Below are 54930 nucleotides of genomic sequence, written 5' to 3'. Positions count from 1 at the left end.
GGCTCTTGCGCATGCGTCCGGTACCGGTGATGCCCAGGTCCGCGGCGAGCTTCTGCAGCTCGGCCAGGACCATGCCGTCCAGGCCCGCGGCGGCGGTACGACGGCGCCGCGCCGGGGCCGCGGGTGCGGCGGCTGCGTCGGACGCGTCGGCGTCCGGGCGCGCGCCCATCAGATCGGTGGTGTCGCTCACTAAGGGTCCTTCCCTGGAGCGGACGTCGGCCTGTCTGGCTCGGCGACCGGTTGTGCTGTCCTGACCAACGCTCGACTGCGTCGGTCCGAGGCGGTGATCCCCCGAATGGCGCTGGGTGCCAGTCGGGAGAGAGCTGCGAGGTGCGGTGCTTGAAGCACGGTGGTGCTGAGTGGCGTGGCGGGACGGTCGTGCACCGACCCTCCCCCCGGCCGCCGGCCGGGAGGCGCCCCCACGCTGCCTGCGAATCCCGGGCCCCCGTCGCGTGACGGTGGCCCGTGCTCCGCCCGTCCTGGCCTCGAGGTGGGAGGCCGCGGGTGGGAGTCAGGTGCCGTCACGGCTTCGGGATGCGGCCGCAAGTCGCGCAGGCAGGCTGCGTACGCGCTGCGGTGGGCTCCCGGAGAATCGTCGCCCCGTACATCGCCGGGACTCCGCTGGTGCGGAGTGCTGGGATCGGGACGCGGCGCACCGAGCCCCGGAGGGCACCTGGTGCAGCAATGAGGTTAACACTACCGACCCCCTCAGACATTCCCCAGCCTTGCGCTTGCCAATCGTGTCCGGACGGTCCGGCCCGAACGGCGTGCTCAGACGCCCAGCGGGAGCACGGTGGCGCCGGTGCGGTCCAGTTCGAGCCGGTGCGCGGCGAACACCGGGCCGCCGCCGTGGTCGCCGGCGAAGCCCAGGACCTTCTGCACGCCGGCCTCGTCGGTGAGGGCGAGCACGGTCGGGCCGGCGCCGGAGATCACCGCGGGCACGCCCTCGGTGCGCAGCGCGGCCACCAGCGCGGCGCTGTCCGGCATCGCGGAGGCCCGGTAGTCCTGGTGGATCCGGTCCTCGGTGGCGGTCAGCAGCAGGTCCGGCCGCCGGGTCAGCGCCTCGACCAGCAGCGCGGACCGGCCGGCGTTGGCGGCGGCGTCGGCCAGCGGGACGGTCCTGGGCAGCAGGCCGCGGGCGGTCTCGGTGAGCACCTCGGTGGCCGGGACGAACACCACCGGGACGACCTCGGCGGACGGCTCCAGGGCGATCGCCCGGGCGGTGTCCTCCTCGGTCCACGCCACGGTGAAGTTGCCGCGCAGACAGGCCGCCACGTTGTCCGGGTGGCCCTCCAGCTCGGAGGCGAGGGCCAGCAGGGCGTCGTCGTCCAGGGCGGACGGGCCGCCGATGGTGACGGCGCGGGCGGCGACGATGCCGGCGCAGATCGCGGCGGACGAGGAGCCCAGGCCACGGCCGTGCGGTATCCGGTTGGCGCAGACCACTTCGAGCCCGCGCGGCTGGCCGCCGAGGCGGTCGAAGGCGGCCCGCATCGAGCGGACCAGCAGATGGCGCTCGTCGCGCGGGAGCGTGTCGGCGCCCTCGCCGGCGATGTCGACGGAGAGCCCGGAGTCGGCGACCCGGACGACCACGTCGTCGTACAGACCCAGCGCGAGTCCGAAGGCGTCGAAACCCGGGCCGAGGTTGGCGCTGGTCGCGGGAACCCGGACCCGGACGGCGGCGGCACGGAACGCAGGACCGGCCATGCGGTGGACTCTCCTGGGGAAATCGGGCGGCGCGAAGCGCGTCGGTGCGAGGGTGGGGAGCGGGCCGCGGGCCCCGGCCGGGGCGGACGGTCACAGTCGGTGGTGCGGCCCGCGATGGGGCCGGACCCGGGGCATGTGCCACACGGCCGGACCCAGAGTATCGAAGAGAGGTTCCACAGCGGTACACCCCGTGGGCCTTCGGTCTGGTGTGTTGCCGGTTCTGGCCGGAATGCGTGCGGGAATCGGATCGGAATGCGCCGGTGAATTGACACAAAAGTGTCAGTCGAGAACGCGAACCGGGCCGACCCCCGAAAGGGTCGGCCCGGTGGGGGCTGATCCCCCCCGCGGCGGTGGGGGTCTAGTCGAGCAGGCCCAGGCGCCGGGCGGCGGTCTCGGGGTCGACCGGGACGATCTGCGGCTGCGGCGCGCCGGCCACCGCCCAGTCCGGGTCCTTGAGGCCGTTGCCGGTCACGGTGCAGACGATCCGCTGGCCCGGGTCGACCAGGCCGGCCTCCGCCTTGGCCAGCAGACCGGCCACCGAGGCGGCCGAGGCGGGCTCCACGAAGACGCCCTCCTGGGAGGCCAACAGGCGGTAGGCGGACAGGATCTGACGGTCGGTCACCTTGTCGATCAGGCCGCCCGACTCGTCCCGCGCGGCGAGCGCGTAGTCCCAGGAGGCCGGGTTGCCGATCCGGATCGCGGTGGCGATGGTCTGCGGCTTGAGCACCGGGGCGCCGTCGACGATCGGCGCCGAGCCGGAGGCCTGGAAGCCCCACATCCGCGGCGTGCGGGTGGCCAGGCCGTCCGCCGCGTACTCGCGGTAGCCCTTCCAGTACGCGGTGATGTTGCCCGCGTTGCCCACCGGCAGCACGTGGATGTCCGGCGCGTCGCCGAGCATGTCGACGATCTCGAAGGCGGCGGTCTTCTGGCCCTCGATCCGGACCGGGTTCACCGAGTTGACCAGCGCCACCGGGTACTTCTCGGACAGTTCACGCGCAAGGGTGAGGCAGTCGTCGAAGTTCCCGTCCACCTGGAGGATCTTCGCGCCGTGCACCAGCGCCTGGCCCATCTTGCCCAGGGCGATCTTGCCCTGCGGGACGAGCACCGCCGACACCATCCGGGCCCGCACCGCGTACGCGGCGGCGGAGGCCGAGGTGTTGCCGGTGGAGGCGCAGATGACGGCCTGGGCGCCGTCCTCCTTCGCCTTGGAGATGGCCATCGTCATGCCGCGGTCCTTGAAGGACCCGGTCGGGTTGGCGCCCTCGACCTTGAGGTAGACCTCGCAGCCGGTGCGCTCGGAGAGCACCTGGGCGGGGACCAGCGGGGTGCCGCCCTCCAGCAGGGTGACCACCGGGGTCGCCGCGCTGACCGGCAGGCGGTCCCGGTACTCCTCGATCAGGCCCCGCCACTGGCGGGTGTGGGTGCCACGGGCGGCGTTCTCGGCAACGCTGCTCATCATCTGTTCCTATTCCCCTTCGACCCGCATGATGCTGGCCACGTCGCGCACGCTGTCGAGTGCGCGGAGCTTGTCGACCGTCGCCGACAGCGCGGCGTCGGAGGCCCGGTGGGTGACCACGACGAGCGAGGCGTCGCCGTCGCGGCCCTGCTGGCGCACGGTGTCGATCGAGACGCCGTGCTCGGCGAAGACGGAGGCGACCTGGGCGAGCACGCCCGCGCGGTCGTCGACGTCCAGGCTGACGTGGTAGCGGGTGACGACCTCGTCCATCGGCTTGGCCGGCAGCCGCGTGTACACCGAGTCGCCGGGGCCGGTGGCACCGGCGAGCTTGTTGCGGCAGACCGCGACGAGGTCGCCGAGGACCGCGGAGGCGGTCGGCGCGCCGCCGGCGCCCGGGCCGTAGAACATCAGCCGGCCGGCCGCCTCGGCCTCCACGAACACCGCGTTGTACGCCTCGCGGACCGAGGCCAGCGGGTGCGACAGCGGGATCATCGCCGGGTGGACGCGCGCGGTGACCGACTCGCCGTCGGCGGCCCGCTCGCAGATCGCCAGCAGCTTGACCACGCAGCCCATCGCCTTGGCGGAGGCGATGTCGGCGGCGGTGACCTCGGTGAGGCCCTCGCGGTAGACGTCCGCCGCGGTCACCTTGGTGTGGAAGGCGATGCCGGCCAGGATCGCGGCCTTGGCGGCGGCGTCGAAGCCCTCCACGTCGGCGGTCGGGTCGGCCTCGGCGTAACCGAGCGCGGTGGCCTCCTCCAGCGCCTCCGAGTACCCGGCGCCGGTGGTGTCCATCTTGTCGAGGATGAAGTTGGTGGTGCCGTTGACGATGCCCAGCACCCGGTTGACCCGGTCGCCGGCCAGCGACTCGCGCAGCGGGCGCAGCAGCGGGATCGCCCCGGCCACCGCGGCCTCGTAGTAGAGGTCCACGCCGGCCGCGGCGGCGGCCGCGTGCAGCTCGGTGCCGTCCTTGGCCAGCAGCGCCTTGTTGGCGCTGACCACCGAGGCGCCCTTCTCGAACGCCGACAGGATGAGGTGTTTGGACGGCTCGATGCCGCCCACGACCTCGATCACCACGTCGATGTCGCCCCGGTTGACCAGGGCCTCGGCATCGGTGGTGAGCAGGTGCTCGGGCACCCCCGGGCGGGGGCGCCCCGCCCGGCGCACCGCGATGCCGGCGAGCTCGACCGGCGCGCCGATGCGCGCGGCGAGGTCGGCGGCGTCTGTCGTCATGATGCGCGCCACCTCGGAGCCCACCACACCACAGCCCAGCAACGCCACCTTCAGCGGCCGCGTACGCATCATCCGACTCCGCTCTGCATTCATCGTGCTTCGGTCGATCCGGCGGGTTTTTCGGGGCCCGCCGGACTTTCGGTTCCCACCAGTCTCCGGGACTTTCCGTACGGATCTACGGTCGTTCCATGATCTGAGACAAGGATTTCGTCATCCGATATCGAGACGCAGGAGATCCTCCTCCGTCTCGCGCCGGACGATCACCCGGGCCGCGCCGTCCTGGACGGCGAGCACGGGGGGCTTGAGGGCGTGGTTGTAGTTGCTCGCCATGGAGCGGCAGTAGGCGCCGGTGGCGGGCACCGCGACGAGGTCGCCGGGGGCGAGGTCGGCCGGCAGGAAGGCGTCCCGGACGACGATGTCGCCGGACTCGCAGTGCTTGCCGACCACCCGGACCAGCATCGGCTCGGCCTCGCTGGTGCGCGACACCAGGGCCACCGAGTACTCGGCGTCGTACAGCGCGGTGCGGATGTTGTCGGACATCCCGCCGTCCACGCTGACGTAGGTGCGCAGGCCCTCCAGCGGCTTGACCGTGCCGACCTCGTACAGGGTGAACGCGGTCGGTCCGACGATCGCCCGGCCCGGCTCCACGCTCAGCCGGGGGGCGGTGAGGTTCGCGGCGGCGCACTCGCGGCGCACGATCTCGGCCAGCGCGGCCGCGATCTCGGCCGGCTCGCGCGGGTCGTCCTCGCTGGTGTAGGCGATGCCCAGGCCGCCGCCGAGGTCGATCTCGGGCAGCTCGACGCCGTGCTCGTCGCGGATCTGCGCCAGCAGGCCGACCACCCGGCGGGCGGCCACCTCGAAGCCGGCGGTGTCGAAGATCTGCGAGCCGATGTGCGAGTGGATGCCGCGCAGCTCCAGGCTCGCGCCGTGCGCCAGCACCCGGCGGACGGCCTCGGCGGCCGCTCCCCCGGTCAGCGAGAGGCCGAACTTCTGGTCCTCGTGCGCGGTGGCGATGAACTCGTGGGTGTGCGCCTCGACGCCGACGGTGATCCGGATCAGCACCGGCTGCCGCACGCCCTGGCGGCCGGCGATCGCCGCCAGGCGCTCGATCTCCTCGTAGGAGTCGACCACGATGTGCCCGACCCCGGACTTCACCGCGTGCTCCAGCTCGTCCACGGACTTGTTGTTGCCGTGCAGCGCGATCCGCTCCGGCGGCATCCCGGCGGCCAGCGCCACGGCCAGCTCGCCCGGGCTGCACACGTCGAGGTTGAGGCCCTCTTCGTGCAGCCAGCGGACGACCGCCTTGGAGAGGAAGGCCTTGCCCGCGTAGAAGACGTCGGCACCGGTGCCGAAGGCCTCGCGCCAGGCGCGCGCCCGGGCCCGGAAGTCGGCCTCGTCCATGACGTACGCCGGGGTGCCGAACTCGGCGGCCAGGCTCTTCACGTCGACGCCGCCGACGGTGACCACGCCCTCGGCGTCACGGGTGACGGTCCGGGACCAGACCTTGGGGTCGAGCGCGTTCAGGTCGCTCGGCGGCGCCTGGTAGTGGCCCTCGGGCAGCACGTCGCCGTGCCGGGGGCCTGCGGGGTGTGCGGAGCGAGACATGTCGTTGGTTCCCTCGACCTATGGCGAGGGGCGGCGACGGTCCCCGTTGACCGTCCGCCGCCCCCGCTGTGCACATGGGGGTGGTGCCTACATCCGCTCGGGCGCCGAGACGCCCAGCAGCGTCAGACCGTTCGCGATCACCGTGCGTGTCGCGTCGGCGAGCCAGAGCCGGGCGTGCGTGAGGTCGGTGACCTCCTCGTCGCCCCGCGGCAGGATGCGGCAGTTGTCGTAGAAGCGGTGGTACTTGGCCGCGAGGTCCTCCAGGTACGTCGCGACGCGGTGCGGCTCGCGCAGCTCGCCGGCCGAGGCCAGCACGCGCGGGAACTCACCGAGGTGGCCGAGCAGGTCGGACTCCCACTCGGTGGCCAGCAGCTCCGGTTTGAAGTCCTCGGCCGCGCCGCGCGAGATGCCCTGCTCGTCGGCGTTGCGCTGGACCGCGCACATCCGCGAGTGGGCGTACTGGACGTAGTACACCCGGTTCTCGTTGGTCTGGCTGGTCAGGATGTTGATGTCGAGCGTGATGGTGGAGTCGGTGGAGGACCGCGCCAGGGTGTAGCGGGCCGCGTCCACGCCGATCCACTCGACGACGTCGTCGATCGTGATGATGTTGCCGGCCCGCTTGGACATGCGGACCTCTTCGCCGTCGCGAAGCATCTTCACGAACTGGCCGATCCTCACCTCGATGTTGTGGTTCATGTCGTCGCCGGCGCAGGCCGCGATGGCCTTGAGGCGGTTGACGTAGCCGTGGTGGTCGGCGCCCAGCATGTAGAGCGCGACGTCGGTGCCGCGGTCCCGCTTGGACAGGTAGTAGGCGGCGTCGGCGGCGAAGTAGGTGGTGTCGCCGTCGGCCTTGACCAGGACGCGGTCCTTGTCGTCGCCGAAGTCGGTGGTGCGCAGCCAGACGGCGCCGTCCTGCTCGAAGACGTGGCCCTGCTCGCGCAGCCGGTCGATCGCGGTGCCGACGGCGCCGGAGTCGTGCAGCGACCGCTCCGAGAACCAGACGTCGAAGTGGGTGCCGAACTCGTCCATCGAGCGCTTGATCTCGGCGACCATGAGGTCGAGGCCCTCGGCGCGGAAGACCTGGAGCTGCTCCTCCTCGGACTTCTCCAGCAGGCCGGGGACGGCCCCGGTGATCGCCTTGGCGATGTCGACGATGTACTCGCCGACGTAGCCGCCCTCCGGCACCTCGCGGCCGTTCGCGGCGGCCTGCAGCGAGGCGGCGAACTTGCCGATCTGCACGCCGGCGTCGTTGAGGTAGTACTCGGTGGTGACGTCGGCGCCGCAGGCCCGCAGGACGCGCGCCAGGGAGTCGCCGACGGCCGCCCAGCGCACGCCGCCGATGTGGATCGGGCCGGTCGGGTTGGCGGAGACGAACTCCAGGTTGATCTTCAGACCGGCGAGGTCCTGGTTGCGGCCGTAGGCCTCGCCCGCCTCGACGATGGTGCGCGCCAGCGCGCCGGCGGTGGCGGTGTCCAGGGTGATGTTCAGGAAGCCCGGACCGGCGATGTCGACCTTGGCGACGCCGGTGATCCCTCGCAGGCGGTCGGCCAGCACCTCGGCAACGGCTCGCGGCGGCCGGCCGGCCGACTTCGCGAGCTGGAGGGCCACGTTGGTCGCGTAGTCGCCGTGGTCCCTGTTCTTGGGCCGCTCGACCGTCACGTGCTCGGGCACGGCGACGGCCAGCTCGCCCGCCTCGACGGCGGCGCTCACTGCGGCCTGGACTGCCTGGGAAAGCTCTGCGGGGGTCACGACGCCAAGCGTAGGCGAGAGGGGGAGGGCACCCGCCACTCGGTTTACCGGTTGAGACGTCCGGCCCCGGCAGTCAGCCCCGATCGCTCCCGTCTGTTCGCTGAGGGCGAAACCCGTCGGGCGCCGCGTCCGGGGCTCCGCGGTGGCCGAGCTCCACCAGCCGCCGCACCAGCGCCACCAGGTCGGCCGGGTCGAAGGGCTTGCCCAGGTAGCCGTCCACCCCGACCGACTCACCCAGGTCCAGGTCGGCCGGCGTGCAGGCGCTCACGATCGCGATCGGCAGCAGCCTGGTCCCCGGCGCCGCCCGCAGCCGGGCCGCCGTCCGCAGGCCGTCCAGCCGCGGCATCATCACGTCCAGCGTCACCACGTCGGGCTTCACCCGGCGGACCACCTCCAGGCACTCGGCACCGTCGGCGGCGGTCACCACCTCGAAGCCCTCGAGCTCCAGGTTGACCCTGATCAGCTGGCGGATCACCTCGCTGTCGTCCACCACGAGGACCCGCCCGGACACTCCCGACACCTCACCGAGGGTATCGGCGGCCCCGCCGCCCCGTCCGGTCTTTGCGGACTTCCGCCGACCCCGCCCGACCCCGCCCGCGCAAACCCGTGCACGGAGCACGCCGCGGGCCTGGTAGTGTTCTCCACGTCGAAGCGAACGCGGCGACAACAGCAGAGCAAGCCCCCGTAGCTCAGGGGATAGAGCACCGCCCTCCGGAGGCGGGTGCGTAGGTTCGAATCCTACCGGGGGCACTTCGCAAGAAGTGCCGAAGAGGCCCAGGCCAGTGGCGAGTTGCCACCGGACTGGGCCTGATTCGTTTTCCGGCCGCGCCCGGGCGTCGCCAACCCGCGCCCGGGGCGGCGGAGTTGCTCCGCCGCCCCGGGGCCTCAGTCGGCGACGGGGCTGGGCGCGGCGAAGGTCTCGGCGGGGCCGAAGTCGCTGAAGGCCAGGGTGATCGCGACCTTCTCCCCGTCGGCGACCACCCTCTCGTCGACGTGGCGGGTGCGGCCCTGGGCGTCGATCCACTGGTCGAGGTCCAGGGAGGTGATCCCCGACCTGGTCAGCGCGCGGTGGACGGACGGGGCGGCGTCGGCGAACTGCGCCGCTTCGAGGTGGCCGGCGAGGTGGTAGGTCGGCACGCCGTCCCTGGTCTCCATGCCCTTGCGGGCGGACGGGCCCTGGGCCAGCAGCAGCCTGGCGTACTCGTTGTAGTCGAAGTCCGAGACCTCGGCGGACCGCGGGGTCTTCAGCCAGGTGCCGGTGGCGTCGTGCCCCCGCAGGTACTCGGCGTCCGCGGTGGTGACGCTCTCCCGCAGGGTCCCGTCCGCCTCCTTGCCCTGCCAGCGGCCGGTGAACAGGGTGTTGAGGTTCTGCCGCGCCGTGAGGACGACGGGCTCGGCGTCGCCGTCGGGGGCGCGGACGACGTCCACGGTGACCGCGTACGGCTCCTGGCCGGCCTTCGCCACGGCCTCCGCCGGGTCGAAGGCGGCGGCGTCCCCGGCGGGCGCGTCGTCCCCCCGGCAGCCGGTGAGCAGGGCGAGGACGGCGGTGGTCGCGGCGGCGGCGAGGACGGTGGTTCGGCGCACGGTGGAAGCCCCCCAAGGCAACACGAGTGGTCAGTGCGCGGAGAGCCTCCCACAGCGCGGTCCGCCGGTCGAACCGGATTCCGGGCGGCGTCCGGCGGTCAGGTGGCGGCGGCGACGGCCTCGGCGCAGAGGGCCTCGACGGTGTGGTCGAAGTAGGCGCTGTACGAGGTGTCGTCGGTGTCGCCGCCCTGCTGGTAGCCGCCGATGGCGCCGACGACGTGGCCGGTGGCGGTGGAGATCCAGGGGCCGCCGCTGGTGCCGCCCGGGTAGCCCGGGCAGTCGACGACGCGCTGGAAGGCGCTCTGCCGGCCGGTGGTGTTGGTGCACAGCAGGGGGCGCTCGGAGGTGGCGGGGTAGCCGTAGAGGCGGACGTCGGTGCCGAAGGGCTCGTCGGCGCCGAGGGTGTTGCCGCCGACCACGTCCTCGATCCGGCGGCCGGAGGCGTCGGCGGCGGTCTCCAGGACCGCGAAGTCCTCGTCCTGGTCGCCGTCGTGGGACCAGCCGGCGGTGGTGTGCACGGCGGTGACCCGCCAGGTGCCGTACGGGGCCCGGCCGTCGCGGTAGCCGGGGGCGAAGGTGACACCGCCCGGGTCCTCGACGCAGTGGGCGGCGGTGAGCAGCAGGTTGCCGGCGGCGCTGTGCAGCACGCTGGCGGTGCAGAAGTGGCCGCCGGGGCCGACGGTGCCGGAGAACAGGGCGCCGACGGTGGCGGCCTCGGGGGTGGCCGGGGCGGTGGCGGTGGTGCCCGGCGGGTCGCTCGGGGTCGCGGTCACGGTCACGGTCGCGGTGGACCCGGAGGCGGGCGACGGGGACTCGTCCGGGGCGTCGGTCTCCGCGGGGTCCGCGGGGTCCGCAGGTTCCATGGGCTCCGCCGGAACCACCGGGACCGCCGGGGCCGTTGCCACCGTGGTCTCCGGGGAGGCCACGGCGGTGGCCTTGGGGGCCACGCTGTGGGTGCCGACGACCACGGCCGCCACGGTGAGCGCGGAGAGCGTCGTGGTGACCAGGGTCGGGGCCAGGAGGCGGTGTCGAGAGGTGCGGCGGCGGTGCTGGCCCATGCCCGGTCGGCTCCTGCCCTGGTCGGCGGCGGTACGGGAACCGACTATGGCTTCCCGAACTGGGAGGGCGGTGATGCGCCGCTGGGAACGCGATGAGAATTCAGCCGGTCGACGGCCCGCTCACAGTACCCCGGCCCCGGTGCGGGCGGAGGCGCGGCCACCGGGCCGGGCCGGACGCACGCGGCCGGCGGCGGCCCCGGAACCGGGCGCCGCCGCCGGCCCGTCGCGGTGCGCGGCGGATCTCATTGGGCGCGCTGGCGCTGGTGGGCGGTGGTCTGCGCCTGGGTCTGCGGCGCCTGCGCGGCGGCCTCGGTGGTGCCGGCGGCCTCCCCCGGCGCCGGCCGGTGGTCGATCATCAGGAACGCGATCGCCGAGGCCAGCAGCAGGATGCCCATCGCCACCCAGGTGGCCACCACGTAGCCGTGCACGGCCCCCTCGGCCTGGACCGCGGGGTTCCCGGCGCCGGCGGCGCGGGCGGCCAGCCAGCTCGCCGTGGCGCTGGCCGCGATGGTGTTCAGCAGGGCCGTGCCGAAGGAGCCGCCGACCTGCTGGGCGGAGTTGATGGTGGCCGAGGCCGCGCCGGCCTCGTTGGGGGCGACGCCGAGGGTGGCCAGGCTCATCGACGGCATGAAGACCAGGCCCATGCCGAAGCCGAGCAGCAGTTCGGCGGGCAGCACCATGCCGGCCCAGGGGCTGTCCACCCGCATCTGGGTCAGCCAGGCCATGCCGGCGGCGGCCAGCAGCAGCCCGGGGCCGATCAGGTTGCGGGACGGCACCCTGGTCATCAGCCGGGCCGCGAAGCCGGTCGAGCTGATGATGATGGCGGCGGTCATCGGCAGGAAGGAGACGCCGGACATCACCGGCGAGAAGTGCTTGATCACCTGGAGGTAGTAGGTCAGGAACAGGAACAGGCCGAACATCCCGATCATCGCCAGGCCGATCGAGAGGGCGCCGCCGCCCCGGTTCCGGTCCGCGACGATGTGCAGCGGCAGCAGCGCGTGCGGCGTCCGCCGCTCGACCAGGACGAACACCGCCAGCAGCAGCACGCCGAACAGCAGCGAGCCCAGCACCAGTCCGTCGCCCCAGCCCCGGGTGACCGCCTCGGACATGCCGAACACGATGGCGAGCAGACCGCCGCAGCCGAGCAGCGCGCCGGGCAGGTCGAGCCTGGTGCGGGTGCCCTTGGCGATGTGGTCGCGGGTCAGCACGGAGAACGCGGCGAAGGCGGTCACCACCGCGATCGGGGTGTTCACGAACAGGCACCAGCGCCAGTTCAGGTACTCGGTGAGCACGCCGCCGAGGAGCAGCCCGATCGCGGCGCCGCCGCCGGCGATCGCGCCGAAGACGCCGAAGGCGGTGCTCCGCTCCCGGGGATCGGAGAAGGTCGTGGAGAGCAGCCCCAGCGCGGAGGGGGCGAGCAGCGCGCCGAAGGCGCCCTGCAGGGCGCGGGCGGCGAACAGCATGGTCGGGCCGTTGGCGGCGCCGCCGATCGCGGAGGCGAGGGCGAAGCCGAGCAGGCCGATGATGAAGACGCGTTTGCGGCCGAAGAGGTCGCCGAGCCGGCCGCCGAGGAGCAGCAGTCCGCCGAAGGCCAGCGTGTAGGCGGTGATCACCCACTGCCGGTCGGCGTCCGAGATGCCGAGGTCCTTCTGGGCCGACGGGAGGGCGATGTTCACGATCGTGATGTCGAGGACGATCATCAGCTGGGCGATGGCGATGACCGCCAACGCCCACCAGCGGCGGGAGTCCGCCGCTCCGTGACCGGTGGCGGCTTGGGCTTGGACAGACACTGGGGGCGCCTTTCCGGAGGGGTGCGGAGAGGTCACGCAGTCGCCTTCCAGCCAAACGCTCACAGCGTCGAATGGCAAGGAAAATATTGGACAAACCGGTCGAACCAGGACCAAAGAACCAGGGGTGTGGGACCGTGGCACGAGGCCCCCGGGACCGTCCCCGGGGGCCTCGCCGCCTGCGGCCGACGACCGCCGGCAGCGCCGACCGCTACAGCGCGGACAGCTCCGCGACCAGGTCGTCCAGGCCCAGCGAGCCCTGCGACAGCGCCGCCATGTGCCAGGCCTTGAGGTCGAACACCTCGCCGCGCGCCTCGTGCGCCGCCCGGGCCGCCGCCCGCCCGCGCAGCCAGGCCCGCTCGCCCAGCTTGTAGCCGATCGCCTGCCCGGGCAGGCCCAGGTAGCGGACCAGCTCGCTGTCCAGGAAGTCGGCGGACAGCCCGCAGTACAGGCCGAAGAACTCGCGCGCGGCCTCCGGCGAGACGGGCTCCCCCGCGCGGTACGGGGAGTCCGCCGGGAAGTCCAGGCCGGCGTGCATGCCGATGTCGACGATCACCCGCAGCGCCCGCATCATCTGCGCGTTGAGGTAGCCGAGCCGGTGGCCCGGGTCGGTGAGGTAGCCGAGCTCGTCCATCAGGCGCTCGGCGTACAGCGCCCAGCCCTCCAGGTTGGCGCTCACCCCGCCGAGGCTGACCTGGTAGGTGGAGAGCCGGTCGGCGACGTAGTTCCACTGCGCGAGCTGCAGGTGGTGGCCGGGGACGCCCTCGTGGTACCAGGTCGAGACGAGGTCCCACTCGGGGAACCGCTCACGGCCCAGGGTGGGCAGCCAGGTCCGGCCGGGGCGGCTGAAGTCCAGCGACGGGGCGGTGTAGTACGGCGCCGCGGCGCCGCCGGCCGGGGCGATCCGGGACTCGACCCGGGTGATCGGCTCGGCCAGGTCGAAGTGGGTGCCCTGGAGGTCGGCGATCGCGCCGTCCATCAGGCCCTGGAGGAACTCCCGGGCGGCCTCGGCGCCGACCCGCGCGGGGCCGTCGCTCTCCAGCCACTTCATCGCCTCCATCGGCTCGGCACCGGGCCGCACCTTCTCGGCCTCGGTGCGCATCTGGGCGAGCAGGTCGTGGAACTCCTGCCAGGCCCAGGCGTAGGCCTCGTCGAGGTCGAGGTCGGCACCGGTCCAGTAGCGCACCCAGCGGCCGTAGCGCTCCCGGCCCGCGGTGTCGGGGGCGTCGGCGCCGGCCGGCCCGTAGACGTCGCGCAGCCAGTCGCGCAGGGCGGCGAGCGCCTCGGCGGCGGCCGCGGCGTGCCCGGCCAGCTCCTCGCGCAGCGTCTCGGGGGCCTCCCGGACCAGCTCGCCGAACCAGCCGCCGGGGGCGTCCCCGACCAGCCACTCGCCCAGCTGGCCGGTCACCGTGGTGACCTGGCGGGGGCCGGAGAACAGGCCGCGCTCGATGCCCTCGGCGAGGGTGGCGCGGTATCCGGCGAGCGCCTCCGGCACCCGGGCGAGGCGGCGGCCGAGGATCCCCCACTGCTCCTCGGTGTCGGTGGGCATGAGGATGAAGACGTCGCGGAGGTTGTGCACCGGGGAGCCCAGGTTGTGGACGGCCCGGTAGCGCTCGCCCGCGTCGTGGACGGCGAGTTCGGCGGTGAGCCGCTCGCGCAGCAGGCGGGCGCAGCGCCGTTCCGCCTCGTCGCGGGGGGAGCCGGCCGCCTCGGCCGCGTCGAGCGCCGCCTCGGCCTCGTCGAGCCGGGTCAGGGCGGTGCGGCCGAGGTCCGCGATCGCCTCGGCGCCGGCCGGGGAGAGGTCGGGGAGGCGGTCGTCCTCCGGGTTCAGGCCCAGGTACACCGCGGTCAGCGGGTCGAGCTCGGCAAGGTCCCGTACATAGGTGTCGGCGACACGTCGGGGTGTGGTGCCGTCGGAGCTGATCAGTTCAACCATCCGGCCATCATGGCGCGGCCGGCGCCGTTTGCAAGCCCCCTCAGGATGGCATGGACCGGCCAATTAAGCCCCGGATCGGCGGGGTCGGCCGCGCGGGCGGCGCGGCCGCCGGCGCCGCAGCGCCCGGCCCGGGTCCCAGACGGGTCGTCCGTGGGCGAAGGGGAAGAAGGCGAGGCCGATCAGCGCGGCGCTGATGTGCCCGAGGTCCGTGAAGGTGTGCGAGACCACCAGCGGCACCAGGTGGAAGACCACCACCCCGGCGCCGTACAGCCACCGCCAGCCGCCGGCGAGGCGGTACGTGAGCACGGCCGCCACCCCGGCCAGCGCGTAGGAGACGCCGACGTCCACCGTCCCGGCCATGCTCCGCTGCAGGGTGCCCCGGACGATCCCCCAGGCCACCACGCCCTCGCTGACCAGGGTCGCCAGCACGTGCGCCGTCGCGGCCACCACGAACCAGCGCGCGGTGCCCAGCCAGCGCTCGGCGTTGGCGTGGAACAGGGTGAACAGCACGGCGTAGAGCGGCCAGCTCGACGTCCCGGTCCACAGCGCGCTGGCCACCAGGGCGTGCACCGGGCGCGAGCGCAGGTGCTCCAGATTGGTCGAGCGGGCGGCCAGGAACCAGTCCAGGGTGCGCTGGTCCATCCGCGCCACGGCGAGGCTGGTGACCGCGAGGAGGAGCAGCCACAGGTAGGTGCCGGGCGCCGAGCCGATCCACGCCAGGAGGGCGCGCGGTGCCCCGCGCAGCCGGCGCGCCCGGGGCGGCCGGTCCAGCGTCTGCGCCATCCGGCGGGCCTCCTCGGTGCGGCGGCGTGCTGCGTCCCATCCTCGGGCGGGGCCCGGCGGGGCGCCTCCCGGAACGGGCCGTCCGACCGGACGGCGGGGGCTCGCGCGGGGCGCCCCGTACGAGCCCCGCGCGCGCCCCGGACAGGCCCCGCGCGGGCCCCGGACGGGCACAAACGCGCGTTCGGAAGATCGGTGCAGACCCGGCTCCGATCCGGCCCGGGGCCGTTACGCTGACCGCCATGGAAGCCAGCCCAGCGCCCGTCCCGCCCGCCCCCGACCCCGCGGCCCGGCCGCGGCGCGCCGGGTACCGGCGGCTGCCGGTGCAGCAGCGGCGCGAGCAGCTGATCGCGGTGGCGCTGGAGCTGTTCGCCCGCAGGCCGCCCGAGGAGGTCGGGCTGGACGACGTCGCGCAGGCCGCCGGGGCGTCCCGGCCGCTGGTCTACCGCTACTTCGCGGGCGGCAAGCAGCAGCTGTACGAGGCCGCGCTGCGCAGCGCGGCCCAGGAGCTCACCGACCGCTTCACGGTGCCGCCCGCCGGGACCCCGACCCAGCAGCTGTCCGCCGTGCTGGAGCACTACTTCTCCTTCGTCGCGGAGCACGACGCCGGCTACTCGGCGCTGCTGCGCGGCGGATCGGTGGTGGAGACGGCCCGCACCTCGGCGATCGTGGACGACGTCCGGCGGGCGGCGCTGCGCCGGACGCTGCGCCACCTCGGGGTGCGGCAGGCCGGGCCGCGGCTGACGCTGCTGGTGCGCTCGTGGATCGCGGTGGTCGAGGGGGCCTCGCTGAGCTGGCTCGACGAGGGCCGGGCGCTGCCGGTGGACGAGCTGCGCGAGTGGCTGGTGGACCAGTTCGTGGCGATGTCGGCGGCGACGGCGCTGCACGACCCGCAGACCGCCGAGGTGCTGGCCGCGCTGCTGGCGCTGGAGGGCCCGGACTCACCGCGGACGGCGCGGCTGCGGGCGGTGCTGGGAGCGACGGACGCGTAGGCCGGGCTCCGGTCGTGCCCCGGCCCCCGACCCCCGTGCCAAGGGTCGGGACCGCGGCCCGCGCTACGCCTTGCCGAGGACCTGGCGCTGCCGGCCGAGGCCGTCGATCTCGATCTCGACGACGTCTCCGGGCGCGAGGTAGGGCGTGCCCGGGCGGCCGAGGGTGACCCCGGCCGGGGTGCCGGTGATGATCACGTCGCCCGGTTCCAGCACCATGAACCGGCTCGTGTAGCGGACCAGCTCCAGCACCGGGAAGACCATCCGCCCGGTGGAGCCGTCCTGGCGCCGCTCCCCGTTCACCCACAGCCGCAGCGACAGCCGCTGCGGGTCCGCCACCTCGTCGGGGGTGACCAGCCATGGCCCGAGCGGGGTGAAGGTCTCCGCCGACTTGCCCTTGTCCCACTGGCCGCCGCGCTCGAACTGGAAGGCGCGCTCGGTGACGTCGTTGGCGATGGTGTAGCCGGCGATCACCGCGGCCGCCGCCGCGTGGTCCTCCAGGTAGCGGGCGGTGCGGCCGATCACCACGGCGAGTTCGGCCTCGTAGTCGGTCTTCTCTCCGCCGCGCGGCACCAGCACCTCGTCGTACGGGCCGACCACCGTCGAACCGGGCTTGAGGAAGATCACCGGCTCGTCCGGGATCGCCGCGCCCGCCTCGGCCGCGTGGTCCCGGTAGTTGAGGCCGATCCCGACCACCTTGCCGGGCCGGATCACCGGCGGGCCGATCCGCTGCCCGGCGAGCTCGGCCACCGGCAGCCGCCCGGAGGCCACCCGGGCGGCCAGCCCGGCCAGGGCGTCGCCCTCCAGCCCGGCGAGGAAGCCGCCGTCGATGTCCGCGGTCACCCCGGAGAGGTCGTACGCGGTGCCGTCCTGGGCCAGCGCGGCCGGGCGTTCGGCGCCCGGCGGGCCGACACGGAGGAGCTTCATCCGATCCCCACCTCCTGATTCGTCGATCGCCGGCGCGGTGAGGGCCCGCACCGGCTGCTGCCTGCGAGGTATATCAACGGGCCGCCGCCGCGGACCAGACCGCCGTGATCGGCGGAGTCCCCCGGCCCCCGGCCGCGGCCGTCACGCCCCGGGCGAACAGCGGCATGGGCGGCCGCCCCGCGGTACAGGATCCGCTCATGGAGATCACCCGCATACGCCCCGAACTGACCGTCGTCACCCTGGACTTCGGCACCGCCTACCTCTGGCGCGACGAGGACGGCGCGCTCACCCTCGTCGACACCGGCATCGCCGGGCAGGCCGACGCGATCGAGGAGGCGATCCGCGCCGTCGGCGCCGACCCGGCCGCACTGCGCCGCATCGTGCTCACCCACCACCACGAGGACCACGCCGGCTCGGCCGCCGAACTCGCCCGGCGGCTGGGCGCCGAGGTGGCCGCCCACCGGCTGGAGGCCCCGGTGGTGCGCGGCGAGCAGGAGCCCCGGCCGTTCGCGCTGAGCCCCTTCGAGCAGGAGCTGTGGGACGCCTTGCCGGCGCTGCCGCCGGCCCCGCCGTGCCGGGTGGACCGCGAGGTGGCGGACGGCGAGGTGCTCGACTTCGGCGGCGGCGCCGTGGTGGTGCACGTGCCCGGCCACACCGACGGGTCGATCGCCCTGCACCTGCCGGAGTCCGGCGTGCTGTTCACCGGCGACCTCGCGGCCAACGTCGGGAACCGGACCATGCCCGGCGTCTTCAACACCGATCCGGCGCTCGCCCTGGAGTCCTTCCACCGGCTGGCCGCGCTGGAGGCCGAGAGCGTGCTGTTCGGGCACGGCGAGCCGATCGCCGAGGGCGGCTCAGCCGCTCTGCGTCGAGCCGTCGAGCAGCTCGGCGAGCACTAGCGGCCGGTGCGGCTCGGCGTCGGACTCGGTGCTCTCCCGCTCCCAGCGCTCCAGGTCGCGCACGACGTCCTCGCGGGCCCGGGGGTGGCCGTCCAGCGCGGGCAGCAGCTCGCGCAGCAGTGCGACCGCCGCCCTCGGCCGGCCCGAGCGGGCCAGCCAGAGCGCCAGGTCGTGGCAGGTCCGCAGGGTCCGCGGGTCCGCCGACCCGAAGGCCCGGGAGAACTGCGGTATCAGCGCGACCAGTTGCTCGACCGCCCGCTCGGGCGAGCCGGCCGCGCCGCGCCGCCAGGCGTCGTCGGCCTTGCGGCGCAGCTCGTCCGGGTCGGTGCCGAACCGGATGTCGCGCAGCCGGCGGCGGACCTCGGCGGCGTCGGCGGGCCGGTCCTCCGGCCTCTTGGCGAGCAGCTGGAGCACCAGCCGGTCCAGCGCCGGGTCGGGCGTGCCGGGGGGCGCCGGCTGCTCGTTGACGTGCTTGAACATCATGGTGACCGGGGTGGTGGCGCTGAACGGGCGGCGGCCGGTGCAGAGCTGGTAGAGCACCACGCCGAGCGCGTACAGGTCGGCCCGGCCGTCGATCGGGTCGCCGGACCAACACTCGGGCGCCAGGTAGGCCGGGGTGCCGATGACCACGCCGGTGGAGGTGAGCCCGCCGCCCTGCTGGGTGAGCAGCCGGGCGATGCCGAAGTCCAGCACCTTGGCCTCGCCGGTGTCGGCGATCATGATGTTCTCGGGCTTGATGTCCCGGTGCACCACCCCGCTGCGGTGCGCGGAGTCCAGCGCCTTGCAGACCTGCCGCGCCCAGCGCAGGGCGACCGGCAGCTCCGGCCGGACCCCGTCGGCCAGCAGCGCGGAGAGCGGCCGGCCCCGGACCAGCTCCATCACCAGGTAGTGGGTCGAGCGCGCGCCGTCCTGCACCCGCCCGTAGTCGTACAGGGTGACGATGTGCGGATGGGACAGGCCGCCGACGGTCTTGGCCTCGCGGATGAACCGGCCGACCGACTCCTCGTCCCCGGCCTTCTCCTCGGAGAGCACCTTGAGCGCGACCGCCCGCCCGATGGTCTCGTCGTGGGCGGCCCAGACCACGCCGAACCCGCCCTGGCCCAGCTCCCGGTCCAGCCGGTAGCGGCCGCCCACGACATCGCCCGCCTTCATGCCTTCCCCCACACGTCCGCCGAACCCGACCACCGTTCATCCTGACCGGGTCAGGTTAGCGGCGGGCAACGGTGTTCGGGTGAACTACCCCGCGCCCGGGGCCGGGCTCAGGTCTTCGGCAGGCCGACCGGGTTGACCTCCGAGCTCTGCACGGCCTCGGCGTCCAGGCCCCAGCGCTTCAGCACCTGGCCGTACGTACCGTTCCTGATCACCTCGTCGATCGCCCCGTGCAGCGCCTTGACCAGGCCGTTGTCCTTCCTGGTGGTGGCCCCGATCTTGCCGAGCACCTCGGCCCCGGCGCCCGAGTAGGTGCCGATCACCTCGGTCTCGCCGGTCTGCACGGCGTGGAAGGCGGTCACCGGGTTGGGGCCGACGTAGATGTCGATCCGGCCCGAGGAGAGCGCCAGGTAGTAGTCCGAGGAGCTCTGGAAGTACTTGATGTCGGCCGGCTTGAGGCCGTTGCGCACGTTCTCCTCGTTCCAGGCGACGAGCAGCTTCTCCTGGTTGGTGCCGGAGCTGACGGCGACGGTCCGGCCGGAGATGTCCTTGGGGCCGGTGATCTTCCAGCCGGTGCCCTTCTTCGCCTCGAAGCCGAGGATGTCGAGGCGGTAGGTGGCGAAGTCGTACTTCTCCTTGCGGGCCTCGGTGACCGTGATGTTGGAGATGCCGACGTCGTACTTGCCGCTGTCCAGGCCGACGAAGATGTTCTCCCAGGAGACCGGGTTGAACTCGACCTCCAGGCCCAGCACATTGCCGATCAGCGAGGCGAGGTCCGGCTCCACTCCGATGATCGTCTTGTCGTCGGTGGCGTAGAAGTCCAGCGGCGGCGTGGTGCCGAGCGAGTCGACCACGGTCAGTTTTCCGCGCTTTCTGATCTCCTCCGGCACCAGCGCGGCGAGGGCGTCCACCTTGGCCGTGGTCACCCGGTTCTGCTGGGGCGTCAGGTTCACCGTGGCGCCGTTCGGCGCGGTGCTGCCCTTGGCGGGGGCGAGGTCCGCCGCGGCGTCCGTGGTGCTGCCGCAGGCGGCCAGGGTCAGGGCGGCGGCGAGCGCGGCGGCGGCGGTCACGAGGGCGCGACGGGGTAGGGACATGGCGGTACTCCTGCCGGTGAGAGGGGGGTTTTCGGTGGGTCAGAGGACCTTGGCCAGGAAGGCCTTGGTCCGCTCGTACCGCGGCTCGTCGAGCACCGCCCGCGGCGGGCCCTGCTCGACCACGGCGCCGCCGTCCATGAAGACCACGGTGTCGGCGACCTCGCGGGCGAAGCCGATCTCATGGGTGACCACGATCATCGTGGTGCCGGTCCGGGCGAGGTCCTTGATCACGTCCAGCACCTCGCCGACCAGCTCCGGGTCGAGCGCCGAGGTCGGCTCGTCGAAGAGCAGCACCTTCGGGTCCAGCGCCAGCGCCCGGGCGATCGCCACCCGCTGCTGCTGGCCGCCGGAGAGCTGCCGGGGGTAGGCGTCCGCCTTCTCGGCCAGGCCCACCCGTTCGAGCAGCTCCAGCGCGCGGGCCCGGGCCTCGGCCTTCGGCCGGCGCAGGGCGCTGACCGGCGCCTCGGTCAGGTTCTCCAGCACGGTCAGGTGCGGGAAGAGGTTGAAGCTCTGGAAGACGAAGCCGATGCCGGTCCGCTGCCGCAGGACCTCGCGCTCCTTGAGCTCGTGCAGCCGGTCCCCGGAGCGGCGGTAGCCGATCAGCTCGCCGTCGATCGCGACGAAGCCGCGGTCCACCTTCTCCAGGTGGTTGATCGAGCGCAGCAGGGTGGACTTGCCGGAGCCGGACGGCCCGAGCACCACGGTCACCGAGCCGGCCGGCACGTCGAGGTCGACGCCGCGCAGCACCGCGTTCGCGCCGAAGCTCTTCCACAGGCCGCGCACCTGCACCATGGGCGGCGCCTGGGCGAACCCGGTCCCCCCGGCGGCGGGGTCCTCGACGAGGGTGGTCATGAGCGTCCTCCGATGGCGGTGGCGGTGCGGGCGCGCAGGCCCCGGACGAGGGCCCGGGCCCGCTGGAGCGGGGTGGGCGGCGGGGTGCGGTCGGCGCCGCGGGCGAAGTAGCGCTCGACGTAGTACTGGCCGATCGACAGCACGGTGGTGAGCAGCACGTACCAGACGGTGGCGACCATCAGCATCGGCACCACCCGGCCGGTGCGGCCGTACACCACCTGCACCTGGTAGAAGAGCTCGCCGATGGCCATCACGTAGACCACCGAGGTGCCCTTGAACAGCGAGATCACCTCGTTGGCGGCGGCCGGCAGGATGCCCCGCATGGCCTGCGGCAGGACGATCCGCCAGGCCTGCCGCCAGCGCGGCACGCCGAGTGCGGCGGCGGCCTCGCGCTGGCCGGGGTCGACGGCGATCACGCCGCCGCGGATGATCTCGGCGGCGAACGCGGCCTGGTGCAGCCCGAGGCCGAGCACCGCCGCGCCGAGCGCGCCCAGCACGCCGACCGTCTCGAAGTCCCCGAAGGTCGGGCCGAACGGGATGCCGAAGCCGAACCGCTTGTAGAGGTAGGAGAGGTTGAACCAGAAGACCAGCTGGACGATCAGCGGGATCGAGCGGAACACCCAGACGTAGGCCCAGGCGACGGACTGCAGGATCGCGCTGCGGGAGAGCCGCAGCGCGGCGATCACGGTGCCCAGCAGGAAGCCCAGCACGGTGCCGTAGAGGGTGAGTTCGACGGTCCGGCCGACCGCCCGCAGGATGGTGTCGGCGGTGAAGAAGAGCCGGAAGGTCGCCCAGTCCCAGCCGGGGTTGGTGGCCAGGCCGTGGGCGAACTGGGCCAGCACGACGAGGGTGGCGAGGCCGGCCGCCAGGCGCCAGGGGTGCCGGGCCCGGACGGTGCGCAGCCCGGCCAGCTCGGCGAGGTCGAGCGGGGCGCCCGGGCCGGTGCCGGCGGCCCCGGCGGATCCGGCTCCGCCGCCGGGTTTCGCGAAGGGTTCGGTGGTGGTGGCGGTACTCATGGGGGACTCCTCCCAAGGGGCCCTGGACAGGGGGTCACGTGTGCTCGGGCGGGCTGATCAGGGATTCCTTGACGGCCGAGTCCGTCACCCCCCACTTCTTGAGGATCCGCTCGTACGTCCCGTTCTTGATCAGCTCGTTGACGGCCGCCTGGAACGCGGGGGCGAGCGGGGAGCCCTTCTTGAACGCGAAGCCGACGTCGAGGCGGTGGAACTCGCCGAGGAACCGCGTGCCGGAGGCCTCCTGGGAGGCCTGGTAGCGCAGGCCGTTGATGGTGGACATGGTGATGTCCACCCGGCCCTGCTGGAGGCTGGTCAGCGTGGCGCCGTTGTCGCTGAACGCCTTGACCTCGTAGGGCTTCTTCCCGGCGTCGGTGCAGACGTTCTTCTTCGCGTTGAGCGTGGTCTCGAAGGTGGTGCCGGCGCCGGTGCCGATGGTCAGGCCGCAGAGCTGGAGCAGGTCCGTGATCGGCTGGATCGCGGTGTTGTCCTTCTTGACCGCGAAGCCCTGGCCGTCGTCGATGTAGGTGACGAAGTCGATCGTCTTCAGCCGGGCCTCGGTGACCCCGAAGTTGCCGGTGCCGACGTCGTACTTGCCGCTGCCGAGCGCGGGCAGGATGGTCTCGAAGGCCGCCTCCTCGCGCTGCACGCCCAGGCCGAGCACCTTGGCCACCGCGTCGGCGAAGTCGATGTCCAGGCCGGCCGCCTTCTTGGCGGCCTGGTCGGTGTAGAAGGCGGAGGGCGGGGTGCCGATCGAGGAGCCGAACCTGACCGTGCCGGCGGAGCGGACCTCGGCGGGCAGCAGCGCGGCGGCGGCGTCCGACTTCCTCAGGCCGGAGACGAGGTCCTCGGCAGCGGCGGAGGCGGCCTGCTGTCCGGGGCCCGTCGCGGCCGCCGGCTCCGGGTCGGAGCCGCACGCGGCCAGCGCCAGGACCGGCAGCAGGGCGGTGGCCGCGAGCAGGCGGCGGCGGACGGTGGTGGTTCTCACGGGGGTGCCTTTCGGGACTTCGGTCGTGGAGCGGAGGTGCGGTCGTGGAGCGGAGGTGCGGCCGTGGGCCGGAGGTGCTCAGGGCAGGTGCTTCTCGAACGGCAGCGGGCCGATGGTCAGCGGATCGGCGGTGACGTCGAACAGCGCGGTGTAGCCGTTGGCCAGGTAGAGCCCCCGGGCCTCGGGCTGGCGCGGGCCGGTGGTGAGGAAGATCCGGCGGTAGCCGGCCGCGGCGGCGGCCCGCTCCAGTTCGGCCAGCACCCGGGTGGCCAGGCCCCGGCGGCGGTGCGCCGAGTGCGTCCACATCCGCTTCACCTCGGCCGTCCGCGCGTCGTACCGCTTGTACGCGCCGCCGGCCACCGGCTCGCCGTCCTCCAGCAGGAGCAGCAGGACGCCGCCGTACGGCTCGGCCCAGCTGTCCGCCGGGTAGCGGGTCATCTCCTCCAGCGCCTCGGGGCCGTAGCGGCGGACGTACTCCTCGGTGAGTTCGCGCACCAGCGGCTCGGCGAGCGGGTCGTCGATGCGCACCCGGCGGACCTCGGTGCCGAGGCCCGGCGCACCGGGCAGGGCCGTCACGCCTGGGCCGCGATCAGCTGGTGCCGGTCGCGCTCGGCCTGCCCGGTCCGGGCGGCCTCGGCGGCCGCCTTGGCGGCGTCCCGCTTGGCGACCTCCTCGCGGACGATCGGGATCACGTACCGGCCGAAGTCGACGGCGTCGTCCACCAGGTGGTAGCCGCGCGCGGAGAGGATGTCCACGCCCAGGTCGTAGTAGTCGAGCAGCGCCTGGGCGACCGTCTCCGGGGTGCCGACCAGCGCGTTGGAGTTGCCCGACCCGCCGGTGGCGGCGGCGGTCGGCGTCCACAGCGCCCGGTCGTAGCGCTCGCCCGCCTCGGCGATCTCCAGCAGCCGCTGGGAGCCGGTGTTCTCGGGTGCCGTGGCACCGGCCCTGCGGCCCCCGCGGATCAGCTCGCCGCCCTCCCGGCGGGCCCGGATCGCGTCCACCGTCCGGTGCGCCTTCTCCCAGGCCAGCTCCTCGGTGGGGGCGATGATCGGCCGGAACGCCACCTGGATCCGCGGCGCGTCGGCGCGGCCGGCGGCCCGCGCCGCCTCCTTCACCCGCTCGATCTGCTCGGCGGTGCGGGCCAGCGGCTCGCCCCAGAGGCCGTAGACGTCCGCCTCGGCGCCGCCGACCGCGTACGCCGCCGCCGAGGAGCCGCCGAACGAGACGCCCGGGCGCGGCTGCTGCACGGGGAAGACGTCGGCGACGAAGTCGTTGAAGCGGTAGTGCGCGCCCTCGTGGTCGAAGGGCTCCCGGCTGGTCCAGGCCTTCTTGACGATCCCGATGTACTCCCGGGTCCGCTCGTACCGCTCGTCCTTGGTGAGGAAGTCGCCCTCGCGCTGCTGCTCGTGGTCGTTGCCGCCGGTGATGAAGTGGACGGTCAGCCGGCCCCCGCTGATGTGGTCCAGGGTGGCGAAGGTCTTGGCGGCGAAGGTCGGGTACGAGACGTTCGGGCGGTGGGCGAGCAGGATCTGCAGCGTGTCGAGGCGGGAGGCGAGGAACGCGGCGGCGGGCGCCGGGTCGGGCGCGCCGGAGCCGTAGGCGAACAGCACCCGGTCCCAGCCGTTGTCCTCGTGGGCGCGGGCGAGCCGCAGCGTGTAGTCGCGGTCGAACGCGGCGGTGGTGCGCGCGGTGGTCTCGGTGCCGTCGCCGGTGGCGGCGATGCCGAGGAATTCGACGGGCATGGTGGCGGAACCTTTCGGGTCGTACGCAGTCCGGTGGGCTGCGGGTGGGCAGGCCGGAGGAGGCCCTGGCGGTGCGGGCCTGTGGTGCGGTGGAGGCGGCGGCGGGCACGTGACGGCCCGCGGGCGGACGGGGATTGCCGGAGCGCAACGCGGTGAGGAGGAGGGGCGGCGGCAGCGCGCAGTCGACGGGCCGTCAGGAGCTGACGGCCCTCCCGGCCCGGAACGGGGCACCGAGGGAGGTCCCTGCGAGGGAGGACGGGGCCGGGCGGACGGCCCGCTGCCGGGTCAGCCGCGACACGCCGCGGACCACACCCGACCGAAGTCGATGTGGTCGCGGGTGACCAGGGGCTGCTCGGCGTACATGGCCTCAAGTTGAGCAGCGAACCGCGCGCGGCGTCAACCACCCTCCATTGCCGCCGTGTTGCGATCTCCTGTCGCCCCGCGACACGTTCCCCGCCCCGCCCCGGAGCGGGCGTCCCGCCCTTGACACCGGCCGATCGCTCACGCGTACGATCGCGGCCGGAGTGCAGTGCACCGCCGGCCGCGTTGAGGGACGCGGGCCGGCCGCAACGGCCGTACGTGACCACGCCGTACCCGCCCCGTGCGCCCGCGCGCGCAACTCCGCCCCTCCCGCCTGGAGCCGCCCCATGGCCACCCCGCCGGACGTCCTGCCCGCCTCCGCCCGCCCCCTCGCCGAGTCCGCCGCCCCGCGGCCGGCGGCCGCCCCCGACGCCGCGGCCGCCACCGCCCGGATCGTCCCCCGCCGCCGCCCCGGCCAGTGGGCCTCCGCCGCCGTCGCCCTGCTGCTGTTCGCGATGGTGGTCAACTCGCTGGCCCGCAACAAGGCGTTCCAGTGGGACGTGGTCGCCGACTGGTTCACCGCCGCCTCCGTCATGAACGGCCTCACCCTGACCCTGTGGCTGACCGCCGTCACCCTCGGCCTGGGCTTCCTGCTCGGCACCGTCCTCGCCACCATGCGGCTGTCCGCCAACCCGGTGCTGCGCACCCTGAGCTGGGTCTACATCTGGATCTTCCGCTCCACCCCGGCGCTGGTGCAGCTGCTGCTGTTCTTCAACATCGGCGCCCTCTACCCGACGCTCGGCCTCGGCATCCCGTTCGGCCCGGAGTTCCTCACCGTCCGCACCGTCAACCTGTTCGGCCCGACCCTCACCGCCGTGGTCGGCCTGACCCTGCTGGAGGCCGCGTACGCCGCCGAGGTGGTGCGCGGCGGCATCCTCTCCGTCGACCGCGGCCAGCTGGAGGCCGCCTCTGCGCTCGGCCTCGGCCGGTGGCGGGTACTGCGCCGGATCGTCGTCCCGCAGGCGATGCGCTCGATCGTGCCGACCGCCGGGAACATGCTGATCGGCGCTCTCAAGGGGACCAGCATCATCAGCGTGCTGGCCGTCTCCGACCTGCTCTACTCGGTCCAGCTGGTCTACCTGCGCTCCTACCAGGTCATCCCGATGCTGATGGTCGCCACCATCTGGTACATCGTGATCACCACCGTCCTGTCGATCGGGCAGTACTACGTCGAACGGCACTACGCGAAGGGCGCCACCCGCGAGGGCCTGCCGCCCACCCCGCTGCAGAAGGCCCGCGCCGGGTACCGGCGGCTGCGCGCCGCCGCGTCCGCCGACCTGCCCGGGGAGGCCGGCCGATGAGCGCCGTCCTGGTCGTCGTCGGCGCCGGGCCGCGCGGCACCGGCGTCCTGGAGCGGATCGCCGCCAACGCGCCCGAACTGCTGCCCCCCGACCGGCCGCTGCACATCCACCTGGTCGACCCGCACCCGCCCGGCGGGGGCCGGATCTGGCGCCACGAGCAGTCCCCGCTGCTGCGGATGAACTCGATGGCCGAGGACGTCACGATGTTCACCGACGAGCGCTCGACCATCGAGGGGCCGGTCCGCCCCGGCCCCTCGCTCGCCGAGTGGGCCGCGGACCCCCGGGCCTTCGCCCCCTACCGGGAGATCGCCGACCCGGAGGTCCGGGCCGAGCTGCGCACCCTCGCGCCCACCGACTTCCCCACCCGGCGGGCCCAGAGCGCCTACCTGGACTGGGTGTTCCGGCGCGCCGTCGCCGACCTGCCGCCGCACGTCACGGTCACCGTCCACCGGGACACCGCGCACCGCGTCGAGGGCCCGCCCGACGGGCCGCAGCTCGTCCACCTCACCGACCGGGTGCTCACCGCCGACCACGTCGTGCTCACCCTCGGCCACCTCGACTCCGCCCCCGACCCCCGGTACGCCGCCGACACCGCCTTCGCCGGCCGGCACGGCCGCCTCCACCTGCCGCCCGCCTACTCCGCCGACGCGGCCGACGAGCTCGACCGGATAGCCCCCGGCGAGCACACCGTGCTGCGCGGCTTCGGGCTCGCCTTCGTCGACCTGGTCTCGCTGCTCACCGAGGGCCGCGGCGGCCGCTTCGAGCCGGACGGCGCGGGCGGCCTGCGCTACCGCCCCTCGGGCCGCGAACCCGTCCTCCACGTCGGCTCCCGGCGCGGCGTCCCCTACCACTCCAAGACCGACTACCGCCTCCAGGGCCCGCGCGCACCGCTCCCCCGCTACTTCGACGCCGCCGCCGTCGACGCCCTGCTCGACCGGCCCGGCCCGCTCGAACTGCGGCGCGACGCCTGGCCGCTGATGGCCAAGGACATCGGCTTCGGCCACTACCACGAGCTGTTCCACGCCCACCCCGGGCGCACCGCCCTGCCCTGGGCGGAGTTCCTGGCCGGCTACGACGCCCACCCCTGGGGGTCCCCGGAGCTGAGCGCCCTGGTCGACCGGGCCGTCCCCGACCCGGCGGACCGGCTCGACCTGGAACGCCTCGACTTCCCGCTCGCCGGCCTCGAACTCGGCTCCGCCGAGGAGCTCCAGCACCACCTGCGCCGCTACGTCACCGAGGACGCCGACCGCCGCGCCGACCCCGCCCACAGCGCCGACCTCGGAGCCTTCCTCGCCCTGCTCTCGCTCTTCGGCCAGCTGCCCCGGCTGCTCGGCTCCGGCCGGCTCACCGCCCGCTCGGTGGCCGAGGACGTCGACGAGTGGTTCTTCGGCTACTTCAGCTACCTGGCCTCCGGCCCGCCCGGCTTCCGGCTGCGCCAGCTGCTCGCGCTCTCCGAGGCCGGGGTGGTCCGCTTCCTCGGCGCGGGCATCCGGGTCGACCGGGACGAGGCCACCGGCACCTGGCGGGCCTCCGGCGCCACCGTGCCCGGCCACACCGTCACCGCCACCGCGCTGGTCGAGGCGTACCTGCCCAAGCACGCGCTGGCCCGCACCCGCGACGCGCTGCTCGCGGAGCTGCACCGCGCCGGGCGGATCTCCGAGGAGGTCGTCACCGACGCCGGGTACACCCACCGCTCGGGCCTGCTCACCATCCGTCCCGCGGACAGCCGCCTGCTCGACCCGTCCGTCGACCCCGCCCTCGACGGCGGCGCGCACCCGCGCCGCACCGCGCTCGGCCCGCACACCAGCCTGCGCGCGGCCGCCGCCTTCTCCCGCCCGCGCACCGACTCGCCCGGCTTCCGCCAGAACGACGCCGCCGCCCGGACCCTGCTGGACGCCCTCGCCCGCGCGGACTCGGCGGTGCCGGCCTAGGGACCGGTGCCTGGACCGGCGCCTGAACCGGTCCCTGAACCGCTTCGGGGACCGGCGCCGCTCAGGGCCCCGTCACGGCCCGTAGATCTCCTCGACCAGGTCCTCGGCCGTGACGTGGTCCGGCGCGGAGAGGATCCAGGTGCCGACCTCCTTGATCCCGGTGCCGCGCTCCAGCGCGGTCAGGCAGGCGCCGGCCTCCTGCTCCGAGCCGAAGTCCCAGGCCAGCAGGCGGCGGATCAGGGCCAGCGCCTCCGCCGGGTGCATCCGCGGCCGGCGGCCGGAGCGCGCCCGACCGGCCGGGGCCGCGGCCAGCCGGTGCTGGTAGCCGGCGAGGTCCTGCCAGGCCTGGACGGTCGCCGGGTGGTGCTCCCCGAGCGCCCGGACGAGGTCCGGCAGCAGGGTGCGCAGCTGGAGCACCGCGCCCTCCAGATCGCCCCGGTTGGCCGTGTACACCGCCAGGTCGTGCCGCGCCTTGAGCACCCGCGGGTCGTGGCCGCCCCAGGCGGCGTGCAGGTCCGGCAGCAGCTGGACGAGCCGGCGCAGCGCGCTGACCGTCTCTCCGCTCTCCCCGATGCACCACACCAGGTGGTACCGGGCGGCGAGGGTGTCCGGGTCGGTCCGGCCGAGGGCGAGCCGCATGTCCTCGGACACCGTGGAGAGCAGCCGGATCGCGCCGTCGAGGTCGCCGGCCCGGCTCAGGAACCAGGTGAAGTCGCGCCAGGCGTTGAGCGTCTCGCGGTCGGCGGCGCCGAGCGCGGCCACCGCCTCCTGGGCCACCGCCTGGAGCTGGATCGCGGACTCGCCGGGCGTCGCCGCCCGGAAGGCGGCGGCCCGGCGCTCGCGCAGGGCCGCCCGGACGGCCTCCAGCGGCGAGGACCGCGAGGACGGCGGGGGCGGCGGGGCGGTCACCGGCGGAGTGGTGAGCGGCGGCAGCACCGGCACGACCGGCGCGGCCGGTACGGGCGGCGGCGCCGACGGCATCGGTGGCATCGGCGATATCGGCGGCACGACGGGCCCGACCGTCCGCCGCTCCTCCAGCTCCGCCAGCCGCCGCTCCACCGTCCGGGCGTCCGCCGGGCGCTCGTCCGGGTCCTTCGCCAGCAGCTCCGCGACCAGCCCCGCCAGCTCCGCCGGCAGCCCGAACGGCGCCGGGTCCAGCGCCGGGGGCGGCTCGTTCAGGTGCTGGTACATCAGCACCGGCGTCGAGTCCCCGCTGAACGGCCGCGCCCCGGTGCAGAGCTCGACCAGCACGCAGCCGAACGCGTAGAGGTCCGCCCGGCCGTCCACCCGGCCCCCGGTCCAGCGCTCCGGCGCCATGTACGCCGGGCTGCCGATGACCGCCCCGGTGGTGGTCAGCCCGCCCGCCCCGATGTCGAGCTGCGCGATGCCGAAGTCCAGCACCTTCGCCGCACCGGCCTCGGTGACCATGATGTTCTCGGGCTTGATGTCCCGGTGCACCATCCCCGCGTCGTGCGCGGCGGCCAGCGCGGAGCAGATCTGCCGCCCCCACCGCAGGCTCTGCTCCGGGTCCGCCGGGCCGTCCCGGAGCACGGCGGTCAGGGTGCGGCCGACGAGCAGCTCCATCACCAGGTACGTCACCCGCCGGCCGCCCAGTTCGCCCTCACCGAGGTCGTGCACGGTGACGATGTGCGGGTGCGAGAGGTTCCCGGCCGCGCAGGCCTCCCGGACGAACCGCAGCGCCGCCTTCTGCTGGTCCTCGCCATGGTGGTTGATGACCTTGACCGCCACCGGCCGCCGCATCCGGGTGTCGAAGGCCCGCCACACCACGCCGAATCCGCCCTGGCCGAGTCGCTCGACCAGCTGGTACCGCCCGTCGAGCACGTCGCCGACCATCACCCGCCCACCCCCGGACCTGTCGAAGCACCTGCACTCTATCCGCGCCCCCGCCCCGGCCGCCCTCCCCCTTTTCCTCCCCTGCCGCCCCCGGCCCCCCGGGTGCGAGGATGAGACCAGGCACCGCGACGAGGCGGCGGCCCCCGCACAGCCGAGGAGCGCAGTCATGGCCAAGCAGGCCCCGCAGAGCGACCCGGCGCAGGACGCCCCCCGGGTGTCCGCGCCCCAGCACGCGGCCGCCGGGCTGCCCGCCGTCGGCCACAGCCTGCGGATGGCCACCGAGCAGATGGGCGCCCGCCGCACCCTGAGCACCCTGCTCAAGATCAACCAGCCCGACGGCTTCGACTGCCCCGGCTGCGCCTGGCCGGAGCCCGGGAAGACGCACACCGCCGAGTTCTGCGAGAACGGCGCCAAGGCCGTCGCCGAGGAGGCCACCGAGCGCCGGATCCGCGCCGAGTTCTTCGCCGCCCACCCGGTCGCCGAGCTGGCCGAGCGCTCCGGCTACTGGCTCGGCCAGCAGGGCCGGCTCACCCAGCCGATGTTCCTCGACGAGGGCGCCACCCACTACACCCCCGTCTCCTGGGACGACGCCTTCGCGCTGATCGCCGAGGAGCTGCGCGCCCTGGACACCCCGGACGGCGCCGCGTTCTACACCTCGGGCCGGACCAGCAACGAGGCCGCGTTCGCCTACCAGCTGTTCGCCCGCCGGCTCGGCACCAACAACCTGCCGGACTGCTCCAACATGTGCCACGAGTCCTCCGGCTCGGCGCTCACCGAGACGCTCGGCGTCGGCAAGGGCAGCGTCAGCCTCAAGGACCTCTACCAGGCCGATCTGATCATCGTCGCGGGCCAGAACCCGGGCACCAACCACCCCCGGATGCTCTCCGCCCTGGAACGGGCCAAGCGCGCCGGCGCGACCATCGTCAGCGTCAACCCGCTGCCCGAGGCCGGACTGGAGCGCTTCAAGAACCCGCAGCAGGCGCGCGGCCTGGTCGGCCACGGCACCAAGCTGACCGACCTCTTCCTGCAGATCCGGCTCGGCGGCGACCTCGCCCTGTTCCGCGCCCTCAACCAGCTGCTGCTGGAGGAGGACGCCGTCGACCACGCCTTCGTCGCCGAGCACTGCCACGGCTTCGAGGAGTTCGCCGCCGAGGCCGCGTCGACCTCCCGCGAGGAGGTGCTCGCCGCCACCGGCCTGCCCTGGTGGCAGATCGAGGAGCTGGCCGCGCACGTCCTCGCGTCCCGCAAGGTCATCGTCTGCTGGGCGATGGGCCTCACCCAGCACAAGCACGCCGTGCCGACCATCCGCGAGGTCGTGAACTTCCTGCTCCTGCGCGGCAACGTGGGACGTCCGGGCGCGGGCGTCTGCCCGGTGCGCGGGCACAGCAACGTCCAGGGCGACCGGACGATGGGCATCTTCGAGCGCCCCACCACCGCCTTCCTGGACGCCCTCGGCCGGGAGTTCTCCTTCGAGCCGCCGCGCGAGCACGGCCTGGACTCCGTCGACGCCATCCGCGCGATGCGCGACGGCCGGATCGGCGTCTTCTTCGCGATGGGCGGCAACTTCGTCGCCGCCACCCCGGACACCGAGGTCACCGAGGCCGCGATGCGCCGCTGCCGGCTCACCGTGCACGTCTCCACCAAGCTCAACCGCTCGCACGTGGTCACCGGCGCCCGCGCCCTGATCCTCCCCACCCTCGGCCGCACCGACCGGGACGTCACCGCGCGCGGCGCCCAGTTCGTCACCGTCGAGGACTCGATGGGCCAGGTCCACGCCTCGCGCGGCGGCCTGCGTCCGCCCGCCCCGGGCCTGCTCTCCGAGACCGCCATCGTCTGCCGCCTCGCCCGCGCCGTCCTCGGCCCGCAGGACACCGTGCCGTGGGAGGACTTCGCCGCCGACTACGACACCCTGCGCGACCGGATCGCCCGGGTCGTCCCCGGCTTCGAGGACTACAACGACAAGGTCCGCCGCCCCGGCGGCTTCACCCTCCCGCACGGCCCGCGCGACACCCGCACCTTCCCCACCGCCACCGGCAAGGCCAACTTCACGGTCAACCCACTCACCGCTCCGGAGGTCCCGGAGGGCCGACTGCTGCTGCAGACGCTGCGCTCGCACGACCAGTACAACACCACCGTCTACGGCCTGGACGACCGCTACCGGGGCATCAAGGGCGGGCGGCGGGTCGTCCTGGTCGACCCGGCCGACGCCATCGAACTGGGGCTCTCCGACGGCCAGTACGTCGACCTCGTCAGCGAGTGGAAGGACGGCGTGGAGCGCCGCGCTCCCCACTTCCGCGTCGTCTACTACCCGGTCGCCCGGGGCGGAGCCGCCGCGTACTACCCCGAGACCAACGTGCTGGTCCCGCTGGACTCCACCGCCGACATCAGCAACACGCCGACGTCCAAGGCCGTCGTCATCCGCTTCGAGCCCGACAGCGGCGCCGATGCCTGACCGGGCGCCCGACCCGACGGTCCTCCACCCGATGCCGGAGCAGCCCCGCGTGGTGCTGCTCCGGCCGCTGGTGACCTCCCCGCTCATCGAGGTCGGGGAGTTCACCTACTACGACGACCCGGACGACCCCACCGCGTTCGAGACCCGCAACGTGCTCTACCACTACGGCCCGGAGCGCCTGGTCATCGGCCGGTACTGCGCCCTGGGCACCGGCGTGCGGTTCATCATGAACGGCGCCAACCACCGTACGGACGGCCCGTCGACCTTCCCGTTCCCCATCATGGGCGGCGCCTGGGCCGACCACTTCGACCTGCTCACCGGCCTCCCCGACCGGGGCGACACGGTGGTGGGCCACGACGTCTGGCTCGGCAACGGCGTGACGGTCATGCCAGGTGTGCGGATCGGCCACGGCGCGATCGTCGCCACCGGCTCCGTGGTCACCGCCGACGTCCCCGACTACGCCGTCGCCGGCGGCAACCCGGCCCGGGTGATCCGCCACCGGTACGAGGAGGCGGACACCGCCCGCCTACTGGCCGTCGCCTGGTGGGACTGGCCCGCGGAGCACGTCACCGCCCACGTGCGGACGATCATGTCCGGCACCGTCGAGGAGCTGGAGGCCGCCGCCCCGGCGCGGTGACCCGGTCCGGCCCGGCTCACGTACCGTACGTCGCCCACCACTCCTCGAACGGCACGGCCCGGGCCATCGCGGCGTCCCGGTACGCCCTGAACCGGGCCGCTTCGCCGGCGTCGGGGAAGCCGACGCCGAGGTACCGCCCGTCCTCGCCGTAGCGCGGCGCCGCCACGGTCTCGTCGTCGAACAGCCAGAAGTCCGGCACGCCCCGGACGGGGTTCTCCTGCTCGGTGACGTCCAGGACGTGGTACTCCTCGCCCGCCTTCACGTGCCGGATCAGTCCCCATTCGAGGTCGGCCTCGACGCAGGCACTGAGCGGGCGCGTCAGCACATGGACCCGGTACATGCGCTTCCCGGCCCGGCGGGCCGCCATCACGACCCTGGACCAGCTGCCCGTCCGGTACTCCTCCGGCCAGTCCGAGCCGTGCTCGCCCAGGACTTCCAGCCGGAACGCCTCCCGGTCGAACGCCGAGAACCGATCACCGGGCACAAGGGGTGAGGTCGACACGACCAGCCTCTCCGAGGAACCACGCACACGAACGTCCGCCGTACGCACGATCCCGCCCACCGCCGCCCCGGGTCAACCCCCGCCCGGTCCACCGCCCTCACCCGCGATGAGGGCGGTGGGCCCCAGCGGGCAGGGCGGCGGCGGTTCCGAGGTGGGGCCGTGGGTGCGGGGGCAGGAGACGGCGGCGACGGAGCGCAGTTGCCGGGCGGGAGTCCAGTACGTCCACACCACGTCGTGGGGGTACTGCGCGAGGAACTCACGCGCGTAGTCGAGCCGCAGGGCCGAGGGGAGGTCGGTCTCCGGGCCCGGAGCGTCGGCGAGCTGCTTGCCGAGCCAGTCCAAGGCGCTCGCCGGGTCGTCGGTGGTGAGGCTGATCCGGTCGGCCGGCTTGGTGAGCCAGTGCATGACCTCCAGGGGCGGGACCGGACTGTTCCAGACCGGCCGCCTGCCGTTCTGCGGTTCGGGTGGCCGTCTCTCGACGTCCTCGGGCCGCTTGCCGCCCACCCAGGCGTAGCAGTGCCAGTGGAGTTCGGGCCTGTGCCAGTGATCCATGCGCGCCTACCCGTGGTGGATGGATCGGCCCCGCCCCCATTGGCGCGGGGGCGGGGCCGTTTCGGTCGGTGCCGGGTCAGACCGCCGTGTCGAAGCGAGCCGGGTCGATCCCCGCCGCCGCCAACTCGGCCGTGCTGAACCGCAGCTCCGCACCCGGCCGCTTGGTGTCGCCCATCACCCACAACCCGCCCAGGACACCGGGCACCTCCCGCAGCGTCGCGCAGGTCTCGTGCTCCGACTGCTGGTTGCCCCCGCACGCTTTGAAGACGGTCAGCTCGGGAGAGACCTTGATCTCGTACAGGTCGATGCGTTCCATCGTGCCCACCTCCAGTGGATCGACGGGAGCCACTGCGGCTCGCGTCGAGCGGCACCCACCGTAGGGCGGGGAGGCAGTCGCTACGAGGCGCTTTCCTGTTCCCTCAAGAAGTCGTCCCGGATGCCTTCCAGCAGGCGACGCATGTCGTCATCGAAGAGGGCTCCGGCCGCGAATCCGTCGAACTTTCGCACATAGATCCCGACGTCCCGCGGATCGGTGACCGCCACCTCGGCATGGACGGTCTCGACCGTGACCATACGATCGTCCCGGATGACGAAGGAGTGGGCCGGCACGTCGAACTGCTGCGCGTCGAGCGGCACGACCCGGATGTCCACGTGCGACATCCGGGATGCGGAAACGATGCGGTCCAACTGCCCGGCCATCATCGCCGCCGGCACCAATCGCCATCTGAGGACGGGCTCGGTGATCACGAATCGCAGGCTCTTGGCAGCATCGTAGAGCGTCGACTGCCTGGCCAGTCGCGCCGCGACCGCCCGTGACAGCTGGTCCTCCCCGAGGCCCTTCCGCCCGAACACCGCCCGCACGTATTCGGGTGTCTGCAGCAACCCGGGAACGATGGAGGGCTGGAAGACGCGAAGCACCCTGGTCGCGTCGTCCAGCGCTTTGATCTGCTGCTGCTTCCGATGGTGACCGAGACGTCGGACCAGGCGCCATGCCGTCGCTTCCGTGGCCTCCGAACGAGCAGCCGCCATGTACTCGGATTTGACCTCGTCCGACACTCCTATGGCGGTGAGGATGCGCTCGACGTCCACGACGGTGGGCGCCACCTTGCCGGTCTCGATCTTGCTGAGCTTGCTCGGAGACATGACGGCGCCACGGGCGACGGCCTTGGCCTCCTTTCCGGAAGCCTGCCGAAGTGCCCGTAGCGCCGTGCCGAGCTGCGTTCTGTTCACGCGCCGTACTGGGCCCACCATTCCGCGAACGGCACGGAGTGCGCCATCGCGGTGTCCCGGTACGCCCTGAACTCGTCGAGCCGCGAGGCGTCGGGGAAATCCGCGCCGAGGTACTTGCCGTTGCCGTCGTAGGTCATCGCAGCCACGGCCTCGTCATCGAAGAGCCAGAAGTCCGGCGCCTGCGGGATGGGGTTGTCCCGGCCGGTGGTGTCCAGGATGAAGAACTCCTCTCCGACCGCCATGTTGCGGTGATACCCCCAGGCGAGCTCGAAGCGAAGGTAGTCGGTGAGCGGGCGCGAGAGGACGTGGACCCGGTACATGCGCTTCCCCCCGTGGGTGGCCTCGGCCACCGTCCCGACCCAACCGGCGGTCCGGTAGTCCTCCGGCTGCGGTTCCCCCGCGAGAAACGCGCGGTAGGCGTCCACTCCACCGGACCGGCTGTAGTCGTCCAGCGTCTCCAGCCGGAACGCCTCCCGGTCGAACGCCGAGAACCAGTCCCCGAGGCTCCTAGATGAGGTTGTCACGGACAGCCTTTCGAATGAGTTCGACAGGGATCTCGACGAGCGTCTCGTGGGCCGGAAGCCGAAGACCGTCCCCGGTGATCCGATCGCCCTGAACGGCAAGGGTGCCGCGATCCGTCAGGTACAGCGTCGGGCAGTCACCGTCGTCGCATGAACCTACAAGGCGCGTGAGCTTCATAGCCGCCTCCTCGGTGGCTTGGCGTCACACCAATGCTCCCGAGGCCCCCGGGGGCCGACAAGAGATTTCCGTTTCCAACACTGGAAACCGTCCTGCCTCGAACAGGCAATCCACTCGCGCTCGGCAAGAGCGGAGACCATCAGGGCGATCAGGAAGTCGGCCGGGCCGACTTCCTGCTCCCGCAGTGGCGCGGCGCGGTTCCGGTGGCCCCCTTGCTGTTCGCAAGGGGGCCACCGGAGGAAGACCCCGGAGTAGGAAGTCGGCCTCGTCGACTTCCTACTCCGCCGAGTCTCCAGCCTCACCAGGAGGAGCGGCGGGTGGTGGGCGGTTGCCCCTCGCTCGGGCCGAGCGAGGGGCAACCGGGGTCAGGCGTGGTGGTCGAGTTCACCGGCCTTGACAGCACGGAGGAGGTCGGCGAAGGCGGCGGAGTCGGTACGGAGGACGACATCGCCGTCCTCGGACTCACGCAGTTCAACTGTTCGACTCGTCGCACGAACCTCGATACACGCGTTACTCGAACCGGAGTAGCTGGACTTCTGCCATATGGGGCTACCCATGCTTACGCACTACCTCACTCTTGACGGAACGGATGAAGTCTCGCGACTCCCCCTCCGGTAGAGCTACCGAGGCCACACTGGCAAGCACCTCGCGATAGTTCGAAAGGTCGGACGGGGTGTCGAAGAGCGGACAACCGAAGCTGATGTCGATCTGCACGGTGTCCAGTTCGGGAACCGGACCCTCGGTGTAGACGAAGTTCTCGCTCGGCCCCGGCAAGGCTTCGACATCGAACGGCACGACCCGGATGGAGATTCCCGGGTCCTCCGAGTCGTCGACGAGGGCTCCGAGCTGGTCGGCAAGCACCTTCGGTCCGCTGAACTGCATGCGCAATGCGGCTTCGTGGATGAACGCCACGTAGGGCGTCGCACCCGATCGAACGACCCGCTGCCGCTGCAGCCGGAAAGCCATCCTGGCATCGCCATCGGCCGGTGGCAGCGGCGGAACGGCACGAGCGAACACCGATGCCGCGTACGCCGAGGTTTGGAGCAGCCCAGGAAGAAAGGTGATCGAGTAGGTAGAGATCCTCCGAGCGTGCCACTCGATCGCAGCCACATCCAGCAGGTCGGTTGCCAGGCTGTCGCTGTACTCCTCCCACCAACCGGCGTCAGGCTGCTTGACCATGTCGGCGAGCGCTTCGATCAAGGACCCATTGGTGCACATGCTGGCGGCGGCGATCTCTCGCAGCCGCTCCACACTGACGGCCGACTTGCCGTTCTCCATCTGAGTCACCAGCGCAGGCGTCACCTCAAGCAGGCGGGCGAGCTGACTACCGCCGAGGCCGGCCGTCTCTCTCATCCTTCGAAGCTCGGCGCCAAGGCGGCGTTGGCGAAGGGTTGGCTTCTGACGAAGGGCCATGGCGTCCTCTCAGGCGGTTGCGACGCCAGTGTGCCGTGCCGCCTGCAACGAGAGCCACCGGGGTACAGGCAGGCAGCCTCGGGAGGCGGAGCATCCCCCTTCGGGGGGAACTTCCGAGACTTGGATTAATTTTAATAGGGGATGCGCTATGGTCGATTTCACAGCGATCAGACGGATCGTCAGTAATGCCTTTCACTGGGGCAGTAGGCGCATGCTGCCCTCTCGCACCGCAGAGCAGCCGGTCTGGGCTGGCCTCGTTCACGGTGGCGCATCCGTCGACACGCCTCCCCGCCCCCGCCTCTTCCCATGGAGGTTTGCCATGCGTGCCCTCAACCCGCCCGACTGCACCGCCGTCCGTGCCGAACTCCGTTCCCTCCTCCTCTCCGCCGGCTGGCCGCCGGAGACCATCGCCGACGCCGAACTCGCCTTCCAGGAACTCTTCGTCAACGCCTGGCAGCACGGCCTCTCCCCCGCCCCCGCCGTCCTGGTCTCCCTCCTCCCGACCACCCTGCGCGTCGCGGTCTGCGACGACTGCCCCGACCTGCCCGAGTCCCGCGCGAATGCCGATCCCTTCGCCGTCTCCGGGCGCGGGCTCCACCTCGTCCACGCGCTCACCCACCGATTCGGCGCCACCCCCACCAAGACCGGCAAGGTCACCTGGTTCGAGCTGGACGCCGCCGCGTGAACACCACCCCCTTCACCCCCCACGACCCGTACCTGCGCACCTACACCGAACCCGAGGCCACCGCCCTCCTCCGCGAACTCCACCAGCGCGGCAAGCCCTTCGGCATCCAGTGGGGCTCCGCCCACGTCAACGGCACCACCATCGACGGCCGCCTCCTCATCCACTTCGGCGACACCTCCCTCGCCACCCTCCTCAACCTCCTCGAACTCCTCCGCGAAACGAGCCGGCGATGACCACCCTCCACATCGGCGCCCTCGCCGTCCTCCTCGCCCTCGCCCTCGCCACCGTCATCACCGGCGTCCTCACCACCCTCAGGATCAACCCGCCCCCACCCCCCATCACCCGCCACGGCCGCTGGGAACTCCGCACCAACCCCGACGGCACCCCCGAATACACCTGGATCGCCCGCCAGGCCCACCACTTCAGCCCCGAAACCAACCCCGACAACCGCCGCCCCACACCCCGCTGACAACGCCCCCGGAGCAGAAAGTCGACCCCGCCGACTTCCTGCTCCACGTCGAACGGACGGGAGCTGTGCTCCGGTGGCCCCTTGCGTCAGGCAGGGGGCCGCCCACAAAGCGGCTCAGCTCCCCTGGAGTAGGAAGTCGGCCTCGTCGACTTCCCACTCCGCGCCCAGCGGAGTGGTGCTTGGCGGTGCTCGCTCACCCCGAGCGAGCACCACCAGGCAAGGTGCCCCGGAACGACAGTGGGGTGGTCGCGGCGTCCAGCCACGACCACCCCACTCTCATGGGTCCCTCTGAATCAGCTCTGGCGGCTCCGGCGCCGGCTGAAGGCGACGGTGAGGCCGCCGAGGATCAGCAGGGCGCCGCTGACCGTCGCCGTGGTGAGCACGGTGGCACCGGTGCTGGCGAGGGTGCCCGACGGCTGCCGGGGCGTTGAAGCGGCCGGAGCGGCCGGGGCCTGCGGGGCCACCGGCGCCTGGCTCGACGCGCCGGGGCCGGGCGTCTGGCCGCCACCGGTGGACGTCGGCGTCGGCGACGGCGACGAGGTCGAGGTCGGCGACGGCGACGGGGTGCTTCCGGCCGTGACCGTGTGGTCCGTCTCGCAGCCCTTCTCCGTGGCGCACCGGCCGCGCTTGTCGTCCGACGTGGTGACGACGTTGTGCAGCTGCTTGTCACCGCTGCCGCTCACGCTCACGGAGTACGTGATCGTCGCGCTGCCGCCCACCGGCAGATCACCGCTCCAGGTCAGCTTCCCGTCCTTGACCTCGGCGGTGCCGGAGGTGGCCTTGACGTCGCCGTTGTAGGTGGCGTCGTCCAGCACCTTCGACAGGTCGTCATTGACCGTCGCGCCCTTGACCTCGTCCGCCCCCTGCTGGGTGACGGTGACGCTGTAGGTCACCTTGTCGCCGGACTTCACGGCCGAGCCGGACTTCGGGTCGGCGGACTTGGAGAAGACGTAGGCCACCACGGGAGCCGGGGCCTCGTAGGTGTACTGCTGGGCCGTGCTGGTTCCGGCGGGGGTGGTGACGATGACGTCGGCCTTCCCGGCGGTGGCCGCGGCCGGCACGGTGGCGGTGATCCGGGTGTCGCTGTCGACGGTGAACGCCGTCGCGGCCGTCCCGCCGAAGGTCACCGCGGTGGCGCCGGTCAGGTCGGTACCGGTGAGGGTGACGACGGTGCCGCCCGCCAGCGGGCCGTGGTCGGGCGCAACAGCGGTCACGGCAGGCGCCGGGACGTCGTACGTGTACTGCCCGGCGGCGACGGTGCGGCCCGAGACGGTCAGGGCCACGTCGACGGCACCGGCGGCGTGCGGCGGGGCGGTCACGGTGACGGTCGAGGCGTCGACGACCTTCACGTCGCTCGCCGGGGCGCCGCCGAAGGTGACCTCGCTGGTGCCGGTCAGCCGGCTGCCGGTGATCGTCACGGTGGTGCCGCCCGCGACCGGGCCGTGGCCGGGGCTGATGCCGGTGACCGCCGGCGGGACGGGCTTGCCGACCGCCAGGCCGAACGGGCCGGTCCCGGCGGCGACGGTGGCGGTGACGGTGTTGGTCGCGGTGTCGATCACCGAGACGGTGTTCGAGGTGTTGTTGCTGACGTACACGGAGCCGCCGGCCGGGTCGACCGCCACGGCCATCGGCCGGATGCCGACCGGCACGGTGGCGACGACGGTGTTGGTCGCGACGCTCAGGACCGACACCGAGCCGGACCCGAGGTTGGCGATGTAGGCGTACTGGCCGTCCGGCGTGACGGCCACGCCCATCGGCAGGGACCCGACCGGGACGGTCGCAACGATCAGGGAGGCGAGGAGGTCGATCACCGAGACGTTGGCGGTGTTGTAGTTGGTGACGTACGCCCGCGTGCCGTCGGGGGTGATCGCCAGCCCCGCCGGGTTCCTGGCGCCGTTGGGCTGGCCGATGGTGAGGGCGACGGTGTTGCCGGCGGTGTCGATCAGTGACACCGAGTTGCTGCCGAAGTTGCCGACCAGGGCCATGCTGCCGTCCGGAGTCAGCGCGACCGAGGTCGGCAGGCTGCCGACCGGGATGGTGGCGGTGACCGCGAGGCCGGCCGTGTCGATCACGTCCACACCGCCGGCACCGTGGGCCACGTAGGCGTGCGAGCCGTCCGGTGAGAAGGCCACCGGCTGCGGGGCCCGGCCGACCGGGATGGTGGCGGTGACGGTGTTGGTCGCGGTGTCGATCACCGAGACGGAGTCGCTGCCGTTGTTGGTGACGTACACCCGCGTGCCGTCCGGCGAGAAGGCCACGCCCTCCGGCGTGGTGCCGACGGGGATGGTCGCGGCCACGGCGCCGGTCGCCGGGTCGTAGGCGGTGACCGAGTTGTCGCGCATGTTGGCGATGTACACCAGTTGAGCCGTCGGCGCCGCGTGCCCCGTCGCGGCCGGGACGACCGCGCCCAGGGTGCCGAGCACCGTGGCCGTCACCGCCGCCGCCGCACCGCGCCGCAGCCTTCGCCAACGGCCCGGGCGAGGAGCCCCGATATCGGGGACCAGTGCCATGAACTCCGCCTCTCCGCAGGTTCGTACCACCCGGCCCCCCGGCCGGGCGGCGTCAAATAGCGTCATGCTCACGGAATTTGACGATCCCTAGAATGTCGGATCACGACCGTTTCCGTCCATTCACAAGCGGAACGCGACTGTCCGTGATACCTTCCCGGCTTCCGGCCCGGCGAGAGCCGCCCCTCGCCGATCCGTGGAGCAAATAAAGGAATCGAACGGCGGATCCCCCCTTGCTACGCTGCCCGGATGGCATCGGTCAGGCAGGTTCAGGTCACCTTCGACTGCGCGGAACCCACGCGCCTCGCCCGCTTCTGGTGCGAGGTGCTGGGGTACGTCGTGCCGGGGCCGCCGGAGGGGTTCGCCACGTGGGACGACTTCGACCGCCTGCACACCCCCGAGGACCAGCCCCAGTACTTCGCCTGCAGCGACCCCACGGGCGCGGGCCCGCGCGTGCTCTTCCAGCGCGTGCCCGAGGGCAAGGTCGTCAAGAACCGGGTGCACCTCTGCGTAAGGGCAGGCACCGGGCTGGTGGGCGACGAGCGCCTGGCCGCGCTGGAGGCCGAGCGCGACCGGCTGGTCGCGCTCGGCGCGGTCTGCGAGCGGGTCATGCTCGCGGACGGGGAGTACGAGTCGTGCATCGTGATGCGGGACATTGAGGGCAACGAGTTCTGCCTCGACTGAGCCCCCTCGGCGCGGCCGCCCGCCCCGCCACCGGACGTCACCCGAACGGGTGGGCGTGACGCCGACCCCGGCGCGCCCGCCCGTACGTCCAACCGCCGCGCGATACCCCTTCGATGCACGCGCCCCCGCACCGAAACGGGTCCCCATGAAGCTCCGCCGTCCGGCGCAGGCCGCCCTGGTCCTCGCCCTCGCCTGCCCCGTCCTCCCCGCCGCCCCCGCCTGGGCGGCTCCGGCCTCCCACGGCCGGGCGGTCATCCAGCCCCCGCTCCCGGTGGAGGACTTCCCTCCCCAGGTCGAGCGGGCCTGCGAGATCTGGCTCGACCTCGGGTGGCCGACCAACCCCCGACCGGTCGACTTCCGCCTCCCCGGGCCGGAGTACATCCGCGGCAGCAACCCGTACGGCAACCGCAGCGGCGACCTCCCGCCCGGCGGCGCCTACCACGAGTACGACGTCAACCCCCGGCCGACGCCGACCACCCACCGCGACGCCGAGCGCCTGGTCCGTGACGGGGCCACCGAGCGCACCTGGTACACCTCCGACCACTACACCGACTTCCGCGAAATCTCCGATGGCTGCTGACCTGCCCGACACCCCCCTCGGTCCGGCCCGGTGGGACCTCCTGCCGGGCCGGCCCTGGGCCGGGTTCGCCACCGGCACCCACCGGCTCCGCCTGGTCCGCGGCGACCGCTGCCGCACCAGGGCGGCCCTCTTCACCGAGTGGGCCGAATCCCTCGCCTTCCCCGACTACTTCGGCCACAACTGGGACGCCTTCGAGGAGTGCCTGCACGACGCCCTCCACCCGCCCGGCGCCGGGGCCGCCGCCCACCTCCTCGTCCTCGTCGCCGCCGCCGACGACCTCCTCGCCGACGAGCGGCCCGACCAGCTCGCCACCCTGCTGGCCATCCTGGACGCGGCCGCCACCACCCCCGCCGCCGACTCGCCCCTCCGCGTGCTGTTCGCCACCACCCCGCCCCGCGCCGCCCTCACCGAACTCCGTCTCCGCTCCGCCGGCCGCGCGATCTGACCCGCGGCATCCGACCCGGGCCGTCTGACCGGGCCGCAACGCGCCCGCCGCCCGGCCGGGGAACCGCACGGCCCCGGTGCCCGCCAACCGGTGGGGATCCTCGCCCCTGCACGAGGAGTACGAGGAACGCGAGGAGAAGGCGCGGTGCGGGAGAAATTCCCCGACGCGGACGTTCGCGGTGTGTGAGGCTGGCCCGATGTCTGCAACCCTCCGCCCCATGGACGCCCGGGCCTTCCCCGCCTGGCTCGACCGCAGTCGACGCGACTACGCGAAGGACCTCGTCAGCGCCGGGCAGACGCCCGGGGACGCCCAACGGCACGCGGACGAGAGCATGGCGCGCGCCTTTCCCTCCGGCGAGCCCGGCCCGGGGCACGCGGTCTTCGACGTGCTCGACGAGGCCGGGCTGGCCGTCGGCCACCTCTGGATCGGACCGGACACGAGCGGCGACACCGCCTCCTGGTGGATCTGGGACGTCGTGATCGACGAGGACAGGCGCGGCCGGGGCCTCGGGCGCACGGCCATGCTCCTCGGCGAGGAGTACGCCCGGGCGCAGGGCGCTCGCACCCTCGGCCTCAACGTCTTCGGGTTCAACACGGGCGCGCGCGGCCTCTACGAGTCGCTCGGCTACGAGACGACCTCGGTCAAGATGCTCAAGCACCTCGGCTGAGGCCGGGGCGGCGCCGACGGATCGGGGCCCTGCACCGGTGCGGTGCAAGGCCCCCGTCCTCCCGTTCCCCGCTTGCGCGGTCAGCCGTTGGCGGCCTCCACCCGCCGCTGCTGGCGCAGCGAGATCCGGTTGCCGTCCGGGTCGGCCGCCTCGATGCGGATGCCGAAGGCGTACTCCTCCGGCGCGGGGGAGTCGAAGGCGACCCCGCGCTCGCGCCAGATCTCGAAGTCCTTCAGCAGGTCGTCCGATTCGAGGATGATCGGGCCGGGGGCGGGCACCTCGTCCCGTCCCACCGGCTGGCCGGCGGCCGCGGGGTGCGGCCAGAGGATGATCTCGAACGGGTGGCCCGGGGCGCCGACGGTCAGGAAGCGGCCTTCGGGGCCGGGGTGGTCGATGCGCTTCTCCAGTCCCAGCTGCCCGGTGTAGAAGCGCAGCGCGCGGTCCTGGTCGGTGACGTAGACGGTGACGTACATGACCCTGGTGAGCACGGTGTTGCCCTTTCCTCGGTGGTTCGGCGCGGTGTCGCCCCGCTGCCTCCCTGACGGATGCCGGCCGCCCCGTGTGACAACTCCGGAGCAGGAAGTCGGCCCGCCCGACTTCCCACTCCGCTCCCGTACCGCCACGCCCGCCGTTCCACGGCTCCGCGCCGTCGCCTCACTACCTTGTGCCGCACCGGCGGGGCCGCAACGGGGCGGCTCCGCGCCGGCCGAGAGGGAGTAAGCACATGAAGCGACGCACCGCCACCGTTCTGGGGGCCTGGCTGGCGGCGGCCGCCCTGGCCGTCGCGGTCCCGAACACCGCGTACGCGGCCCACGGGGTCCTGGTCATCGACGGTGCCGCGTACCCGGAGCCGAGCGGGTGCCTCCCGCTGGGCGACTTCGTCCGCCCGGTGGTGGCCAACCTGACCGACTCGGGCGTCCAGGTCTGGACCGCGTCGGGCTGCACGGGGGAGGTCGAGCACGTCATCGTCCCCGGCGAGATCTACGCGCCGATCGCCGGCCGGAGCGTCTACGTCCCCTGACGCCCGCGGGGCGGCGCTCGCAGGAAGTCGGCCCGTCCGGCTTCCTGCGACGACCGGCCGACGAATTGACAACTTTGGTTACCATGGCGGGGATTGTTAACTATGGTTGTCGTATGTCGACTCCCGAGATCACCCCTGACGAGCAGTCCGCCCTCGCCGCCGCCCTCCTCGACGCCCTCAATCCGCTCGCCGCGGCCGTCCGTTCCCGCGCGACGGGGCAGCCCGAGCGGCGCATGTGGGACGGTGACCCGGCCGAGGTGGCGCTTAGTGTGCTCGCCGCCTGGAAGGTGGTGGACACCGAGGTCAAGCGGCTGGCCGAGACCGCGGCCGGTACCGCCGGCTCGTACGGCGCGAGCTACGAGCAGCTGGGCGCCGCCTGGGGGATCACCCGCCAGGGCGCCCGCAAGAAGTGGCCCGACGCCGTCCCCCGCCCCTCGACCGCCCCGGACCCGGTCACCCTCGAACTCTTCGACGGCGAGGCCGAACTGACCCAGGACGCGGCCACCGGCCACTGGACCTGGACCGCCCGGGCCGCCGACGGCTCCCGGGGCACCCCCGCCCCCGACGCCGCCCCGTGCACGAGCCGTGAGGAGGCGGCCGCCTATGCCGGCGCCTACCTCCGCGCCTTCGCCCGCCCTTGAGCGGGCCTGCTGCCGCGGTCGGCGGCAGCAGGCCCGCGGGGTCACAGCCGTAGGGGCGCCGGGGCCGCCGGACCGCCGGCCGCCAGGAGCCGCGCGGCGCCCCACCAGCCGGCCGGCGCGCACGGCGGAGCGGCGAACACGAGGCGGGACACCATCGCGTACACCCGCCGGGCCGCGGGCTCCGTCCGCGGCCGGACGCGGTTCCCCGGGCTCCCGGCGCACCTCACAGCGTCCCTCCCGTCTCGGTGACGGACCACGGGACGTCCCGCATCGAGAGATCCCCCGCCTGCTCGCCGACGGGGTCGCCGAGGGCGTCCGCCCCCGCGGACAGCTCGGCGTAGAACGCGTCCCGGTTCTCGTGCACGTCGGCCCCCCGACCCCCTGCTGGTTCTGCGGCCGCGCCCCCCGGATCGGCCGCCCGAACTCCTGCATGCGTCTTCCCTTCCGTGACAAGGCCGGTGGTCCGTCGGTGGACGGACGGCCACCGGCCCGCGAGGCTCCTCTCTGGCGCCCCGACCCGGACCCGCGACCCGGACCCGCGGGCCGGCCTCCCGGCCGGCCCGCGGACCCTGGACGCGGACCCAGTCAGTCGGCTTCCCGGCGCGGCAGGGGGATCGGCGCCGACCGGGCCCGCTCGTTCGCCCGCCTCAGTTCGCGGGAGACGGTGGACGCGGAGATCCCGAGCGTCTCGGCGATCTCCGTCCCCTTCCAGAGCCAGATGTGGTGGAGTTCCCAGATCCTCGCCTGCCGCTGATCGCCGCTGGCCTTCCGGACGATCCGCAGCAGCTCCTCGAACTCCAGGCGGGCGCCCGGGTGGCCGTCGCCGGGCTCCCCGGCCGTCGCGGGCCGGCTCCCGTCGGGGATCTCCGGGACCGGTTCCTCCCTGCGGACGGCGGCCGACCTCCAGTGGTCGATGGCCAACCGGCGCGCCACGGTGGTGGCGTAGGCGATCACCGGCCGATGGAACACCGTCCCCTCGTGCGGCGCGGAGCCCGGCGCCGGGCCGCCTCCCCCGGCCTGTCGCGCCGCCGTTGAGGCCGCGCGGAAACGGGCCCTTCGACCCGTCGTCCCCTACGTCCCGGGACCGATGGCCGGAGCGGCCGGGTCCGCTTGGATGGGGGCGTGGACGAACTCCCGAAGGACCCCGAAGGCCTCACCCCCGATCAGGTGGCGGCGTACCTCGACCGGATCGGGGCCGAGCGGCCCGGGCGGGCGGGTGCCGCGGAGCCCGCACGCACTTCGGCATCGTCCTGGACCGCCTCCCGACCGCCCCCTGACGCCGGTCCGCGGCCCTGCCGCCCTACAGCAGGCCGAGGTGGTCGAGGCCCAGGTAGGCCGGGCCCACGTCGGTGAGCCGGCCGTGGTGCAGCACGGTGGACCGGAACTCCGCGAGGTCCATCAGCACCACCTCGATGAACTCGTTGCGGTCGTGCGCGAGCCGGGCGGTGGGGGTGCAGTCGGTGGCGACGCAGGCGTAGCGCACGCCGTTGGAGTAGGCGTCGTGCCAGGTGGCGGTGACGAGTTCGACCCTGCCCCGGTAGCCGGTCTCCTCGGCGAGCTCGCGGGCGGCGGCGTGCTCGGGCGACTCGCCCGCGTCGACCACGCCGCCCGGCAGCTCGTACAGCACGGTCTGCGGGCCGGGCCGGAACTGGCGGGTCAGCACGATGCGCCGGTCCGGCGTCAGGGCGACGACGGCCGCGGCCGCGTACTCGTTGGCGAGGTGGTAGACCTCCTCGCGGCCGTCGGGCATCTCGAAGGTCACCCGGTCGGCGCCGCGCCCGTACGCGCTGTGGATCTGCTCCCGGTGGAGCTCCCGCCAGTGTGCGTCGCCCATCGGCGCGGGCTCCTTCCGTGCGGTGTGCCTGCGGTGCCCTGTGGTGCCCCTGCGGTGTGCCTGCGGTGCCCCTGCGGTGCGGCAGCGGCGCGTTCGCGGCGCGCGCCGGTGGTCGGGGGCGCGCACGGCGTCGTGTGCAGGCGCAGAATAGCCGCGCGCCGCCCCCTCCGGGGGGATTCATCGGAATCACGCGCCGCGACCAACCGTGCACCATATGCTGCGCGAGGCGCGGCCGGCCCGCCACCGGGGTGGCCGTGAGCCGTTCAACTCCGTTTCGCGGCAAGGTGGTTCACCCATGAGGCAGAAGAGTCGGCGCAAGGACGACGGTGAGGTGACCTTCGAGCAGGTGACCGTCCTCTCCTTCGAGCCGCAGGGCGACCTCCGGGTCGACAGGGACGGCCGGGTCCTGTTGCTGGGCGAGCCCGCCAGTCTCACCCGCATCCCGGTGCGGATCGCCCGCGAGGGCATGACGATCAAGCACGTCGCGGGCTACTGGGTCACCTGGGCCGAGTGGTTCGGCCCCGACGACATCCGCAACCACGCCCGCTGGGTCGCCGACGAGGAGTACGTGCAGCCGGACGGGGGCGGCCTCGACGGGCGGCTGGAGGTCACGGTGTCCGCGTACTGGGCGGTGGAGATCGAGCCGCACCGGGCGCGGCTGCGGACCAGCGAGGCCGTGGTCACCTTCCCGCCGGGGGAGGGGCTGCGCGAACTCGTCCTGGAGCGCCCCCAGCCGCAGCACCCGGCCACCCTCGTCGTCCATCTGACGCGCGCCGGCTGGACGGACGGGCGCGGCGGCCAGGTGATCCACCACGGCTTCGCGGGCGAGCGGGAGGGCGTCGCGGGGGAGGGTGAGCGCTGGCGGGGCGAGCCCGTCCACCGGTACGCGGAGTGCGCGACCGGCCACCTCCCGGGCGTGGCGGCCCGCTGAGCTTTCACCGTCCGCCGGCTCGGCCGGGCGCCCGCACCCCCGCCGTACCCGAGGCCGCACCGGCGACCGAGTCGTCTTCGTCGCCCCCGCCGGGCCCGGTCGGCCACCCCGCCCGCAGGCCCACCCTGCGGGCGGGGGCGCCGGCCCAGACCTCGCCCGGCCCGGTCGAGCGGGTCAGCACGGCGTTCGCGCCCACGACGGTCCCCGCGCCGACGGTCAGCACGCCCTCCTTGCAGACCACCTTGGCCCCCGCGCACAGCACCGCGCCGTCCTCCACCACCACCCGCCGCATCGCGCTCTCCTCCTGCGGCACCCACGGGTCGGCCCGCCCGACGGTCACGCCGTTGTACAGCGTCACCCCGGCGCCGAGCGTCGTGTACGGGTGCAGCACGGTCCCGAAGCCCCGGTGGAACACGATGAGCCCGGGCCCGATCTCGGCGGCGGCCGGCACCTCCATCCCGTAGAACGCGAGCGCCTCCTGGACCAGGCGGCCCAGGAGGCGGTGGCGGCGGCGGTAGATCAGCGCGGTGACGAGTGACATCCGCCCATTGTGTCGGCGCCGTCACGGCGAGTCACGCACCCGCGGGGGGCGGCGCAGCCCGTCGGAGGCGGCTACTTCACGTCCGGCACGGCGGTGTCGTTGCGGAAGGCGTCGAAGACCTGCTTGGCCTTCGCGGTGTCCCACTTCACCGCCGACTCCCCGGTGTTGGTCTTGAAGTCCGGGTTGGCGATCGGCACGGTGATGCTCTTGCCGCTGCCGCCGTTGACGTCCTTCATGGCGAGGAACAGCGAGCCCAGGTCGGTCAGCCCGGCGTCGTCGTCGACGATCAGCGTGCCGAGGCCGGAGGAGACCAGCGGGTAGAACGTGAACGGGTTGAGCACGGTGGCCGGCGAGGCCGCCTGCTTGGCCAGCGCGCCGAGGAACTTCTGCTGGTTGCGCATCCGGCCGAGGTCCTGGTCGGCCATCTGGTGGCGCTGGCGGACGAAGGCGAGCGCCTCGGTGCCGTCGAGGGTCTGGCAGCCGGCCTTGAGGTCGAGCCCGGAGTCCTTGTCCTTGACGTCCTGCTCGATGCACATGTCCACGCCGCCGACCGAGTCGACGATGCCCACGAAGCCGGCGAAGCCGATCTCGGCGTAGTGGTCGATGCGGATGCCCGTGTTCGTCTCGACGGTCTGCGCGAGCAGCTTGCCGCCGCCCGTCGCGAACGCGGAGTTGATCTTCGCGGTGGTCGCCTTGACGGGCTTGCCGTTCTCGCCGGTGTGCTCGGGGATCGGCACCCAGGAGTCGCGCGGGATGCTCATCAGGGTGTTCCCGTTGTCCCCGACGTGCAGGATCATCATCGAGTCGCTGCGCTTGCCGCCCGCGTGGCCGGTGTGCAGGTCCTCCTCCTGGGCGTCGGAGAGGCCGTTGCGGCTGTCGGAGCCGACGATCAGCCAGTTGGTGCCCTTGCCCGCGGCCGGCCGGCCGGGGTAGTCGGCGAGCACCTTCTCGTGGTTGAGCTTGGAGTCCGCCCAGAACCAGGTGGAGACGGCGGTGACCATCAGGGCGATCAGCACCCCGAAGACCGACCACTTGACGATCCGGCGCCGGGGCCAGCGCGAGGGTCTGGCGGCGGGCGACTGCGGCCCGCCGGGGGATATCGGCCCGCCGGGCGTACCGGGGCCGCCGGAACCCTGCGACGGCACCCCCGGCCGGCCCGGCTGTCCGGGCTGCCCGTGGCCCTGCCCCTGGCCGGGGCCGTAGCCCGGCGCGGGCCCGAACCCGGGCGCCTGCGGCTGCCGCGCCTGCTGTCCGGGCTGCCCCTGCGGCCGGGCCTGGGGCTGCTGCGGCTGGGGCTGCCGGGGCGCCGGCGCGCCCGGCCCGCGCGGGTTCAGCGAGGCGGGCAGCGGCGGCTCGGCGCCGCCGCCGTTGCCGTACGCGCCGCCACCGCCACCGTTGCCGCCGCCGTACGGGTTCCCGCCGCCGCCCGGGCGGCCCTCCTGCCACGTGTTCATGTGGGAGAGGATGCCCGACGCCGGGGCCGGTGACTCCCCCCGGGGCCCCCACCAGGGCCCTTGTAGCAGTTTTGATGCACGCACCGGATCGTTCCGCGGCAGGGCGGCGACGGCCCGCGCCCCGCGCCGCCGTCTCACCGTCCGTCTCACCTGGTGTTCGCCTGGCGGGACGATCCTTGACCGTCCCGAACGGTGCGTGTTTGCATGACTGCCATGGATCAGCGATGGACCCTCACGCGTCGGCGGCACGTCGACCTTCTGCGTGTGTCCTGTTCGCTCTGTTGTGGCTGACGCACACCCGTCGAACCCCACCACCGTCCTCCTCCCCCCTTCTCGACGCTGCCCACGCAGTGCGCTCACCGCTGCCCGCCGGTAGGCCGGTCCCGGTCCGCCCGGCGGTCCCCGCCCGGTCCTCCCGCGCCCGTTGAGCGCCCCGTGCTGCCGAAGCGCCGCCCCGCTTCCTCCCCGAGGTGAACCCATGGCCACCATCCTGTCCGTCTCCGGCTCCCCGTCCCCGACCTCCCGCACCACCCGTCTGCTGCGCCTCGTCGACGCGCGGCTGGAGGAGCGCGGCCACCGCGTCGTCCCCTTCGAGGTGCGCAGCCTGCCCGCGCAGGCGCTGCTCTCCGCCGACCTGTCGCACCCCGAGCTGGCCGCCGCCCTGGAGCTCTTCGCCGAGGCCGACGGCGTGGTGATCGGCACCCCGGTCTACAAGGCCGCGTACTCGGGCCTGCTCAAGGCGCTGCTGGACGTGCTGCCGCAGTACGCGCTGCGCGACAAGGCCGTCCTGCCGCTCGCCACCGGCGGCTCCACCGCGCACGTGCTGGCGGTGGACTACGCGCTGCGGCCGGTGCTCAGCTCGATGGGGGCCGACCACATCACCCAGGGCTGGTTCGTGCTGGACCGTCACATCACCGTCCGGGAGGACGGAACGACCGTGATCGAGCGCGAGACCGACGTGCTGCTGCGGCCGGTCGTGGAGGCGTTCGCGGCCGCCCTGGACCGCCGGGCCGCCCCGGCGCTGGCCTGCTGACACCCCTGCCCGGGCGCTCCGGCGTCCGGGCCCCGACGTCCTGAAGCCCCGGCTCCGGCGCCCCGCGCGGCCGACCCCCGGGCCCCTTCGGACCACCTCGGGCCCCGTCCGGCGAACCGCCGGGCGGGGCCTCCTTACGGGCGGACCCTGACCGGGCCCCGGCCGACCCCTAGGGGGCGGGGTCTGCCACCCCGTACAACTCCGGTTGGGCCGCTTCCTCCCGGCGGATGACGAGGCGCCGGGCGCCGACTCCTAACGTTGTCCATGTCCCCGCCCGTCCGAGGCGGACCCGGTGCGATCGGGTCCGGGTCCCCGGTGCACCGGCAGGGTGAAGCTAACTCCCGGTCGAAAACTATCCCCTGCGCGATGTCGCCGGACGGGTGGAACGCACGAGGCTGGGGGGCAACGGGTGGGCCCACTTCTTAGGAGACGACAGTGACGACGGCAGCAGCAGCCGTGTACGACCCCCAGCTTCCCGGCGGTGCCGCCGCCGTCGCCGCCTCGGCCCGTCAGGTGACCAAGGCCTACGGCTCCGGCGAGACCAGGGTCACCGCCCTGGACGCGGTCGACGTCGACATCCAGCGCGGCCGCTTCACCGCGATCATGGGCCCCTCGGGTTCCGGCAAGTCGACCCTGATGCACTGCCTGGCCGGTCTGGACACGGTGACCGAGGGGCGGATCTGGATCGGCGAGGCCGAGGTCACCGGGCTGAAGGACAAGCAGCTCACCAGGCTGCGCCGGGACAAGATCGGCTTCATCTTCCAGGCGTTCAACCTCCTGCCGACGCTGAACGCGCTGGAGAACATCACGCTCCCGATGGACATCGCCGGCCGCAAGCCGGACCAGGCCTGGCTGGACCGGGTGGTGGAGACGGTCGGCCTCTCGGGCCGGCTGAAGCACCGCCCGACGCAGCTCTCCGGCGGCCAGCAGCAGCGCGTCGCGGTGGCCCGGGCGCTGGCCGCGCGTCCCGAGATCATCTTCGGTGACGAGCCCACCGGGAACCTCGACTCCCGCTCCGGCGCCGAGGTGCTCTCCTTCCTGCGCCGCAGTGTCGACGAGCTGGGCCAGACCATCGTGATGGTCACCCACGACCCGGTCGCCGCCGGTTACGCGGACCGCGTGCTGTTCCTCGCCGACGGTGTGATCGTCGACGAGATGCACGCCCCGACGGCCGACTCCGTCCTTGAGCGCATGCGCCGTTTCGACGGCAAGCGCACCAGCTGAGCGGGCAGGGACGGACAGGATCATGCTGCTCAAGACGTCACTGCGGAGCTTCTTCGCCCACAAGGGGCGGATGCTGCTCTCCCTGATCGCGGTCGTGCTCTCGGTCGCGTTCGTGTCCGGGACGCTGGTGTTCTCCAACACCGCGACCAGCACCTTCGACAAGCTCTTCGCCTCGACCGCCTCCGACCTCTCGGTCCAGCCCGCCAAGCCGGAGCTCGGCGACGACCCGCGGGCGAAGACGCTGACCGTGCCCGCCGACAGCGTCGGCAAGGTCGCCGCGATCCCCGGGGTGAGGACGGCGGTCGGCCAGGTGGCGGTCCAGAGCGCCACCCTGGCGGACCCGGCCACCAACAAGCGGGTGGGGCCGACCTCCGGTGCCCCGACCATCGTCGGCAACTGGGCGGACACCCCGCGCAACGCGGTCGAGATCACCTCCGGCCACGCTCCGCAGGGCGCCGACCAGGTCGTCGTCGACGCCGACACCGCCAAGAAGGCCAAGCTCGCGATGGGCGGCCGGCTGCGCCTGATCACCACCGACAAGCACGACTTCACCATCGTCGGCATCGCCGCCTTCAAGACCACCAACCCGGGTGCGGCGCTGGCCTTCCTGGACACCGCCACCGCGCAGAAGGTGCTGCTCGGGCAGAGCGCGTACACCTCGGTCGAGGTGTTCGGCGACGGCAGCCGCACCGACGAGCAGCTCAAGGCCGCCGCGCTGGCCGGCCTCGGATCCGGTGTCCAGGCGAAGACGGCCGCCGAGCAGAAGGCGGAGAACGCCGACAGCGTCGGCTCCTTCCTCAACTTCATGAAGTACGCGATGCTCGGCTTCGCCGGCATCTCGCTGCTGGTCGGCGGCTTCCTGATCATCAACACCTTCTCGATGCTGGTCGCCCAGCGCACCCGGGAGATCGGCCTGCTGCGCGCCGTCGGCGGCAGCCGCAGGCAGGTCAACCGCTCGGTGCTGGTGGAGGCGCTGCTCCTGGGCGCGGCCGGCTCCACGCTGGGCATCGGCGCCGGCCTGGGCCTGGCGGTCGGGCTGATCCAGCTGATGAACGCGGTCGACATGCACCTCGACGCCGGGGACCTGAAGATCGGCGCGGACGTGTTCATAGCCGGGTACGCGGTGGGCGTCGTGATCACCGTGCTCGCGGCCTGGATCCCGGCCCGCCGGGCCAGCCGGATCGCGCCGATCGCCGCGCTGCGCGACCACGGCACCCCGGCCGAGCCCCGCTCCAACACCATCCGGGCGGTCATCGGCCTGGTGCTCACGGCCGGCGGCGGCGGTCTGCTGGTGCTGGCCGCCGGCGCGAAGGAGATGGCCACCGGCGGCCGGTACATCGGGCTGGGCGTGGTGCTCACCCTGGTCGGGTTCGTCGTCCTCGGCCCGCTGCTGGCCACCACCCTGGTGCGGGTGCTCGGCGCCGTGCTGCCCGCCCTGTTCGGCCCGTCCGGCAAGCTCGCCCAGCGCAACGCCATGCGCAACCCGCGCCGCACCGGTGCGACGGCGGCCGCGCTGATGATCGGTCTGGCGCTGGTGATCGGCGCCTCGGTCTTCACCTCCACGGTGATCAAGTCCACCAATGTGCAGATCGACCGCTCGGTGGGCGCCGACTACATCATCACGGGCGGGCAGAACGGCCTCTCCCAGGAGATCGTCGACGCCGTCCGCAAGACCTCCGGCATCGACCACGTCACGGAGCAGAAGTACCTGCCCGCGCGTTTCACCGCACCGGACGGCAAGACCTCGGAGGAGGGCGTCTCGGCGGTCTCCGCGAAGTTCACCGAGGACTTCCGGCTGCCGGTCAAGGAGGGCAGCGCCGACTCGATCAAGCAGGGGGCGCTGGCGATCGGCGAGGACTACGCCAAGGACCGCGGCCTCCGGATCGGCGACAGCCTCAAGATCGAATACGGCCAGGGCCGGGTCCAGTCGCTGCCGGTCGGCGTCATCATGACGAAGGGCAACTCGCTCTTCGACGGCAACACCTTCGCCTCGATCGAGGCCGTCAGCAAGGCGGTGCCGGCCGCCGACCAGCCGGCGGACGCCGTGCTCTTCGGCAAGGCCGCGGCCGGAACCGACGTCGCCGGGACGCTCACCGCCCTGGAGGGCGCGCTCAAGGAGTACCCGCAGGCCTCGGTCCGCGACCAGGCCGGGTACAAGGACCTCGTCCAGTCGCAGGTCAACACCCTGCTCTACATGATCTACGGGTTGCTCGGCCTGGCGATCGTGGTCGCGGTGCTCGGCGTGGTCAACACCCTGGCGCTCTCGGTGGTCGAGCGGACCCGCGAGATCGGCCTGCTGCGGGCGATCGGGCTCTCCCGCCGCCAGCTGCGCCGGATGATCCGCCTGGAGTCCGTGGTGATCGCCCTGTTCGGCGCCGTGCTCGGCACCGTGCTCGGCCTGGCCTGGGGCATCACCGGCCAGCGGGTGCTGCGGACGCAGGGGCTGGAGGCGCTCTCCGTCCCGGTCGCCACGATCGTCTTCACCCTCGCGGCCTCGGTGGTCATCGGCCTGCTGGCCGCCCTGGTCCCGGCCTTCCGGGCGGGTCGGATGAACGTCCTCGCGGCGATCGCGACGGACTGACCGGAGGCGACCTCCGGATCGGGGGACCGGGGGTCGCGCCGGAGGAAGAGGGGGGACGGGGGAACCGGGGGGGCCGGGGGAGGGGGGAGGGTGCCCCGGGGCCCCATCCCCCACACCCTTTCGCCCCCACCCGGCCGCGAAAGCGCGCACGGGCCGATGG

General features: G+C 73.3%; 56 protein-coding genes and 1 tRNA gene (1 of these 57 running past the window's edge). 21 read left to right on the top strand and 36 right to left on the bottom strand.

Annotated features, from left to right (window positions below):
• The 7 genes from rho to ACFVFS_RS08055 all read right to left on the bottom strand — a co-directional run.
• Positions 1-190, bottom strand: the 5' end (the start) of a protein-coding gene (rho, locus tag ACFVFS_RS08085; RefSeq protein ID WP_380621411.1) for a transcription termination factor Rho. It extends 1904 nt beyond the left edge of the window; the window shows 190 of its 2094 coding nt (coding positions 1-190); it begins with the start codon at positions 188-190; its stop codon lies off the left edge, out of view.
• Between the two features lie 581 nt (positions 191-771).
• Positions 772-1704 carry a homoserine kinase gene (thrB, locus tag ACFVFS_RS08080; RefSeq protein ID WP_380621409.1) on the bottom strand — a complete coding sequence of 311 codons (933 nt, stop codon included), beginning with the start codon at positions 1702-1704 and terminating at the stop codon, positions 772-774.
• Positions 1705-2062: 358 nt separating this feature from the next.
• Positions 2063-3160 carry a threonine synthase gene (thrC, locus tag ACFVFS_RS08075; RefSeq protein ID WP_380621407.1) on the bottom strand — a complete coding sequence of 366 codons (1098 nt, stop codon included), beginning with the start codon at positions 3158-3160 and terminating at the stop codon, positions 2063-2065.
• Positions 3161-3169: 9 nt separating this feature from the next.
• Positions 3170-4462 carry a homoserine dehydrogenase gene (locus tag ACFVFS_RS08070; RefSeq protein WP_380621405.1) on the bottom strand — a complete coding sequence of 431 codons (1293 nt, stop codon included), beginning with the start codon at positions 4460-4462 and terminating at the stop codon, positions 3170-3172.
• Between the two features lie 138 nt (positions 4463-4600).
• Positions 4601-5995 (bottom strand): diaminopimelate decarboxylase, encoded by a 1395-nt coding sequence (lysA, locus tag ACFVFS_RS08065; RefSeq protein ID WP_380621403.1) that lies wholly within the window; start codon positions 5993-5995, stop codon positions 4601-4603.
• Between the two features lie 87 nt (positions 5996-6082).
• On the bottom strand, positions 6083-7744 hold the full coding sequence (gene argS, locus ACFVFS_RS08060) for an arginine--tRNA ligase (RefSeq protein WP_380621401.1): 1662 nt from the start codon (positions 7742-7744) through the stop codon (positions 6083-6085).
• A 73-nt stretch (positions 7745-7817) separates the two neighbouring features.
• The gene (locus ACFVFS_RS08055; RefSeq protein ID WP_376091384.1) at positions 7818-8264 is read right to left on the bottom strand and encodes a response regulator; all 447 of its coding nucleotides are present in this window, start codon (positions 8262-8264) and stop codon (positions 7818-7820) included.
• A gap of 158 nt (positions 8265-8422) precedes the next feature.
• Here ACFVFS_RS08055 and ACFVFS_RS08050 point away from each other — a divergent pair.
• Positions 8423-8494 (top strand) — tRNA-Arg (locus ACFVFS_RS08050).
• A gap of 135 nt (positions 8495-8629) precedes the next feature.
• Here the strand turns inward: ACFVFS_RS08050 and ACFVFS_RS08045 are convergent.
• The 5 genes from ACFVFS_RS08045 to ACFVFS_RS08025 all read right to left on the bottom strand — a co-directional run bounded on the left by ACFVFS_RS08045 (position 8630) and on the right by ACFVFS_RS08025 (position 14892).
• Positions 8630-9328, bottom strand: coding sequence for a hypothetical protein (locus ACFVFS_RS08045; protein ID WP_380621399.1), 699 nt, complete (start codon positions 9326-9328; stop codon positions 8630-8632).
• A 98-nt stretch (positions 9329-9426) separates the two neighbouring features.
• Positions 9427-10386 carry a trypsin-like peptidase domain-containing protein gene (locus tag ACFVFS_RS08040; RefSeq protein WP_380621397.1) on the bottom strand — a complete coding sequence of 320 codons (960 nt, stop codon included), beginning with the start codon at positions 10384-10386 and terminating at the stop codon, positions 9427-9429.
• A gap of 242 nt (positions 10387-10628) precedes the next feature.
• Complete coding sequence (locus ACFVFS_RS08035) at positions 10629-12086, bottom strand: MFS transporter (protein WP_380621521.1); 1458 nt, start codon at positions 12084-12086, stop codon at positions 10629-10631.
• A 298-nt stretch (positions 12087-12384) separates the two neighbouring features.
• The gene (locus tag ACFVFS_RS08030; protein WP_380621395.1) at positions 12385-14109 is read right to left on the bottom strand and encodes a DUF885 domain-containing protein; all 1725 of its coding nucleotides are present in this window, start codon (positions 14107-14109) and stop codon (positions 12385-12387) included.
• A gap of 63 nt (positions 14110-14172) precedes the next feature.
• The gene (locus tag ACFVFS_RS08025; protein ID WP_380621393.1) at positions 14173-14892 is read right to left on the bottom strand and encodes a rhomboid-like protein; all 720 of its coding nucleotides are present in this window, start codon (positions 14890-14892) and stop codon (positions 14173-14175) included.
• A gap of 239 nt (positions 14893-15131) precedes the next feature.
• Between ACFVFS_RS08025 and ACFVFS_RS08020 the strand changes: the two genes are divergently transcribed.
• Positions 15132-15881 carry a TetR/AcrR family transcriptional regulator gene (locus ACFVFS_RS08020; protein ID WP_380621391.1) on the top strand — a complete coding sequence of 250 codons (750 nt, stop codon included), beginning with the start codon at positions 15132-15134 and terminating at the stop codon, positions 15879-15881.
• Positions 15882-15944: 63 nt separating this feature from the next.
• Here ACFVFS_RS08020 and ACFVFS_RS08015 read toward each other — a convergent pair whose 3' ends face one another.
• Positions 15945-16805: a fumarylacetoacetate hydrolase family protein gene (locus ACFVFS_RS08015; RefSeq protein ID WP_380621389.1), complete on the bottom strand. Its 861-nt coding sequence runs from the start codon at positions 16803-16805 to the stop codon at positions 15945-15947.
• A 197-nt stretch (positions 16806-17002) separates the two neighbouring features.
• Here ACFVFS_RS08015 and ACFVFS_RS08010 point away from each other — a divergent pair, with 197 nt between their 5' ends.
• The gene (locus tag ACFVFS_RS08010; RefSeq protein WP_380621387.1) at positions 17003-17704 is read left to right on the top strand and encodes an MBL fold metallo-hydrolase; all 702 of its coding nucleotides are present in this window, start codon (positions 17003-17005) and stop codon (positions 17702-17704) included.
• Here the strand turns inward: ACFVFS_RS08010 and ACFVFS_RS08005 are convergent.
• The 7 genes from ACFVFS_RS08005 to ACFVFS_RS07975 form a co-directional block, all read right to left on the bottom strand.
• Entirely contained in the window at positions 17660-18856 is a 1197-nt protein-coding gene (locus tag ACFVFS_RS08005) for a serine/threonine-protein kinase (RefSeq protein WP_380621385.1), read from the bottom strand. The two genes, ACFVFS_RS08010 and ACFVFS_RS08005, sit on opposite strands and share 45 nt — an antisense overlap.
• A gap of 107 nt (positions 18857-18963) precedes the next feature.
• Positions 18964-19947, bottom strand: a complete 984-nt coding sequence (locus ACFVFS_RS08000) for an ABC transporter substrate-binding protein (protein ID WP_380621384.1) — start codon at positions 19945-19947, stop codon at positions 18964-18966.
• A gap of 39 nt (positions 19948-19986) precedes the next feature.
• Positions 19987-20799 (bottom strand): amino acid ABC transporter ATP-binding protein, encoded by an 813-nt coding sequence (locus ACFVFS_RS07995; protein WP_380621382.1) that lies wholly within the window; start codon positions 20797-20799, stop codon positions 19987-19989.
• Entirely contained in the window at positions 20796-21815 is a 1020-nt protein-coding gene (locus tag ACFVFS_RS07990) for an amino acid ABC transporter permease (RefSeq protein ID WP_380621380.1), read from the bottom strand. Before ACFVFS_RS07990 ends, ACFVFS_RS07995 begins: the two co-directional genes overlap by 4 nt.
• Before the next feature lie 34 nt (positions 21816-21849).
• A complete protein-coding gene (locus ACFVFS_RS07985) occupies positions 21850-22800 on the bottom strand; it encodes an ABC transporter substrate-binding protein (protein WP_380621378.1) in 951 nt (316 codons plus the stop codon).
• Between the two features lie 78 nt (positions 22801-22878).
• Positions 22879-23367, bottom strand: a complete 489-nt coding sequence (locus tag ACFVFS_RS07980) for a GNAT family N-acetyltransferase (protein ID WP_380621519.1) — start codon at positions 23365-23367, stop codon at positions 22879-22881.
• Positions 23368-23372: 5 nt separating this feature from the next.
• On the bottom strand, positions 23373-24542 hold the full coding sequence (locus ACFVFS_RS07975) for an LLM class flavin-dependent oxidoreductase (RefSeq protein ID WP_380621376.1): 1170 nt from the start codon (positions 24540-24542) through the stop codon (positions 23373-23375).
• Between the two features lie 647 nt (positions 24543-25189).
• Between ACFVFS_RS07975 and ACFVFS_RS07970 the strand changes: the two genes are divergently transcribed.
• Both ACFVFS_RS07970 and ACFVFS_RS07965 read left to right on the top strand, forming a co-directional pair.
• Positions 25190-26203 (top strand): amino acid ABC transporter permease, encoded by a 1014-nt coding sequence (locus ACFVFS_RS07970; protein WP_380621374.1) that lies wholly within the window; start codon positions 25190-25192, stop codon positions 26201-26203.
• Positions 26200-28134, top strand: coding sequence for an FAD/NAD(P)-binding protein (locus ACFVFS_RS07965; RefSeq protein ID WP_380621372.1), 1935 nt, complete (start codon positions 26200-26202; stop codon positions 28132-28134). Before ACFVFS_RS07970 ends, ACFVFS_RS07965 begins: the two co-directional genes overlap by 4 nt.
• 72 nt (positions 28135-28206) lie before the next feature.
• On the opposite strand, the gene ACFVFS_RS07960 is transcribed toward ACFVFS_RS07965, so the two are convergent.
• On the bottom strand, positions 28207-29988 hold the full coding sequence (locus ACFVFS_RS07960; protein ID WP_380621370.1) for a protein kinase: 1782 nt from the start codon (positions 29986-29988) through the stop codon (positions 28207-28209).
• Between the two features lie 166 nt (positions 29989-30154).
• On the opposite strand from ACFVFS_RS07960, the gene ACFVFS_RS07955 reads away from it, so the two are divergent.
• Positions 30155-32440, top strand: coding sequence for an FdhF/YdeP family oxidoreductase (locus tag ACFVFS_RS07955; protein WP_380621368.1), 2286 nt, complete (start codon positions 30155-30157; stop codon positions 32438-32440).
• On the top strand, positions 32433-33077 hold the full coding sequence (locus ACFVFS_RS07950) for a CatB-related O-acetyltransferase (protein ID WP_380621366.1): 645 nt from the start codon (positions 32433-32435) through the stop codon (positions 33075-33077). Before ACFVFS_RS07955 ends, ACFVFS_RS07950 begins: the two co-directional genes overlap by 8 nt.
• Positions 33078-33093: 16 nt before the next feature.
• Here the strand turns inward: ACFVFS_RS07950 and ACFVFS_RS07945 are convergent, their stop codons facing one another.
• The 8 genes from ACFVFS_RS07945 to ACFVFS_RS07910 all read right to left on the bottom strand — a co-directional run bounded on the left by ACFVFS_RS07945 (position 33094) and on the right by ACFVFS_RS07910 (position 37473).
• The gene (locus tag ACFVFS_RS07945) at positions 33094-33579 is read right to left on the bottom strand and encodes a DUF6879 family protein (protein ID WP_380621364.1); all 486 of its coding nucleotides are present in this window, start codon (positions 33577-33579) and stop codon (positions 33094-33096) included.
• A 72-nt stretch (positions 33580-33651) separates the two neighbouring features.
• A complete protein-coding gene (locus ACFVFS_RS07940; RefSeq protein WP_380621363.1) occupies positions 33652-34131 on the bottom strand; it encodes a hypothetical protein in 480 nt (159 codons plus the stop codon).
• Between the two features lie 76 nt (positions 34132-34207).
• The gene (locus ACFVFS_RS07935) at positions 34208-34447 is read right to left on the bottom strand and encodes a DUF397 domain-containing protein (protein ID WP_380621361.1); all 240 of its coding nucleotides are present in this window, start codon (positions 34445-34447) and stop codon (positions 34208-34210) included.
• 80 nt (positions 34448-34527) lie between these two features.
• Positions 34528-35361, bottom strand: a complete 834-nt coding sequence (locus ACFVFS_RS07930) for a helix-turn-helix domain-containing protein (protein ID WP_380621359.1) — start codon at positions 35359-35361, stop codon at positions 34528-34530.
• On the bottom strand, positions 35358-35885 hold the full coding sequence (locus ACFVFS_RS07925) for a DUF6879 family protein (RefSeq protein ID WP_380621357.1): 528 nt from the start codon (positions 35883-35885) through the stop codon (positions 35358-35360). The genes ACFVFS_RS07930 and ACFVFS_RS07925 overlap by 4 nt, the downstream gene beginning before the upstream one ends.
• The gene (locus ACFVFS_RS07920) at positions 35869-36060 is read right to left on the bottom strand and encodes a hypothetical protein (protein WP_380621355.1); all 192 of its coding nucleotides are present in this window, start codon (positions 36058-36060) and stop codon (positions 35869-35871) included. Before ACFVFS_RS07920 ends, ACFVFS_RS07925 begins: the two co-directional genes overlap by 17 nt.
• 365 nt (positions 36061-36425) lie before the next feature.
• Entirely contained in the window at positions 36426-36617 is a 192-nt protein-coding gene (locus ACFVFS_RS07915; RefSeq protein ID WP_380621353.1) for a DUF397 domain-containing protein, read from the bottom strand.
• Positions 36610-37473, bottom strand: a complete 864-nt coding sequence (locus ACFVFS_RS07910; protein WP_380621352.1) for a helix-turn-helix domain-containing protein — start codon at positions 37471-37473, stop codon at positions 36610-36612. Before ACFVFS_RS07910 ends, ACFVFS_RS07915 begins: the two co-directional genes overlap by 8 nt.
• A gap of 319 nt (positions 37474-37792) precedes the next feature.
• Between ACFVFS_RS07910 and ACFVFS_RS07905 the strand changes: the two genes are divergently transcribed.
• Genes ACFVFS_RS07905 through ACFVFS_RS07895 form a run of 3 tightly spaced genes read left to right on the top strand, consistent with a single transcriptional unit; the run spans position 37793 to position 38627 of the window.
• The gene (locus tag ACFVFS_RS07905) at positions 37793-38158 is read left to right on the top strand and encodes an ATP-binding protein (protein WP_380621350.1); all 366 of its coding nucleotides are present in this window, start codon (positions 37793-37795) and stop codon (positions 38156-38158) included.
• Entirely contained in the window at positions 38155-38391 is a 237-nt protein-coding gene (locus ACFVFS_RS07900; protein WP_380621348.1) for a hypothetical protein, read from the top strand. Before ACFVFS_RS07905 ends, ACFVFS_RS07900 begins: the two co-directional genes overlap by 4 nt.
• On the top strand, positions 38388-38627 hold the full coding sequence (locus ACFVFS_RS07895) for a hypothetical protein (RefSeq protein WP_380621346.1): 240 nt from the start codon (positions 38388-38390) through the stop codon (positions 38625-38627). Before ACFVFS_RS07900 ends, ACFVFS_RS07895 begins: the two co-directional genes overlap by 4 nt.
• 293 nt (positions 38628-38920) lie before the next feature.
• On the opposite strand, the gene ACFVFS_RS07890 is transcribed toward ACFVFS_RS07895, so the two are convergent.
• Positions 38921-41062: an IPT/TIG domain-containing protein gene (locus ACFVFS_RS07890; RefSeq protein WP_380621344.1), complete on the bottom strand. Its 2142-nt coding sequence runs from the start codon at positions 41060-41062 to the stop codon at positions 38921-38923.
• Positions 41063-41383: 321 nt separating this feature from the next.
• Between ACFVFS_RS07890 and ACFVFS_RS07885 the strand changes: the two genes are divergently transcribed.
• From ACFVFS_RS07885 to ACFVFS_RS07870, 4 genes are all read left to right on the top strand, one after another.
• Complete coding sequence (locus ACFVFS_RS07885; RefSeq protein ID WP_380621342.1) at positions 41384-41818, top strand: VOC family protein; 435 nt, start codon at positions 41384-41386, stop codon at positions 41816-41818.
• A gap of 145 nt (positions 41819-41963) precedes the next feature.
• Entirely contained in the window at positions 41964-42398 is a 435-nt protein-coding gene (locus tag ACFVFS_RS07880) for a ribonuclease domain-containing protein (protein WP_380621340.1), read from the top strand.
• Complete coding sequence (locus ACFVFS_RS07875) at positions 42388-42843, top strand: barstar family protein (protein ID WP_380621338.1); 456 nt, start codon at positions 42388-42390, stop codon at positions 42841-42843. The genes ACFVFS_RS07880 and ACFVFS_RS07875 overlap by 11 nt, the downstream gene beginning before the upstream one ends.
• Before the next feature lie 196 nt (positions 42844-43039).
• The gene (locus ACFVFS_RS07870) at positions 43040-43510 is read left to right on the top strand and encodes a GNAT family N-acetyltransferase (RefSeq protein ID WP_380621336.1); all 471 of its coding nucleotides are present in this window, start codon (positions 43040-43042) and stop codon (positions 43508-43510) included.
• An 80-nt stretch (positions 43511-43590) separates the two neighbouring features.
• Here the strand turns inward: ACFVFS_RS07870 and ACFVFS_RS07865 are convergent, their stop codons facing one another.
• On the bottom strand, positions 43591-43998 hold the full coding sequence (locus ACFVFS_RS07865; protein WP_380621334.1) for a VOC family protein: 408 nt from the start codon (positions 43996-43998) through the stop codon (positions 43591-43593).
• A 236-nt stretch (positions 43999-44234) separates the two neighbouring features.
• On the opposite strand from ACFVFS_RS07865, the gene ACFVFS_RS07860 reads away from it, so the two are divergent.
• Positions 44235-44531: a hypothetical protein gene (locus tag ACFVFS_RS07860; RefSeq protein WP_380621332.1), complete on the top strand. Its 297-nt coding sequence runs from the start codon at positions 44235-44237 to the stop codon at positions 44529-44531.
• A 113-nt stretch (positions 44532-44644) separates the two neighbouring features.
• Positions 44645-45172: a hypothetical protein gene (locus ACFVFS_RS07855; protein ID WP_380621331.1), complete on the top strand. Its 528-nt coding sequence runs from the start codon at positions 44645-44647 to the stop codon at positions 45170-45172.
• Between the two features lie 223 nt (positions 45173-45395).
• Here ACFVFS_RS07855 and ACFVFS_RS07850 read toward each other — a convergent pair whose 3' ends face one another.
• The 3 genes from ACFVFS_RS07850 to ACFVFS_RS07840 form a co-directional block, all read right to left on the bottom strand.
• On the bottom strand, positions 45396-45536 hold the full coding sequence (locus ACFVFS_RS07850; protein ID WP_380621329.1) for a hypothetical protein: 141 nt from the start codon (positions 45534-45536) through the stop codon (positions 45396-45398).
• Between the two features lie 221 nt (positions 45537-45757).
• Complete coding sequence (locus tag ACFVFS_RS07845; protein WP_380621327.1) at positions 45758-46126, bottom strand: RNA polymerase sigma factor; 369 nt, start codon at positions 46124-46126, stop codon at positions 45758-45760.
• Between the two features lie 346 nt (positions 46127-46472).
• The gene (locus ACFVFS_RS07840; RefSeq protein ID WP_380621325.1) at positions 46473-47006 is read right to left on the bottom strand and encodes an NUDIX hydrolase; all 534 of its coding nucleotides are present in this window, start codon (positions 47004-47006) and stop codon (positions 46473-46475) included.
• Positions 47007-47301: 295 nt separating this feature from the next.
• Here ACFVFS_RS07840 and ACFVFS_RS07835 point away from each other — a divergent pair, with 295 nt between their 5' ends.
• The gene (locus ACFVFS_RS07835) at positions 47302-47937 is read left to right on the top strand and encodes a hypothetical protein (protein WP_380621323.1); all 636 of its coding nucleotides are present in this window, start codon (positions 47302-47304) and stop codon (positions 47935-47937) included.
• A 4-nt stretch (positions 47938-47941) separates the two neighbouring features.
• On the opposite strand, the gene ACFVFS_RS07830 is transcribed toward ACFVFS_RS07835, so the two are convergent.
• Together ACFVFS_RS07830 and ACFVFS_RS07825 are read right to left on the bottom strand one after the other, a co-directional pair.
• Positions 47942-48478, bottom strand: coding sequence for a hypothetical protein (locus ACFVFS_RS07830; protein ID WP_380621321.1), 537 nt, complete (start codon positions 48476-48478; stop codon positions 47942-47944).
• A 71-nt stretch (positions 48479-48549) separates the two neighbouring features.
• On the bottom strand, positions 48550-49932 hold the full coding sequence (locus ACFVFS_RS07825; RefSeq protein ID WP_380621319.1) for an LCP family protein: 1383 nt from the start codon (positions 49930-49932) through the stop codon (positions 48550-48552).
• Positions 49933-50136: 204 nt separating this feature from the next.
• Here ACFVFS_RS07825 and ACFVFS_RS07820 point away from each other — a divergent pair, with 204 nt between their 5' ends.
• The 4 genes from ACFVFS_RS07820 (at position 50137) to ACFVFS_RS07805 (ending at position 54770) form a co-directional block, all read left to right on the top strand.
• Positions 50137-50223: a putative leader peptide gene (locus ACFVFS_RS07820; protein WP_350554585.1), complete on the top strand. Its 87-nt coding sequence runs from the start codon at positions 50137-50139 to the stop codon at positions 50221-50223.
• A gap of 187 nt (positions 50224-50410) precedes the next feature.
• Positions 50411-50965: an NADPH-dependent FMN reductase gene (gene ssuE / locus ACFVFS_RS07815; protein WP_380621317.1), complete on the top strand. Its 555-nt coding sequence runs from the start codon at positions 50411-50413 to the stop codon at positions 50963-50965.
• A gap of 435 nt (positions 50966-51400) precedes the next feature.
• Positions 51401-52189: an ABC transporter ATP-binding protein gene (locus ACFVFS_RS07810; protein WP_380621315.1), complete on the top strand. Its 789-nt coding sequence runs from the start codon at positions 51401-51403 to the stop codon at positions 52187-52189.
• Between the two features lie 22 nt (positions 52190-52211).
• Positions 52212-54770 (top strand): ABC transporter permease, encoded by a 2559-nt coding sequence (locus ACFVFS_RS07805; protein ID WP_380621313.1) that lies wholly within the window; start codon positions 52212-52214, stop codon positions 54768-54770.
• The last annotated feature ends 160 nt before the right edge of the window (positions 54771-54930 follow it).

This window comes from Kitasatospora sp. NPDC057692 (genome assembly GCF_042799475.1).
Taxonomy (GTDB): Bacteria; Actinomycetota; Actinomycetes; order Streptomycetales; family Streptomycetaceae; genus Kitasatospora.
The sequence above is the reverse complement of the archived record's forward strand: the minus strand, read 5'-3'. Positions and strand labels throughout refer to the sequence as shown.

Excerpts from the sequence above, each read along its gene's own strand:
- thrB (WP_380621409.1), bottom strand. The coding sequence starts at position 1,704 with ATGGCCGGTCCTGCGTTCCGTGCCGCCGCCGTCCGGGTCCGGGTTCCC.
- thrC (WP_380621407.1), bottom strand. The coding sequence starts at position 3,160 with ATGAGCAGCGTTGCCGAGAACGCCGCCCGTGGCACCCACACCCGCCAG.
- ACFVFS_RS08070 (WP_380621405.1), bottom strand. The coding sequence starts at position 4,462 with ATGATGCGTACGCGGCCGCTGAAGGTGGCGTTGCTGGGCTGTGGTGTG.
- lysA (WP_380621403.1), bottom strand. The coding sequence starts at position 5,995 with ATGTCTCGCTCCGCACACCCCGCAGGCCCCCGGCACGGCGACGTGCTG.
- ACFVFS_RS08040 (WP_380621397.1), bottom strand. The coding sequence starts at position 10,386 with ATGGGCCAGCACCGCCGCCGCACCTCTCGACACCGCCTCCTGGCCCCG.
- ACFVFS_RS08035 (WP_380621521.1), bottom strand. The coding sequence starts at position 12,086 with ATGATCGTCCTCGACATCACGATCGTGAACATCGCCCTCCCGTCGGCC.
- ACFVFS_RS08030 (WP_380621395.1), bottom strand. The coding sequence starts at position 14,109 with ATGGTTGAACTGATCAGCTCCGACGGCACCACACCCCGACGTGTCGCC.
- ACFVFS_RS08025 (WP_380621393.1), bottom strand. The coding sequence starts at position 14,892 with ATGGCGCAGACGCTGGACCGGCCGCCCCGGGCGCGCCGGCTGCGCGGG.
- ACFVFS_RS08020 (WP_380621391.1), top strand. The coding sequence starts at position 15,132 with ATGGAAGCCAGCCCAGCGCCCGTCCCGCCCGCCCCCGACCCCGCGGCC.
- ACFVFS_RS08015 (WP_380621389.1), bottom strand. The coding sequence starts at position 16,805 with ATGAAGCTCCTCCGTGTCGGCCCGCCGGGCGCCGAACGCCCGGCCGCG.
- ACFVFS_RS08010 (WP_380621387.1), top strand. The coding sequence starts at position 17,003 with ATGGAGATCACCCGCATACGCCCCGAACTGACCGTCGTCACCCTGGAC.
- ACFVFS_RS08005 (WP_380621385.1), bottom strand. The coding sequence starts at position 18,856 with ATGAAGGCGGGCGATGTCGTGGGCGGCCGCTACCGGCTGGACCGGGAG.
- ACFVFS_RS08000 (WP_380621384.1), bottom strand. The coding sequence starts at position 19,947 with ATGTCCCTACCCCGTCGCGCCCTCGTGACCGCCGCCGCCGCGCTCGCC.
- ACFVFS_RS07995 (WP_380621382.1), bottom strand. The coding sequence starts at position 20,799 with ATGACCACCCTCGTCGAGGACCCCGCCGCCGGGGGGACCGGGTTCGCC.
- ACFVFS_RS07990 (WP_380621380.1), bottom strand. The coding sequence starts at position 21,815 with ATGAGTACCGCCACCACCACCGAACCCTTCGCGAAACCCGGCGGCGGA.
- ACFVFS_RS07975 (WP_380621376.1), bottom strand. The coding sequence starts at position 24,542 with ATGCCCGTCGAATTCCTCGGCATCGCCGCCACCGGCGACGGCACCGAG.
- ACFVFS_RS07970 (WP_380621374.1), top strand. The coding sequence starts at position 25,190 with ATGGCCACCCCGCCGGACGTCCTGCCCGCCTCCGCCCGCCCCCTCGCC.
- ACFVFS_RS07965 (WP_380621372.1), top strand. The coding sequence starts at position 26,200 with ATGAGCGCCGTCCTGGTCGTCGTCGGCGCCGGGCCGCGCGGCACCGGC.
- ACFVFS_RS07960 (WP_380621370.1), bottom strand. The coding sequence starts at position 29,988 with ATGGTCGGCGACGTGCTCGACGGGCGGTACCAGCTGGTCGAGCGACTC.
- ACFVFS_RS07955 (WP_380621368.1), top strand. The coding sequence starts at position 30,155 with ATGGCCAAGCAGGCCCCGCAGAGCGACCCGGCGCAGGACGCCCCCCGG.
- ACFVFS_RS07950 (WP_380621366.1), top strand. The coding sequence starts at position 32,433 with ATGCCTGACCGGGCGCCCGACCCGACGGTCCTCCACCCGATGCCGGAG.
- ACFVFS_RS07940 (WP_380621363.1), bottom strand. The coding sequence starts at position 34,131 with ATGGATCACTGGCACAGGCCCGAACTCCACTGGCACTGCTACGCCTGG.
- ACFVFS_RS07935 (WP_380621361.1), bottom strand. The coding sequence starts at position 34,447 with ATGGAACGCATCGACCTGTACGAGATCAAGGTCTCTCCCGAGCTGACC.
- ACFVFS_RS07920 (WP_380621355.1), bottom strand. The coding sequence starts at position 36,060 with ATGAAGCTCACGCGCCTTGTAGGTTCATGCGACGACGGTGACTGCCCG.
- ACFVFS_RS07915 (WP_380621353.1), bottom strand. The coding sequence starts at position 36,617 with ATGGGTAGCCCCATATGGCAGAAGTCCAGCTACTCCGGTTCGAGTAAC.
- ACFVFS_RS07910 (WP_380621352.1), bottom strand. The coding sequence starts at position 37,473 with ATGGCCCTTCGTCAGAAGCCAACCCTTCGCCAACGCCGCCTTGGCGCC.
- ACFVFS_RS07905 (WP_380621350.1), top strand. The coding sequence starts at position 37,793 with ATGCGTGCCCTCAACCCGCCCGACTGCACCGCCGTCCGTGCCGAACTC.
- ACFVFS_RS07895 (WP_380621346.1), top strand. The coding sequence starts at position 38,388 with ATGACCACCCTCCACATCGGCGCCCTCGCCGTCCTCCTCGCCCTCGCC.
- ACFVFS_RS07885 (WP_380621342.1), top strand. The coding sequence starts at position 41,384 with ATGGCATCGGTCAGGCAGGTTCAGGTCACCTTCGACTGCGCGGAACCC.
- ACFVFS_RS07880 (WP_380621340.1), top strand. The coding sequence starts at position 41,964 with ATGAAGCTCCGCCGTCCGGCGCAGGCCGCCCTGGTCCTCGCCCTCGCC.
- ACFVFS_RS07875 (WP_380621338.1), top strand. The coding sequence starts at position 42,388 with ATGGCTGCTGACCTGCCCGACACCCCCCTCGGTCCGGCCCGGTGGGAC.
- ACFVFS_RS07870 (WP_380621336.1), top strand. The coding sequence starts at position 43,040 with ATGTCTGCAACCCTCCGCCCCATGGACGCCCGGGCCTTCCCCGCCTGG.
- ACFVFS_RS07860 (WP_380621332.1), top strand. The coding sequence starts at position 44,235 with ATGAAGCGACGCACCGCCACCGTTCTGGGGGCCTGGCTGGCGGCGGCC.
- ACFVFS_RS07855 (WP_380621331.1), top strand. The coding sequence starts at position 44,645 with ATGTCGACTCCCGAGATCACCCCTGACGAGCAGTCCGCCCTCGCCGCC.
- ACFVFS_RS07840 (WP_380621325.1), bottom strand. The coding sequence starts at position 47,006 with ATGGGCGACGCACACTGGCGGGAGCTCCACCGGGAGCAGATCCACAGC.
- ACFVFS_RS07835 (WP_380621323.1), top strand. The coding sequence starts at position 47,302 with ATGAGGCAGAAGAGTCGGCGCAAGGACGACGGTGAGGTGACCTTCGAG.
- ACFVFS_RS07830 (WP_380621321.1), bottom strand. The coding sequence starts at position 48,478 with ATGTCACTCGTCACCGCGCTGATCTACCGCCGCCGCCACCGCCTCCTG.
- ACFVFS_RS07825 (WP_380621319.1), bottom strand. The coding sequence starts at position 49,932 with ATGAACACGTGGCAGGAGGGCCGCCCGGGCGGCGGCGGGAACCCGTAC.
- ACFVFS_RS07820 (WP_350554585.1), top strand. The coding sequence starts at position 50,137 with ATGACTGCCATGGATCAGCGATGGACCCTCACGCGTCGGCGGCACGTC.
- ssuE (WP_380621317.1), top strand. The coding sequence starts at position 50,411 with ATGGCCACCATCCTGTCCGTCTCCGGCTCCCCGTCCCCGACCTCCCGC.
- ACFVFS_RS07805 (WP_380621313.1), top strand. The coding sequence starts at position 52,212 with ATGCTGCTCAAGACGTCACTGCGGAGCTTCTTCGCCCACAAGGGGCGG.